Source organism: Streptomyces sp. CAU 1734, assembly GCF_039888735.1.
Taxonomy (GTDB): Bacteria; Actinomycetota; Actinomycetes; order Streptomycetales; family Streptomycetaceae; genus Streptomyces.
Genome location: NZ_JBDQQP010000024.1, coordinates 1 through 56471 on the forward strand (window position 1 = coordinate 1; position 56471 = coordinate 56471).

General features: G+C 73.0%; 48 protein-coding genes and 1 pseudogene (1 of these 49 running past the window's edge). 28 read left to right on the plus strand and 21 right to left on the minus strand.

The window, feature by feature from the left end:
• Positions 1–432: 432 nt before the first annotated feature.
• From AAFN69_RS32655 to AAFN69_RS32670, 4 genes are all read left to right on the plus strand, one after another.
• The gene (locus AAFN69_RS32655) at positions 433–975 is read left to right on the plus strand and encodes a DinB family protein (protein WP_347732529.1); all 543 of its coding nucleotides are present in this window, start codon (positions 433–435) and stop codon (positions 973–975) included.
• Positions 972–2354: a hypothetical protein gene (locus AAFN69_RS32660; RefSeq protein WP_347732530.1), complete on the plus strand. Its 1383-nt coding sequence runs from the start codon at positions 972–974 to the stop codon at positions 2352–2354. The genes AAFN69_RS32655 and AAFN69_RS32660 overlap by 4 nt, the downstream gene beginning before the upstream one ends.
• A gap of 411 nt (positions 2355–2765) precedes the next feature.
• On the plus strand, positions 2766–4088 hold the full coding sequence (locus AAFN69_RS32665) for a S1 family peptidase (protein ID WP_347732531.1): 1323 nt from the start codon (positions 2766–2768) through the stop codon (positions 4086–4088).
• 119 nt (positions 4089–4207) lie between these two features.
• On the plus strand, positions 4208–4750 hold the full coding sequence (locus tag AAFN69_RS32670; protein WP_347732532.1) for a hypothetical protein: 543 nt from the start codon (positions 4208–4210) through the stop codon (positions 4748–4750).
• Between the two features lie 67 nt (positions 4751–4817).
• Here AAFN69_RS32670 and AAFN69_RS32675 read toward each other — a convergent pair whose 3' ends face one another.
• Complete coding sequence (locus tag AAFN69_RS32675) at positions 4818–7634, minus strand: FAD-binding and (Fe-S)-binding domain-containing protein (RefSeq protein WP_347732533.1); 2817 nt, start codon at positions 7632–7634, stop codon at positions 4818–4820.
• 230 nt (positions 7635–7864) lie between these two features.
• On the opposite strand from AAFN69_RS32675, the gene AAFN69_RS32680 reads away from it, so the two are divergent.
• The 3 genes from AAFN69_RS32680 (at position 7865) to AAFN69_RS32690 (ending at position 10475) form a co-directional block, all read left to right on the plus strand.
• On the plus strand, positions 7865–8476 hold the full coding sequence (locus AAFN69_RS32680; protein WP_347732534.1) for an ATP/GTP-binding protein: 612 nt from the start codon (positions 7865–7867) through the stop codon (positions 8474–8476).
• Between the two features lie 112 nt (positions 8477–8588).
• Positions 8589–9707: a phosphoserine transaminase gene (serC, locus tag AAFN69_RS32685; RefSeq protein WP_347732535.1), complete on the plus strand. Its 1119-nt coding sequence runs from the start codon at positions 8589–8591 to the stop codon at positions 9705–9707.
• A 156-nt stretch (positions 9708–9863) separates the two neighbouring features.
• Positions 9864–10475, plus strand: a complete 612-nt coding sequence (locus AAFN69_RS32690; protein WP_347732536.1) for a Uma2 family endonuclease — start codon at positions 9864–9866, stop codon at positions 10473–10475.
• 93 nt (positions 10476–10568) lie between these two features.
• On the opposite strand, the gene AAFN69_RS32695 is transcribed toward AAFN69_RS32690, so the two are convergent.
• Together AAFN69_RS32695 and AAFN69_RS32700 are read right to left on the minus strand one after the other, a co-directional pair.
• A complete protein-coding gene (locus tag AAFN69_RS32695) occupies positions 10569–11450 on the minus strand; it encodes an ABC transporter permease (RefSeq protein WP_347732537.1) in 882 nt (293 codons plus the stop codon).
• A complete protein-coding gene (locus tag AAFN69_RS32700; RefSeq protein ID WP_347732538.1) occupies positions 11447–12415 on the minus strand; it encodes an ATP-binding cassette domain-containing protein in 969 nt (322 codons plus the stop codon). Before AAFN69_RS32700 ends, AAFN69_RS32695 begins: the two co-directional genes overlap by 4 nt.
• 119 nt (positions 12416–12534) lie before the next feature.
• On the opposite strand from AAFN69_RS32700, the gene AAFN69_RS32705 reads away from it, so the two are divergent.
• A complete protein-coding gene (locus AAFN69_RS32705; RefSeq protein WP_347732539.1) occupies positions 12535–13335 on the plus strand; it encodes a TetR/AcrR family transcriptional regulator in 801 nt (266 codons plus the stop codon).
• 154 nt (positions 13336–13489) lie between these two features.
• Here the strand turns inward: AAFN69_RS32705 and AAFN69_RS32710 are convergent, their stop codons facing one another.
• Positions 13490–14461, minus strand: coding sequence for a WD40 repeat domain-containing protein (locus tag AAFN69_RS32710; RefSeq protein ID WP_347732540.1), 972 nt, complete (start codon positions 14459–14461; stop codon positions 13490–13492).
• 157 nt (positions 14462–14618) lie between these two features.
• On the opposite strand from AAFN69_RS32710, the pseudogene AAFN69_RS32715 reads away from it, so the two are divergent.
• Positions 14619–15287: pseudogene (locus AAFN69_RS32715) on the plus strand (GDSL-type esterase/lipase family protein); the annotation flags it as partial.
• An 82-nt stretch (positions 15288–15369) separates the two neighbouring features.
• Positions 15370–15864, plus strand: a complete 495-nt coding sequence (locus AAFN69_RS32720; protein ID WP_347732541.1) for a hypothetical protein — start codon at positions 15370–15372, stop codon at positions 15862–15864.
• Position 15865: 1 nt separating this feature from the next.
• Here the strand turns inward: AAFN69_RS32720 and AAFN69_RS32725 are convergent, their stop codons facing one another.
• From AAFN69_RS32725 to AAFN69_RS32745, 5 genes are all read right to left on the minus strand, one after another.
• Positions 15866–17344, minus strand: coding sequence for a DUF6056 family protein (locus AAFN69_RS32725; protein ID WP_347732542.1), 1479 nt, complete (start codon positions 17342–17344; stop codon positions 15866–15868).
• A gap of 2 nt (positions 17345–17346) precedes the next feature.
• Complete coding sequence (locus AAFN69_RS32730) at positions 17347–18384, minus strand: glycosyltransferase family 2 protein (RefSeq protein WP_347732543.1); 1038 nt, start codon at positions 18382–18384, stop codon at positions 17347–17349.
• 140 nt (positions 18385–18524) lie between these two features.
• Positions 18525–19571 carry a hypothetical protein gene (locus tag AAFN69_RS32735; RefSeq protein WP_347732544.1) on the minus strand — a complete coding sequence of 349 codons (1047 nt, stop codon included), beginning with the start codon at positions 19569–19571 and terminating at the stop codon, positions 18525–18527.
• Positions 19559–20173, minus strand: coding sequence for a sigma-70 family RNA polymerase sigma factor (locus AAFN69_RS32740; RefSeq protein WP_347732545.1), 615 nt, complete (start codon positions 20171–20173; stop codon positions 19559–19561). Before AAFN69_RS32740 ends, AAFN69_RS32735 begins: the two co-directional genes overlap by 13 nt.
• Before the next feature lie 482 nt (positions 20174–20655).
• Entirely contained in the window at positions 20656–22143 is a 1488-nt protein-coding gene (locus AAFN69_RS32745) for an FG-GAP and VCBS repeat-containing protein (RefSeq protein ID WP_347732546.1), read from the minus strand.
• A gap of 295 nt (positions 22144–22438) precedes the next feature.
• On the opposite strand from AAFN69_RS32745, the gene AAFN69_RS32750 reads away from it, so the two are divergent.
• Entirely contained in the window at positions 22439–23026 is a 588-nt protein-coding gene (locus AAFN69_RS32750; protein ID WP_347732547.1) for a Uma2 family endonuclease, read from the plus strand.
• Positions 23027–23119: 93 nt separating this feature from the next.
• On the plus strand, positions 23120–24109 hold the full coding sequence (locus AAFN69_RS32755; RefSeq protein ID WP_347732548.1) for an aldo/keto reductase: 990 nt from the start codon (positions 23120–23122) through the stop codon (positions 24107–24109).
• A 181-nt stretch (positions 24110–24290) separates the two neighbouring features.
• On the opposite strand, the gene thpR is transcribed toward AAFN69_RS32755, so the two are convergent.
• From thpR to AAFN69_RS32770, 3 genes are read right to left on the minus strand one after another with little or no spacing between them, the layout of a single operon-like run.
• A complete protein-coding gene (gene thpR / locus AAFN69_RS32760) occupies positions 24291–24875 on the minus strand; it encodes an RNA 2',3'-cyclic phosphodiesterase (protein ID WP_347732549.1) in 585 nt (194 codons plus the stop codon).
• Positions 24876–24932: 57 nt separating this feature from the next.
• Positions 24933–26264, minus strand: a complete 1332-nt coding sequence (locus AAFN69_RS32765) for an MFS transporter (RefSeq protein ID WP_347732550.1) — start codon at positions 26262–26264, stop codon at positions 24933–24935.
• A gap of 26 nt (positions 26265–26290) precedes the next feature.
• The gene (locus tag AAFN69_RS32770) at positions 26291–26668 is read right to left on the minus strand and encodes a MarR family transcriptional regulator (RefSeq protein ID WP_347732616.1); all 378 of its coding nucleotides are present in this window, start codon (positions 26666–26668) and stop codon (positions 26291–26293) included.
• A 310-nt stretch (positions 26669–26978) separates the two neighbouring features.
• Between AAFN69_RS32770 and AAFN69_RS32775 the strand changes: the two genes are divergently transcribed.
• Positions 26979–27161 (plus strand): ribbon-helix-helix protein, CopG family, encoded by a 183-nt coding sequence (locus tag AAFN69_RS32775; RefSeq protein ID WP_347732551.1) that lies wholly within the window; start codon positions 26979–26981, stop codon positions 27159–27161.
• 105 nt (positions 27162–27266) lie between these two features.
• Here AAFN69_RS32775 and AAFN69_RS32780 read toward each other — a convergent pair whose 3' ends face one another.
• Positions 27267–28715, minus strand: a complete 1449-nt coding sequence (locus AAFN69_RS32780) for an NCS2 family permease (RefSeq protein WP_347732552.1) — start codon at positions 28713–28715, stop codon at positions 27267–27269.
• A gap of 160 nt (positions 28716–28875) precedes the next feature.
• Here AAFN69_RS32780 and AAFN69_RS32785 point away from each other — a divergent pair, with 160 nt between their 5' ends.
• Complete coding sequence (locus AAFN69_RS32785; RefSeq protein ID WP_347732553.1) at positions 28876–29172, plus strand: DUF2530 domain-containing protein; 297 nt, start codon at positions 28876–28878, stop codon at positions 29170–29172.
• A 77-nt stretch (positions 29173–29249) separates the two neighbouring features.
• Positions 29250–31685 (plus strand): HAD-IC family P-type ATPase, encoded by a 2436-nt coding sequence (locus tag AAFN69_RS32790; RefSeq protein WP_347732554.1) that lies wholly within the window; start codon positions 29250–29252, stop codon positions 31683–31685.
• 351 nt (positions 31686–32036) lie between these two features.
• On the opposite strand, the gene AAFN69_RS32795 is transcribed toward AAFN69_RS32790, so the two are convergent.
• Complete coding sequence (locus tag AAFN69_RS32795) at positions 32037–35294, minus strand: molecular chaperone Hsp90 (protein ID WP_347732555.1); 3258 nt, start codon at positions 35292–35294, stop codon at positions 32037–32039.
• Between the two features lie 248 nt (positions 35295–35542).
• Here AAFN69_RS32795 and AAFN69_RS32800 point away from each other — a divergent pair, with 248 nt between their 5' ends.
• A complete protein-coding gene (locus AAFN69_RS32800; protein WP_347732556.1) occupies positions 35543–35875 on the plus strand; it encodes a hypothetical protein in 333 nt (110 codons plus the stop codon).
• Positions 35876–36019: 144 nt separating this feature from the next.
• Here AAFN69_RS32800 and AAFN69_RS32805 read toward each other — a convergent pair whose 3' ends face one another.
• Positions 36020–36952, minus strand: a complete 933-nt coding sequence (locus AAFN69_RS32805; protein WP_347732557.1) for a DUF3027 domain-containing protein — start codon at positions 36950–36952, stop codon at positions 36020–36022.
• A gap of 560 nt (positions 36953–37512) precedes the next feature.
• Here AAFN69_RS32805 and AAFN69_RS32810 point away from each other — a divergent pair.
• From AAFN69_RS32810 to AAFN69_RS32825, 4 genes are all read left to right on the plus strand, one after another.
• Positions 37513–38862: an MFS transporter gene (locus tag AAFN69_RS32810; protein WP_347732558.1), complete on the plus strand. Its 1350-nt coding sequence runs from the start codon at positions 37513–37515 to the stop codon at positions 38860–38862.
• A 105-nt stretch (positions 38863–38967) separates the two neighbouring features.
• Entirely contained in the window at positions 38968–39444 is a 477-nt protein-coding gene (locus AAFN69_RS32815) for a DUF2771 domain-containing protein (protein ID WP_347732559.1), read from the plus strand.
• Positions 39445–40072: 628 nt separating this feature from the next.
• Positions 40073–40771 (plus strand): futalosine hydrolase, encoded by a 699-nt coding sequence (locus AAFN69_RS32820; protein ID WP_347732617.1) that lies wholly within the window; start codon positions 40073–40075, stop codon positions 40769–40771.
• On the plus strand, positions 40768–41607 hold the full coding sequence (locus AAFN69_RS32825) for a 1,4-dihydroxy-6-naphthoate synthase (protein ID WP_347732560.1): 840 nt from the start codon (positions 40768–40770) through the stop codon (positions 41605–41607). Before AAFN69_RS32820 ends, AAFN69_RS32825 begins: the two co-directional genes overlap by 4 nt.
• 122 nt (positions 41608–41729) lie before the next feature.
• On the opposite strand, the gene AAFN69_RS32830 is transcribed toward AAFN69_RS32825, so the two are convergent.
• Positions 41730–42113 (minus strand): cold-shock protein, encoded by a 384-nt coding sequence (locus tag AAFN69_RS32830; protein WP_347732562.1) that lies wholly within the window; start codon positions 42111–42113, stop codon positions 41730–41732.
• Between the two features lie 179 nt (positions 42114–42292).
• Here AAFN69_RS32830 and AAFN69_RS32835 point away from each other — a divergent pair, with 179 nt between their 5' ends.
• Positions 42293–42529, plus strand: a complete 237-nt coding sequence (locus AAFN69_RS32835; protein ID WP_347732563.1) for a hypothetical protein — start codon at positions 42293–42295, stop codon at positions 42527–42529.
• On the opposite strand, the gene AAFN69_RS32840 is transcribed toward AAFN69_RS32835, so the two are convergent.
• Positions 42526–43182: an HAD family hydrolase gene (locus AAFN69_RS32840; protein ID WP_347732564.1), complete on the minus strand. Its 657-nt coding sequence runs from the start codon at positions 43180–43182 to the stop codon at positions 42526–42528. The two genes, AAFN69_RS32835 and AAFN69_RS32840, sit on opposite strands and share 4 nt — an antisense overlap.
• A gap of 177 nt (positions 43183–43359) precedes the next feature.
• On the opposite strand from AAFN69_RS32840, the gene AAFN69_RS32845 reads away from it, so the two are divergent.
• From AAFN69_RS32845 to AAFN69_RS32855, 3 genes are all read left to right on the plus strand, one after another.
• The gene (locus AAFN69_RS32845; RefSeq protein ID WP_347732565.1) at positions 43360–44370 is read left to right on the plus strand and encodes an iron ABC transporter permease; all 1011 of its coding nucleotides are present in this window, start codon (positions 43360–43362) and stop codon (positions 44368–44370) included.
• Positions 44371–44444: 74 nt separating this feature from the next.
• Positions 44445–45497, plus strand: coding sequence for an iron chelate uptake ABC transporter family permease subunit (locus AAFN69_RS32850; RefSeq protein WP_347732566.1), 1053 nt, complete (start codon positions 44445–44447; stop codon positions 45495–45497).
• Entirely contained in the window at positions 45494–46354 is an 861-nt protein-coding gene (locus tag AAFN69_RS32855; RefSeq protein ID WP_347732567.1) for an ABC transporter ATP-binding protein, read from the plus strand. The genes AAFN69_RS32850 and AAFN69_RS32855 overlap by 4 nt, the downstream gene beginning before the upstream one ends.
• Before the next feature lie 409 nt (positions 46355–46763).
• Here the strand turns inward: AAFN69_RS32855 and AAFN69_RS32860 are convergent, their stop codons facing one another.
• Entirely contained in the window at positions 46764–47900 is a 1137-nt protein-coding gene (locus tag AAFN69_RS32860) for a hypothetical protein (RefSeq protein WP_347732568.1), read from the minus strand.
• Positions 47901–48001: 101 nt separating this feature from the next.
• Between AAFN69_RS32860 and AAFN69_RS32865 the strand changes: the two genes are divergently transcribed.
• Positions 48002–50482: a helicase C-terminal domain-containing protein gene (locus AAFN69_RS32865; protein ID WP_347732569.1), complete on the plus strand. Its 2481-nt coding sequence runs from the start codon at positions 48002–48004 to the stop codon at positions 50480–50482.
• On the opposite strand, the gene AAFN69_RS32870 is transcribed toward AAFN69_RS32865, so the two are convergent.
• Positions 50445–51143, minus strand: coding sequence for a VanZ family protein (locus tag AAFN69_RS32870; protein ID WP_347732570.1), 699 nt, complete (start codon positions 51141–51143; stop codon positions 50445–50447). The genes AAFN69_RS32865 and AAFN69_RS32870 overlap by 38 nt on opposite strands.
• Positions 51144–51261: 118 nt before the next feature.
• The gene (locus tag AAFN69_RS32875; protein WP_347732571.1) at positions 51262–51729 is read right to left on the minus strand and encodes a hypothetical protein; all 468 of its coding nucleotides are present in this window, start codon (positions 51727–51729) and stop codon (positions 51262–51264) included.
• 198 nt (positions 51730–51927) lie between these two features.
• Here AAFN69_RS32875 and AAFN69_RS32880 point away from each other — a divergent pair, with 198 nt between their 5' ends.
• Entirely contained in the window at positions 51928–53565 is a 1638-nt protein-coding gene (locus tag AAFN69_RS32880; RefSeq protein ID WP_347732572.1) for a DNA repair helicase XPB, read from the plus strand.
• A 61-nt stretch (positions 53566–53626) separates the two neighbouring features.
• Here AAFN69_RS32880 and AAFN69_RS32885 read toward each other — a convergent pair whose 3' ends face one another.
• On the minus strand, positions 53627–53821 hold the full coding sequence (locus AAFN69_RS32885) for a hypothetical protein (protein WP_347732573.1): 195 nt from the start codon (positions 53819–53821) through the stop codon (positions 53627–53629).
• Positions 53822–54179: 358 nt separating this feature from the next.
• Between AAFN69_RS32885 and AAFN69_RS32890 the strand changes: the two genes are divergently transcribed.
• Both AAFN69_RS32890 and AAFN69_RS32895 read left to right on the plus strand, forming a co-directional pair.
• Positions 54180–56267, plus strand: a complete 2088-nt coding sequence (locus tag AAFN69_RS32890; protein ID WP_347732574.1) for a UvrD-helicase domain-containing protein — start codon at positions 54180–54182, stop codon at positions 56265–56267.
• A gap of 91 nt (positions 56268–56358) precedes the next feature.
• On the plus strand, positions 56359–56471 hold the 5' portion of the coding sequence (locus tag AAFN69_RS32895; protein ID WP_347732575.1) for a MarR family transcriptional regulator. The gene runs 346 nt beyond the window's last position; the window shows 113 of its 459 coding nt (coding positions 1–113); it begins with the start codon at positions 56359–56361; its stop codon lies beyond the right edge, outside the window.

Genomic DNA, 56471 nt, shown 5'->3' on the forward strand with positions numbered 1-56471 from the left:
CAGTGCGTGATGACCGTTGTGAGGGTGCCCGTGCGTCCCGAGACGGTTTCACAAGGCCGGGAACCCCGCTCCGGAACGTCACCCAGGGGTGAGTGGGTGATGGGCGTCAGAGTGGGCGGGTGCCGCTGGGCGGGCGCTCCCGAACCAGAAGCACCACTGCAAGGCGCCGAAGGTGCCTGAAGGCCCGCACCCCGGGCAACCCGAACAACACAAGGCGGACGCGACACCGCCCACTCACCTGCCCGCACCCGCGAACGAGAGCAAGCAAATTCAGCCCCGCTGGGGGTACCTCCCAGGCGAAGCTCTGGGGGAGTTTGAGGCGCCGGGGCCGGGGCGGAGCCCCGGGAAAGCACCCGCACCCCGGGCGAGGGCGCACCACACCCCGCCCCGCCGGAGGCAGACGTATCCGGCGCGCAGGGATACTGGTACCCCATGGAAACATGGGGCGCACACCTGTACGGAAACCCTTGCCGCGACTGCGGATACGACTGGTCCGTCACACCACCCACCGCAATCCGCCAAGTCGCCGCGCTGCCGGACGCGTACAACGGCCTCCTGACCGGCCGCACCGGCCGCGAGCGGCACCCCGGTCTCGGGTGGACAGCGGCCGGATATGTCAGTCATGTGACGGACAATCTGCGAATCTGGGCCGAACGGCTGTCCGGCGCGCGGCTGGCCGGAGATGTACGGGTGCCGGGGTACGACCCGGATCTGCTCGCCCGGGCGCGGCGGTACGACGAGATCGGGGCCGCCGCGGCGCTCTGGTCGCTGCGGGGCGCGGTCGACGGCTGGGTCGAGTCCGTGTCGGCGGCGCTGGCGGACGGGGTCGTTCTCGAACACGCCGGCCGGGGCGCGCAGCGCGCCGAGGACGTCGCCCGGAACAACGCGCATGACGCGACGCATCACTTGTGGGACATCCGGCGGATCCTCGCCGCGGCCGACGCCGTCCCCGATCACACCGAGGAGAGACATTGACGAAGCCGCACAACGCCCTCGCGGCCTTCGGCGCGCTGCTGGACCAGTCGCTGGCGGAGCTCTCCGAGGCGTCCTCGGATGCCAGGACCTTCGACCGGCAGCGGGTCGTCAGGGTCTCGGATGTGTGGGACAACAACACCTGGCCGCTGTTCCGTTCGGCGACCGCGCGCACGCGCTGGGGGCGGGAGCGGCGGGCGCGGGCCGCGCTGAGGTGGATGGCCGGGATGGGGGCGGAGCGCGCCGCCTGGATGGCGGAGCGGACCGCGGCGGCCGGGTACCCGGTCCAAGTGCCGTGCAAGGAAGAGCCGGAGGGGCCGGCCCGCCGGGACTTCACGGGCAGGGTGTATCCCCGGCCCGTGGAGATCACCCCGGCCGCGGCGACGGACGTCGCCGGGGACTACGCGCTGGGCACCGCCGAGGTCCGCGCGCTGAGCGTCGAGCGGGCCGGGTCCCGGCTCGACGGGGTGCTGTGCCTCGCCGTGGAGCGGGCGTACTCCGGCGGCCATCCGGAGGCCGCGCGAGCGGAGTTGCTTCTCTTCCTGACGGACATCGGCGATCTCCGCTTCGACTCGGATCACTCCCGGGGCGCCGCTCTGATGTTCGGCGCCGGCGGAATCTCGGTCCGGCTCGGCGCGCGGGGCGTTCTGTCCGCCGCGTCCGGCACGCTGCGGCTGGAGGACAGCGAGTGGCATCTCTCCGCGGCGGGACGGCGGGCCGACGCCGTCACCCCGCCCTCCGGCGGGAGAAAGCGCGCGCGATGGTCGCGGCGGGAGCGGGAGCTGGAGCCGGCCGCCGGGACCGCCGCCCGTCTGCTGCGGGAGGGGATGTGGGAGATCCGTGCGGTGCGGTACGCCGAATACGCCCGGCCCGCGCTGGTGCGGGGGTTCTGCCGGGCCTTCGAGGGCGCGGGCGCCGCGATCCTCGCCGCCGGGGCCCATCGGACGGCTCGGGGCCGGGACGCGGCCTTCCGGGAACTGGTCGGGACATGGCGGAGGCAGGGGGGAGCCGCCTTCGCCCGCCGGGCGGACGGCCCCGAGGGCGGCGAAGGACCGGGTACGGCCGCATCCCCACCCGCCCCGGCCCCCGGGGCCGCGCTGCGCATGGTCTCGTACACCGCCGCCGCGAACTCCCGTTACGACGGTTCCCCGGTCCCCGCGTCCGTACTGGTCCAGCTGGCTCTTCCCCGCCGCGGCGCTCCGGCGGCCGGACCGTGGGCGCTGTCGCCCGTCATGGGACGGGGCGCGGTCCGGGTGCGGGTGCTCGGTGAGGCATTCGAGGGGATGGGGCGGCCTTGGGTGATCCACGGCACGGGTACGGACGGGGCCTTCGGACTGGGGGACGGCGCCCTCGTCGTGGAGGCCGATCTGCGGGAGGAGTGACGGTGACCGGAACGGCCGCGGGCCATTCTTGATGAATACCTGTCAAGACAGAAACGGGCCATGCCGCGCGGCGATGACGCCGCGGGCATCGGGATCCGGTCAAACTCCACCGCCGGATCACCCTGTGATAGCGGAACCGGGCGCAATTCGGAGCGGGTTGTTCCATATTCGGCGGGGCGGCCCGGCCCGATCGCGCCGCACGAGATCATCACGTGACATATCGCGGCGTATTGGGGCTCATCGCGGCATCGAATTGGGCGGGCAATCAACGATAAATCGGCACAGAGAACCAAATTACGCGCCCCGCGGGCCGGCGGGCGCTCCGAATTCCTATGACTCCGAGATGGCCGGCGGTACCGTCGATTTTCCGAACAGTCGGCAGACCCTGCACCGGGAAATGGAGCCATCTGTATGGCCAAGCAGCTCGGGAAAAAACGGCTCGTGATCGGCGCCCTCACCGCGGCACTGGCGTGCACCACCATGACATCGGCCGCATTCGGGGACGACTCCGTGCCGCGCGAGAAAAAGCCCACGGCACCCGCCGCGGTCAATCCGTATACGCCGATGGAGAGATCGGAATGGACTGTGGAGCCCGGCCCGGTCCCGGCGGGGCTCAGCGCCGCCTCACCGGCGGAAGATGTCATTCCCGTCGTGGCCGACCGCATTTTCACACTGGGTGCGGATTCCGGTTTCGCCCGTCAGGAAACCAACTACGCGAAACGTTCCGTCAAGGTCCTCTGGAAGGGTGAGCCCCCGGCGAACGTCAGGGCGTACGCGGCGGAGAAGCCGCTGGGGGTACGGATCACCCTCACGAAGGGCGCCAAGTACTCACGGGCGGAGGCGGAGGCCGCCCGCACCCGCGTTCTCAACAGCCCGCTCAGCAGGTCCATGGGTGTGACCTGGAGCGAACTCAACAAGGACGGCAGTGGTGTCACGGTCGGTGTCGCCTCCCGGGCCCGGATCGCCGGCGCGCGGGCCGAGGAGGTGCGCGAGACCGCGGGCATCCCCGACGTCGAGATCAGGACGGGTGTGCCGGCGGCCGAGCCGCTGTCGCGCCAGAACGACTCACCGCCCTGGAGCGGCGGAATCCGCCTCCGCCACCCGCAGGGCCTCTGCACCTCCGGATTCTCCGTGCTCGCGGGCGGCGGGGGACGCCTGCTCAGCGCGGGGCACTGTGACACGACCGGAAACGGCGCCATCACGGACGGGGCCGGACAGTCGATTTCACCGGGCGGCACGGCGGTGGCCCGGCTCGGCGAGATCGACTCGCTTCTCATAGACCCGTCGGCCTCTCCGGCCACCATCGCCAACATCTTCCGCGGCGGATACAACAGCAACACGAAGTCGAATGTGAAGAGCTGGGCCTCCAATTGGCCCGGTGATTCCGTATGCTCCTCAGGGGCCAGTACCGGAGAACACTGCGGAACGGTTTACGACGACAGCGATGTGTATTTCATCGAGGGTCACTATGTCGGGGTCGTCCAGGTGGCCGCACCGGCCGGCCAGATCTTCGGCGGACAGGGTGACAGCGGAGGCCCTGTCTTCAGGACAGTGTCCGGCGGAGTGCAGGCCAGAGGCATTCTGATATCGGCCGACCTCACCGAGGGGTCCATGACCTACGCATGCGGGACAACCGACCCGGCGGCAGGCCCGATTCAATGCTCGCGATGGGTCAACTACGTGCCGATCAGTACCATCCTCAACACCTGGGGTGCCACCCTGGAAGTCGGGTGATGAACACCCGGCAAGATCCCTGAGATGCGCGTCCCCCCGGTGGGCACGGAAAAGGTCCCGCACGGATCGGAGAATCCGTGAACGCGGGAATGACGCATCACGCGGAGAACGGAGAAGCGATGGACACGGACACAAGGCGGTTCGGCCCGGGTGGCGGCGGCAGAGCGCCGTCCGAACAGCTCGGCAGGGGCCTGCGGCTCTCCGGCGTCGTCATCGCTTCTCTGCTGATCGCCTCGACGGCGGCCTGCACGACATCGGATCCGGGCGCGACATCGGACGCGACGTCGGACGGGGCTTCCCGGGTGGTCGCCGCCGCGGAGAAGAAGGCCGAGAAGAAGGCCGAGAAGCCGCCACCGCGCATAGTGACCCGGTCGGCCTCGGATTCCGAGGTCGCCCTCTACGCCGTCTTCGTCGGCAAGCTGGCGGTCAACGCCGACGGGTGTGTGGTGGTCCGGGGTGATCGCGGCGGGGCGCCGACACCGGTGGTCTGGGCCCACGGCTGGACCGCGAGCTGGGAGAACGGCAAGGCGGTCGTCCACGACGACACGGGCAAGGTCTTCGCCCGCGAGGGCGAGAAGGTGAGCATCGGCGGCGGATCGAACCAGTCGTACAAGGGAAAACCCTGTGTCACCGACGTGGCCTGGACGGCGAACCCCGCCTAGACCCCGGGCACGCGCCGAGCCCCGCACCGGCACCGAGCCGGTGCGGGGCTCGGCGCGTACACACCCCCTATTCGCCGGCCGCCTCCACTCCCTCGGCCAGCACCTCCGCCAGATGCCGGGCGCGGCGTCCCGCGAGATGGGCCAGTTGCGTACGGCAGGAGAATCCGTCGGCCAGCAGCTCCGTCCCCGGGGCGGCGGAGCGGACGGCCGGGAGGAGCTGTTCCTCCGCGCAGGCGGCCGACACCTCGAAGTGGCCATTCTCGAAGCCGAAGTTGCCCGCCAGACCGCAGCAGCCGCCGCTCAGTTCGCCGTGCAGCCCGGCCCGTTCGCGCAGCCGGCGCTCGGCGGAGTCGCCGAGGACCGCGTGCTGGTGGCAGTGGGTCTGGCCCGCGGCCGGCGTGTCCAGACGGGGCGGATCCCAGTCGGGCGCGTACTCCTCCAGGGTCTGGGCGAAGGTGCGCACGGAGCCGGCCAGCCGGGCGGCGCGCGGGTCGTCCGGGAGGAGTTCGGGGAGGTCGGTGCGGAGGGTGGCGGCGCAGCTCGGCTCCAGGACCGTGACGGGGGTGCCGAGGTGCGGTTCCATGGTGTCCAGGGTGCGGCGCAGGATCGTGCGGGCCCGGTCCAGCCGGCCGGTGGAGACATGGGTGAGGCCGCAGCAGACCCGGCCGGGCGGGAGGACGGGGGCGAGACCCGCCGCCTCCAGGACGGTCACCGCGGCCCGGCCCGCCTCCGGGGAGAGATGGTTGGTGAAGGTGTCCGGCCACAGGACGACGGCCCGGCCGGGCGGCCGGGCGCCGGGCCGCGCCGCCCACCACGCCCGGAGGGTCACCGGCGCCAGCACCGGCAGCGGGCGCTCGGGGGTGATGCCGGCCGCCCGTTTCGCCAGTGCCGCCAAGGGGCGTACGCGGGCCAGGGAGTTGAGGAGCGGGGCCAGCGGCGCGGCCAGTCGCAGCCAGTCCGGCAGTCCGCCCATCGCGTAGTGGGAGCGCGGGCGGATCCGGCCCGCCCAGTGGTGGTGCAGGAACTCCGCCTTGTAGGTGGCCATGTCCACGCCCACCGGGCAGTCGCTGCGGCAGCCCTTGCACGCCAGACAGAGATCGAGCGCGTCGCGGACCTCGGTGGAGCGCCAGCCGTCCCGGATGACGTCCCCGGCGAGCATCTCGTGGAGCAGCCGGGCGCGGCCCCGGGTGGAGTGCTCCTCCTCCCCGGTGACACGGAAGGAGGGGCACATCACGGACGGCCCCGAAGCCGTCTCCGTACGGCACTTGGCGACGCCGACACAGCGGCGGACCGCGCCCGCGAAGTCCCCGCCGTCCGCCGGATAGCCGAAGACGACATCGACCGGTTCGCGCGGCAGCACGGCGAAGCGGAGGTTGGCGTCGAGCCGGTCCGGGCGGACCAGCATGCCGGGGTTCATGCCGCCCGCCGGGTCCCAGAGGTCCTTGACGCGGCCGAAGAGGGCGACCAGGTCGTCGCCGTACATCCGGGGCAGCAGCTCGGCCCGGGCCTGGCCGTCGCCGTGTTCGCCGGAGAGCGAGCCGCCGTGCGAGACCACCAGGCCGGCGGCTTCCCCGGAGAAGCGGCGGAAGGCGCGTACGCCGGTGTCGGTCAGCAGGTCGAAGTCGATCCGGACATGGACGCAGCCCTCGCCGAAGTGGCCGTAGGGGGTGCCGCGCAGGCCGTGCGCGGTGAGCAGGGCGCGGAAGTCGCGCAGATAGGCGCCGAGCCGGGCCGGGGGTACGGCGCAGTCCTCCCAGCCGGGCCACGCCTCGGCGCCGTCCGGGGTGCGGGTGGCCGTGCCGGCGGCGTCCTCGCGGATCCGCCAGAGGGCGCGCGTGGCGGCCGGGGAGGTGACCACCGTGCCGTCGAGCGCGCCGGCGGCGCGGACGATCGCCAGCGCGCGGGCGCGGGCCTCGGCGGGGGTGTCGCCGCCGGTCTCGGTGAAGAGCCAGGCCCGGCCGCGCGGCAGCTCCGCTCGCGGGCCCGGCGGCAGGAGGTCGTCCGCCATCCCCTCGACGGTGAGGGGGTGGTGGGCGAGGAGCCCGGCGGCGGCGTCGGCCGCCGCGCCCTCGTCGGGGTAGCCGAGGACGGCGAGCGCACGGGCGCGCGGGGCGCGCACCAGGCGCACGGTGGCTTCGGTGAGTACGCCGAGTGTGCCCTCGCTGCCGCAGTACGCCCTGGCGGTGTCGGTGTGGTTCTCGGGCAGCAGCGCGTCCAGGGCGTAGCCGGAGATCCGGCGGGGCAGTCCGGCGGGGTAGCCGGTGCGCAGCAGGGCGAGGTGGGGCTCGATGAGCTCGCGCAGACCGGGCGGGCCGGTCTCCCAGCCCCGGCCCAGGCGGTGCGAGGTGCCCTGGTAGGTGGTGACGGCGAGGGCGCGCACATTGTCGGCGGTGGTGCCCCAGGCGACCGAGTGCGGGCCGCAGGAGTTGTTGCCGATCATGCCGCCGATGGTGCAGCGGGAGTGGGTGGAGGGGTCGGGCCCGAAGGTGAGCCCGAGGGGGCGTACGGCGTCGCACAGGGCATCGAGGACGACACCGGGCTGTACAACAGCCGTACGGGTTCCGGCGTCCACGTCAATGATCGTGTTCAGATGGCGGGTGAGGTCGAGCACGACTCCCGTCCCGGTGGCCTGGCCCGCGATGGACGTACCGCCGCCGCGCGGGACGACCGGGAGTTCAAAGCGCCGGCAGACCTCCAGAGCCGCCGCCAGGTCGTCGGCGTCGCGCGGGGCGACGACCCCGGCCGGAACACGCCGGTAGTTGGACGCGTCCATGGTCACCAGGGCTCGGGCGGTCGGGGAGAAGTCGGCTTCGCCGCGTACGACACGCCCGAACGCGCGTGCCAGTTCGGCACCGCTCGGTTCCTTCCGGCGTTCTTCGGTCATGGGTCTCAGGATGCCCCGCTCCCCGTATCCCTCCGCATCCATACAGGGTTCAAACATGCCGGATGAGACCATTGCGTCTGCGTACCCCTTGGCAAAGGCGCCGGGGAGCGCCCAAAGTGATCGTCAACTCTCCTATAGTGACGAACACTTGATCAGGAACTAGCGGCTCCAGTTATGCCCCCGCCACCCCTCGGAAGGCAACACTCGATGACCGGCACCGCCCAGAAGCGATGACCCGCACCCAGCGGGCGGTTGACCCCGCCGAGCCGCACCCGGTGTTTCCCGGGCCGGACGAGAACGCGCTGAAGATCGCCGTCGTGGGCGGCTTCGGCGTCGGCAAGACCACGATGGTCCGCTCCGTCAGCGAGATTCGCCCGCTGCACACGGAGGAGGTGATGAGCCGCGCCGGCCGCAGGCTGGAGGACACCAGCCGGATCAGTGCCAAGAACGCGACCACGGTCGCCTTCGACTTCGGGCGGATCACCATCGCCGACCGGAGTGTGCTCTATCTCTTCGGCGCCCCCGGCCAGGAGCGGTTCTGGTTCCTCTGGGAGCGGCTGCTGTCGGGCACGATCGGCGCGGTGGTGCTGGTGGACACCCGCAGGCCGGCGGACGCGTGGTACGCGCTGGACCGGCTGGAGCACCGGGGGATGCCGTACATCGTCGCGGTCAACGACTTCGGCGGGCCGCTCCACAGCGATGAGCAGATACGGCAGGCGCTGGCGCTCGGGCCGGATGTGCCGCTGGTGGAGTTCGACGCGCGGGACCATTCGTCCAGCAAGTTCGTCCTCATCGCACTCGTCGAACATTTGCACACGCTATCCCTGCGCCAGAAGGGGTGACCGGGGGGCCGGCGCCCGCCCGGCGGTCCGGCTCGTCCGGATCGTGAGTCGGGCGTCTCACCCACCGGAACGCCCGTCCGCGCCCCGCCCCGATCGGGATACGCTCCGCTGCGTGGCTGATATCCAGATTCCCGCTGACATCAAGCCCGCCGACGGCCGTTTCGGCGCGGGCCCCTCCAAGGTGCGTACGGAGGCGCTGGACGCCCTCGCCGCCACCGGCTCCTCCCTTCTCGGCACCTCCCATCGCCAGGCCCCGGTCAAGAACCTGGTCGGCTCGGTGCGCGACGGTGTGCGCGACCTCTTCCGGCTCCCCGAGGGTTACGAGGTGATCCTCGGCAACGGCGGATCCACCGCCTTCTGGGACATCGCGACGCACGGACTCATCGAGAACAAGTCCCAGCACCTGACGTTCGGTGAGTTCTCCTCCAAGTTCGCCAAGGCGGCCAAGCTGGCGCCCTGGCTGGCCGACCCGTCCGTGATCTCCGCCGACCCGGGCACCCACCCGGACCCCGTGGCCGAGGCGGGTGTCGACGCGTACGCCTTCACCCACAACGAGACCTCCACCGGTGTCGCCGCCCCGATCAGGCGGGTCGCCGGCGCCGACGAGGGCGCGCTGGTCCTGGTCGACGCGACCTCCGGCGCGGGCGGGCTGCCCGTGGACATCACCGAGACGGACGTCTACTACTTCGCCCCGCAGAAGTCCTTCGCGGCCGAGGGCGGCCTGTGGCTGGCGGTCTTCTCCCCCGCCGCCCTGGAGCGCGCGGCCCGGGTGCACGCCTCCGGGCGGCACATCCCCGAGTTCTTCAGCCTGCCGACCGCGATCGACAACTCGCTGAAGAACCAGACGTACAACACCCCGGCCCTCTCCACCCTCTTCCTGCTCGACCAGCAGCTGAAGTGGATCAACGGCCAGGGCGGCCTGGACTGGGCGGTGGAGCGCACGGCGGCGTCCGCGCGGAATCTGTACGGATGGGCCGAGGCGTCCAAGCACGCCGAGCCGTTCGTCACCGACAAGGCGAAGCGCTCGCAGGTCATCGGCACGATCGACTTCGCGGACGAGATCGACGCGGCGGCGATCGCAAAGGCGCTGCGCGCCAACGGCATCGTGGACACCGAGCCGTACCGGAAGCTGGGCCGCAACCAGCTGCGGGTGGCGATGTTCCCGGCGGTCGAGCCGTCGGACGTCGAGGCGCTGACGGCGTCCATCGACTATGTGATCGAGCGTCTGTGACACGTCCGCACCGGCGCTGACCTGGTGTGAGTGAGGGCCCGGCGGGGGCAAACCCGCCGGGCCCTCACTCGTATGGGTGGCACCCCGGATGTGGGACATGGGCGGGCAAGTGGTTCTACGATGATGGTCTCGACACCAGCCCTTCAGGAGGTCGGCATGTCTGCCGCAGCAGCAGAGCTCCCCTGGGACGGGCCACAGGAATCCCTGCTCGCTCAGGCGCATCGCCTGAGCGAGCAGAATCCCGGCTGGCGCGTCGAGATCATCGGAGGCGTTATCACCGTGACCCCACCACCGGACGGCCGTCACGCCAAGGCGCTCACCAATCTGATGATCCCGTTTCTCGGGGCAGGGCTCCACGGCGATGAGAGTCAAGTGCTCCAGGCTCTCGGTCTCTGGCTGCCGAACGGCCCCTCGGACTTCGCCATCCCCGATCTCGCCGTCGTCGACGCCGACTTCGAGGATCATCTGATCCAGAGCAACTGCCACGACCCCGCCTGTTTCCGGCTGGTCCTGGAGGTCACCTCCGGCAATTACCAGGCGGATCTGCGGGACAAGGTCACCGCCTACGCCAAGGCCGGCATCCCCGTCTATGTGATCGTGGACCGCAAGTATCAGCGGCTCCATGTCCTCACCGATCCGGACGGCACCGCCTACGGACACCACCGGATCCATGCCCCCGGTGAGCACATCACCCTCCCCGAGTCCATCGGGGCCGAGGTCAAGCTCGATGTGGAGGCCCTGCTCGGGGCCGGGATCCCGAAGAACTGACGGGCGGGGGTCCGAGCCCCCCGTGCGGCTCGGACCCCCGGGCCGGGAAGCGAGCCGGTCAGCCCGGGTCCCAGCTCTCGTCCGCCGGTCGGGTCACCTGCTCAGCCGCTGGAAGCGGCGGATGGCGATCGGGGCGAAGACGGCCGTCAGGACCAGCGGCCAGATGACCGCCATCAGGATGGCGTTCTCCTGGATCCAGCTGCCGTCACTGGCCACCGGGTTGCCGAAGAGCTCGCGGCTGGCAGCCGCCGTGGAGGAGATCGGGTTCCAGGCCGCGATCGTGCCCAGCCAGTCCGGCATCGTGGACGGCGGGGCGAAGATGCTGGAGATCATGGTCAGCGGGAAGACCACCGCGTACAGACCGCCCGCCGCCTCCGGGCTCGGCACCAGCAGGCCCAGGAAGATGCCGATCCAGATCAGCGCGAACCGCAGCAGCACCAGCAGCGCGAAGGCGCTGAGCGTGCGCACGAAACCGCCGTCCGCGCGCCAGCCCATCGCGACGGCGGTCGCCGCCAGGATGGCGAGCTCGGCGGTGGCCGCCAGCAGATCGCTCACCCCTCGGCCGGTGACCACGGCGGACGGGGCCATCGGCATCGACCGGAAGCGGTCGATGACCCCCTTCGAGGAGTCGGTGACCACCGTCATCGCCGTGGCCATCAGGCCGAAGGCCATGGTCATCACGAACATGCCGGGCATCAGGAAGTCCTTGTAGTCCCCGCCGTCGGGGGACTTCATGGCACCGCCGAAGACATAGCCGTACAGCAGGACCGACACGATCGGGAAACCGAGCTGCCAGACGATGAAGGAGGGGTGGCGGCGGTAGGTGAGCAGACCGCGCCGGACCACGGTCCAGCAGTCCGCGACCGCCCAGTACAGCCTGCGCTCATTGCCGTCCTCCGTGCGGAGGTCGACCTTCTCCCGCCCGCCGGCGGCCGGGGCCTTCGCCGGTGTGCCCTTCTCGATGACCGAGCTCATGCCTTCGCCTCCGTGTTCACTGTCTCCGTGCGGTGTCCGGTCAGGCGCAGGAAGACATCGTCCAGACTGGGCCTGCGCAGACCGATGTCCTCCACCGATATCCCCTGGTCCTGAAGGGTGCGCGCCACCTCGGTGAGGGCCGCGACCCGGTCCTTGACCGTGGCGTGGACACGCCGCTCGGTCTCCTCGGTCTCCGGTACGGACTCGGCCACCCGGGCGACCGCCGCGACGGCGGCCGGGAGATCGGCCGGGGTGCCGACCACGACCTCGATCCGGTCGCCGCCGACCGTGCTCTTCAGCCCGTCGGGGGTGTCGTCGGCGATGGCCCGGCCCTGGTCGATGACGGTGATACGGGAGGCGAGCTGGTCCGCCTCCTCCAGATACTGGGTGGTCAGCAGGACGGTGGTGCCCTCCGCGACCAGCTCGCGGACCGCCTTCCACACCTCGCCCCGGCCGCGCGGGTCGAGACCGGTCGTCGGCTCGTCCAGGAAGAGCACATCGGGGGCGAGGATCATCGAAGCGGCCAGGTCCAGCCGGCGCCGCATACCGCCGCTGTAGCCGTCGACGCCCTTGTCGGCCGCGTCCACCAGATCGAACCGCTCCAGCAGTTCGGCGGCGCGCAGCGCGGCCCGCCGGCCGCCCAGATGGAAGAGGCGGCCGAACATCTCCAGGTTCTGCCGGCCGGTGAGCAGCTCGTCCACGGCCGCGTACTGGCCGGTGAGCCCGATCCGGCGGCGGACCCGGCGCGGCTCGCGCGCCACATCGATGCCGGCCACCCGGGCCTGCCCCGCGTCGAACTTCAGCAGGGTGGCGAGGGAGCGCACGGCGGTGGTCTTGCCCGCGCCATTGGGTCCGAGCAGGCCGTGGACGGTGCCCCGGCGGACGGTGAGATCGAAGCCGTCCAGGGCTCGCTTCTCGCCGTAGCGCTTCTCCAGCGCCTGGGCCTGTACGGCGTACTCGGTCATGGCTCCTCCATGGGGCAGGGGACGTCTCACCGCACAACTGGGTACGGCGTACTCAGCGGAGAGTACACCGTACCCAGTTTTTATCTCAACGAGATTTCGCCCGGGCTTAAAGTGATGTCATGACGACGGAAACGACCGGCAGCGGCGATATCACCCGCAGCCTGGAGCTGCTGTGGGGCACCGGGGAGCGGCCCAGTCGCGGCCCCAAGCCGGGGCTGACCCTGGACCGGATCGTGGCGACCGCCGTCGAGGTCGCCGACGCGGAGGGGCTGGGCGCGGTCTCGATGCGGCGGCTCTCCACCGAGCTGGGCACCGGCACGATGAGCCTCTACCGGTACGTCCCCGGCAAGGCCGAGCTTCTCGATCTGATGCTGGACCGGGTCAGCGACCCCGGCCCCTGCGATGCGCCCGGCCCCGAGGTGTACATCGACTGGCGCGACAGCGTGTGGGCCATCGCGCGGGGCTTCCGCGACCTCTACCGGGCGCACCCCTGGCTGCTGAAGGTCAATCAGGTCCGCACGGTGCTCGGCCCCAGCGCGCTCCAGTCCCTGGAGGCCGCGCTCACCGGGCTGCGGGAGATCGCGCTGAGCGACGCCGAGAAGATCTCGGTGCTGATCTCCGTGCAGAGCTTCGTCACGGGCATCGTCCGGATGGAGTCCGAGGCCGCCGAGGCGACCGAGGCGACCGGCCAGAGCCATGAGGAGTTCTGGGAGGAACAGGAGCCGTTCCTGGACCGGGCCATGCGGTCCGGCCGCTATCCGACGGTGGCGAAGCTGGACCCCAACGCGTTCGGGGACGAGATCGACCACTTCGACTTCGGGCTGCGGCGGCTGATCTCCGGCATCGAGGTGCTGATCCGCGAACGGGGCGCCGTGCCGCCGGCCCCCGGGAAGGACGGCTGCCGGGGGCCGGCGTCCTGAGAACGGCCGGCGCCATGCGGACGGCCGGCGCCATGCGGACGGGCGGGGGCATGCGGACGGCCGGGGGCATGCGGACGGCCGGGGGCACCGGCGCCGCGAGAACCACCGGCACCGTGCGGCGCGGCGGGCGGGGCGCCCCCGCCCGCGATCCGCGCTACTTCCGGCGGAACACCCGCTTCAGCCCGAGGATCAGGGCCGTCCCGGCGGCCAGCACCAGCACCCCGTAGGTGAAGCTGCTCCGCTCCCCCTCCCCGCCGCCGTCCGCCGAGCTCCCCGTCCCGGAGCCCGGCTTGCCGTCGCCGCCGTCGCCCCGGTCCAGGCCGACCCGCTTCACCTCGCTCCGCTCGCCCTCCGAGCCGAACATCAGCGCCGAGCCGTCCGCCGTGTACGTCACCGACTCCGACTGTCCCTGGATCGGCGCCCTCACCCGGTGGTCCGCGCCGAGCCGGCCGTTCCCGAAGGCATAGCCGCGCGCGCTGAAGTACGAGCGGAGCACCAGCTCCCCGCCGTCGGGCGAGAAGGCGCCGTCCGTCACCCAGGGCACCTCCCCGACCCGGCGGAAGGTGTTCGTACCGGCGGACGTGAGCTTCGCCGGGCCCTCGTACAGCCCGCCGCCGTCCTCGTTCTTCGAGGCGATGTAGACCCGGCCGGTCTTCGGGTGCACCATCAGCGCCTCCGCGTTCCGGGGGCCGTCCTCGTACTTCACGGTGTACTGCGTCGCGCTCACCGTCATGTCCCTGAGCGCCTTCGGCTCCGGGAAGGTGTAGATCCAGACATGGTTCCAGCTGCCGTCGAGGTTGTCGCCGATGTCCCCGACATGGACATTGCCGTCCGGGCCGATCGAGATCGCCTCCATGTCGCGCGGCTTGCCCACCCCGCGCAGGGTGACCGTCGCCACCGTCTTCCCGGTCCTGGAGTCCACCGCGAAGACGCGCGGCTCGTCCTGGTCGTTGTGCGTCCAGTACACGCCCGGGTGGGCCCGGCTGGCGGCCAGCCCGCTGGACTCCTTGATCCGGGGGTCCTCGATGGTGAAGTCCCCGTCGGCGGCGGACGCGGCCGGAGCGGCGGCGAGTGCGAGCAGCAGCAGGACGGCGGCGGAACCGGTGGCATACGGAAGCGAACGCATGCCCCAAGCCTGCCATCCCGGCCGCCCCTCCCCCGCACAACGCCGGGCCGGACCGGGCGCCGCCGCCCGGCCCGGCCGGTGCCCGGCGGCGGAAACGGGCAGGCGGGAGGCAGGGGCACCCTCGCCCGCGCGCGGTCCGGTCGGCCATCATGGCCCCATGCGTTTTATGTTCGTCGGCGACAGCATGACCGTGGGCCGCACCGGCGACTTCACCTGGCGGTACCGGATGTGGCAGCACCTCGAAGCGGTCTGCCGGGGGCGGTACGAGATAGTCGGGCCGCGCTCCGGGCTGTACGACGCGGCGGCCGGCGCACCGGTCTCGGCCGCGTACGCCGCGCCCTTCCCCGCCGCCGCCCGCCGCCATCTCGCGGGCTGGGGCGAGGGGTGGCTGCACATGGCGCCGCTGATCCGGGAGACCGTCGCCGCCGAGCGGGCGGACATCCTGCTGGTCTCGCTGGGCCTGATCGACCTCGGTTTCTACACCAACAGCGGTCAGACGGAGGCCAATGTGCGCCGCTTCATCGGCGAGGCGCGGGCCGCGGCGCCGGGCGTCCGGATGGTGCTGCTGCCCGTCATCCCCAACATCCGCACCCGGACCGATCCGCCGTTCGCGGCGGAGTGCGACCGCTTCAACGAGCTGCTGGCGAAGACCGTCGCCGATCTGGGCCGGCCCTCGTCGCCGCTGCTGCTGGCCTCCCGGCCCGAGGCGTACGCCCTGGACACCGACACCTACGACGGCACCCACCCCGGCCCGTCAGGCGAGCACAAACTGGCGGCAGCCTTCGCGGCGGCGATGCATCAGGCGTGGGGGCTCGGCGGCCCGTACCGGGAGCACCGGATCCGGACGGCGGAACCGGCCGCGGGGAAAGGTGTGGGCGCCGGCACCGCTTGGGGGGAGGATGGCCCGTATGCATCCGTTTCCCGAGGACCGACTGGAGTACCGGATCATCGCCCCCGGTGAACACCCGCACTGGGAAGAGGCGCTGGCCCTCGTCAACCGCGATCTGGCGGTCACCCTGCCGGAGCTGCGGCCCCTGCTGCTGGTGGCGCCCCCGCAGTACGAACCGGACGAGCCGGAACAGGTCTACGTCGCGCTCTCCGACGGCCTGTGGTGGGGCAATCACCTCCACGAGGAGTCGGCGCCGGAGCCCGGCGCCGCGCTCGCGGCCGTGGCCGAGGCCGCCCAGGACACCATCACCGAGTGCCTGTGGCGGGCCTGGCCGCTCTGTGGCGAACACGGTCTGGGGATGCATCCGCGCGACGACGCGGACGGGGTGCTCTCCTGGTGGTGCGCGGGCGACCGGGCGGGCGGCACGACCGGATATCTCCGGGCCCCCGTGGGGGCGCTCGACACCCTCGTCCGCCCGCACCGGCCGAACCGCGCGCGGCGGCGCGGGAACTGACTCAGCCGCCCCGGGTCACCCGCTCCAGGTTGTAGTAGTCCGCCACGCACTGCGCGGGCCATGTCCGGCGCCCGTTCGCCGCGAACGGCTCCAGCATCAGGCCCACCCGGGTCGGGGTGTACGGCATCACCGTCTCCCCCCGGGCCGCCGCGGCATGCAGCCGGGCGTCCTGGCGGTCCCAGGCCGCGGCCCGGACCTCCATCCGCTCCCCCAGGCCCATCAGCGGCGGCGCCAGCCCGGCCACCGACGCGGCGCAGACCAGCGCCGCCCCGGCCGCGAGGGTTCCGCCGCCGCGCCGGCCGAGCGGCCCGTGCCGCAGCGCCCGGCCGATGAAGGCGCCGGCGGCGGTCAGCAGCAGGACGAAGAGCAGCAGATAGTCGTTCCAGGTGCGCTCGGCGCGGACCACGGCCGCGCCGAAGACGGGGTAGGTGATCACCGTGCAGAGATAGCCGGAGACCAGCAGAACCGCCGCGCCGATCGGCAGCACCACGCCGGGCCTCGGCGGCAGCAGGACCCGCTCCCGGCCGGACTCCCGGCGGGCGAGCAGACCGAGCAGCACACCCGCCGCGACGGCGCCGGCGTACTGCCAGGTGCCGAGCACGATGGTGAGGATCTCCCGGTACGCCACCAGCGAGCCCCACAGCGACTCCGGCGCGAGCATGGAGACGCTCTCCGCGTCGTAGCGGGTGCGGCGGTTGCGGGAGCCGGGCGAGGTGATCAGGATCAGGGTGCCGGCGGTGACCCCGGCCATGCCCGCGAGCGCCCAGACCCTGGCGTACCGGCGCAGGCGTCCGGCGAGCAGCACCGGGGCGCAGAGCACCACCGCGGCGAGCGCCACGAGGGAGACGACGGACGCCTCCTCGGAGAGGGTGCCCATGAACACACCGGCCCCGGCCACCACCGCGAGCGCGGTGATCCGGCCCCCGCGTCCCCGGCCGCGCAGCAGCGGGATCGCGGCGGCGGCGCAGAGCACCGGGGCGAGGGTGTGCGAGACCGAGGCGGCGGGCCAGTAGAAGGTCTTGTACGTGTTCGGGGTGGCGAGGAGGAAGGCCGCGCAGACCATCGCGGCCACCAGCAGCGGCACCCCGCGCGGGACGGTCACCCGGGCCCGGCGCAGCAGTACGGCGACGAGCGCCCACAGCAGACCGAGCATCAGCGCACCGCTGACGGGGCCGTACCACTGGTGCCCGGCCACGGGGAACTTCGTGTAGAGACCGACCAGCAGGCCATTGGCGACCCGGCCGTTGTCGGTGAGGTAGAAGGTGCTGACCAGGCCCAGGATGCCGTCGTCGCGCACCTGGGGGATGAAGCACCACTCGTCGGCGCTGGGGCGGGTGTGCCGGCCGTACCAGGAGGCGAGGGCCAGCAGCCCCAGCGGGAGTATCGCGAGGGCCAGGGGCCAGAAACGCCGCGGGGCGGCGGAATCCCGCCGCGCCGCGGGGGCCTCGGCAGGGGCCGGGGCGGAGGTGCCGGTCGCCATGGTCACCAGTTCCGCTCGCCGATACGGGGACCGACGGGCCCGGCCGGGAGGGCCGGCGCGCCGCCGGGCAGGGGGATCTCGGCGCGGCCGTCGGATCCCCGGGTGCGGTCGGTGCGTCCGGTGCGGTCGGTCTCCCGGACAATGTAGTGGGGTCTGCGCTTGGACTCGTGGTAGATGCGGCCCACATACTCCCCGATGACGCCGAGGGTCGCGATCTGCACCCCGCCCATCCCGACCATGACGGTGATCAGAGTGGCGTAACCCGGGGTGTCGACCCCGTCCACCAGCACATTGGCCACGATCCAGAGCGCGTAGACGAGCGCGGAGAGAAAGAGCCAGAGCCCGGTGTGGACCGCCAGCCGCAGCGGGCGGCTGTTGAAGGAGAGCAGGCCGTCGATACCGTAGTTGAGCAGCCGCCGGCCGCCCCACTTGGACTGGCCCGCGGCGCGCAGCGCGTTCTCGTAGGGGAAGGTGGCGGTGTCGAAGCCGATCCAGGAGAACAGGCCCTTGGAGAAGCGGTTGCTCTCGGGGAGGGCGAGGATCGCGTCGACCGCGCGGCGGGAGAGCAGCCGGAAATCCCCGGCCCCGTCGATGACTTCGACCTCCATGAAGCGGCGCACCAGCCGGTAGTACGCCCGGCTCAGCCCGGTGCGCACGGCGCCCTCGCCCGCCCGGTCGCGCTGGGCCACGACCTGGTCGTAACCGTGTTCGCGCAGCTCCAGCATGCGGGGGATGAGGTGGGGCGGGTGCTGGAGATCCGCGTCCATGACGACGACCGCATCGCCCTGGGCCATCCGCAGTCCGGCCAGCATCGCGGACTCCTTGCCGAAGTTCCGGCTGAAGGAGGTGTAGCGGATCCGCGGGTCGGCGGAGGCGAGTTGCTGGAGGTGGACGCGGGTGTGGTCACCGCTCCCGTCGTCCACGTAGCAGATCTCGAAACTCCGCCCGGTCGGTTCGAGGACGCCGACCAGGGTGGTGTGAAAAGTCTCGATCACCTCACTCTCGTTGTAGCACGGCACGACGATCGAAATCTGTGGCATCGGCTTTCCTTGCTCTGGGCCGCCGGCTTCCGGACACGGCCGGAAACCACCACCCCGATGTGATCTGCACTACACATACTGCGCGGGACGAGGGCCGGAGCCCGGAAGCGGCGCTCCCGTGGCGTGGCCGGTCCCCCCGGTCAGGCGCGCCGGCCCATCGCGGCCACGACGGCCGCGCCGGTGCGGGCCTCGTTGTAGAGCACATCTCCCTTCCGGTATCGGTGGACCTTCTCCGCCCGCTCGGCCTTCGGTGCCTTCTCGGCCTCGGGGAGGGTCACGGCGTAGTCCTGGAGGGCGACCATGCGCTTGCCCGCGTAGCTGTAGTCCGCGGGATCGAGCAGGATCTCGGACCAGGTGGTGCCCCGGTCGGTGGCGAGCCCGATGGAGATCGCCATCCGGCCGGCGCCGTCCCGGATCGGCTCGTCGCCCGCGCGGATGCCGGGGACGGTGGCGAGGGCCCGGTAGAGCCCGGCCCGGGACGCGGGGGCGAGGGGGTATGACTCGATCAGCTGTCCGAGTACACGGAAGTCGCGCTCGGCCGGTGTCCGGCCGGCCGCCGATCGCCCGGCGTCGGACCGGCCCCCGGCCGGATGGAGCAGCCGGGCCCCGGCCAGAAACGCCTCCGGGTCGTCGGCGGGCAGCGCGAGCGCGGCGCGGTAGATGTCCTGGGCGGAGCGGGTGCCGTCCTTGCCGTCCTGGGTGCCCGCGTACGGAGTCCACTGCTCCGGGGCGCTGACCGGGAAGACGGAATGTGCCGTGGCACCGCCCGCCGCGGTCTGCGGGCGGGCTCGGTCGCCCGATTCATGGCTGGTGTAGATCCACTGCCCGGCGGCCGGCTCCGGCACCGCCGTCTCACGGCCCACCGTGACGGCCGCCCGCTCCAGTACTTCGACGGCCCGGCCGGACGTCCCGCCGATCGCGGCGTCCGCGCGGTCCCGCACCGGGGCCGCGGCGCCGAACTGCGCGATGAGCACCGCCGCCGCGGTGACGGCGGTCGCGGCGCCGAGCGCGGCGGTCCGCCAGTCCGAGCGCAGCCGCCGCAGCGCACCCCCGGACCACCGGGGGGAGCGGCGCCGGCCGCCGGCGGCGATGGCATCGGTGAGCCCGCGCCGTCCGGCGGCGAGCACCGCGCGGTCGGTGTGCGGAGCGTGGTCGCGCAGCTCACGCACGCGGGTCAGCTCATCCATGACGCGGTCAGCTCCGTTTCGTCGGATCCATCGGATGCGCCCGATACGAACGCGGGGTCGGCGATCAGAGCCGTGCGTACCTTGCGCCGGGCGCGGTTCAGCCTGGACCGGACGGTACCGAGCGGGATACGGAGCGCTTCGGCGACCTCCTGATATCCGAGATCGGCCCAGGCGACGAGGAGCAGTACATCCCGGTCGCCCGGCGACAGCGAGGCCAGCGCGCCCGCCAGCGGGGCCTGAACCGCGATCCGGTCGTCGGACCGCGCGCTCCACGACTCGGCCAGCGGATCCACCCCGGTCCGCGCCAGCGCGCGCAGCGCCCGCTCCTCACGGCGCCGGTGTCCGCCGATGAGCTTCGCGGCGATTCCGTACAGCCAGGGGCGGGCGCTGCGGCGGGCGGGGTCGTAGCGGCGGCGGTTGCGGAAGGCGATGAGAAAGGTCTCGGCCATGATGTCCTCCGCCGCGCTCTCCCCGAGGCGGCGCAGGGCGTAGCGGTGGATCTCGGACGCGTGACGGTCGTAGAGCACGGCGAAGACGTCGGGCTGCTCCAGGGACTGGGCAACGACCTCGGCGTCATCGGAAATGGCCGGGGGTCCGGTCACATCAGCTCCACGGTTCGGGCGACAGGTCTGTCACCCGTCTCTTGACCGCAGCCGCTCAATAAGTTCACGGCGGATCCGGCTGGGGTCGGCGGCGTCCTGTTTCGTCCCTGTGCAAACCCTTTCGCGGGGCCGGAGGATGCGCGGCGGCCGGGCGGTTCGCATCCTCCGGTCGGTTCGCCGAGGTATCGGGCTGTTCGCCGAGGTATCGGGCGGTTCGCCGAGGTGCCGCGCGGGGCGGGCGAGTTCACGGGGCGGGGGCGTGAACCGGCTCGGGCGGAGGCGGCGGGAGTGCCGTCGCCTCTGGCCGGACCGCCGGCCCGCCGGCCCGGCACGGTACCGCCTCGTCCTCGGGCTCGGCCTCGACACCTCCGGTTTCCACCGGGACCGAGCACCGGCGGCCCGGTGTCCCCGTCCCGCCGGCCCGGGCGGGCCGGCGGGACGCGGAGAGTCACAGCGGGATCCGTCCAACGGGACGGGCCGGGTCAGCGGTTGAACGCGGCGCCGAGGGCGGCCCTCGCGGCGGGCATGCCGAGGGTCTTCGCGCCGAAGGTGAGCGATTTCGCGGTGGTGACGCCGGACGCGCCGGCCCGCAGCACCCACACCGATCCGGCCCCGGCGTTCTCGCCCACGGCGGAGACGATCAGCTCCGCCCGGCCGTCGCCGTTGGTGTCGGTGAGCCGGGTCCGCGAGCCGAACCGGTCGGACTTCTCCGCCACCCCGGGCATCCCCGCCGTGTCCTGGCTGAAGACCTTCGCCCCGGTGCCGGTGAGACCGGACCTGCCGCCGCGCAGGGTGACCACGGCCCCCGCGCTCTTCTTTCCGCCGAACGTCTCGCCCGGGACGCCCGTCGAGACATCCGCGTACCCGTCGCCGTCGATGTCGGCGACCGAGAGCCCGGAGCCGAAGCCGTCGTCCGCCTCCGCGACACCGGGGATCCCGGTGCTGTCCTGGTTGAGGACGCGCGCCCTGGTGCCCACCGGGCCCCTGGCCGAGCCGGGAACATAAGTGATCATGCCGCCGTTGGCGAGCGGGAGTCCCAGATCGCTGTCGTAGCCGTCGACGGGGCGGCCGATGACGAGGTCGGCGTACCGGTCCTTGTCGATGTCGCCCAGCGCGATGGACTCACCGCCCTCCACCTCCCGGCCCTTGGCATCCTTCACGACGGTGCCCGGCCCCGGGCCCGCGGGGGTGCCGGGCCAGACCACGGCATGGCGGGCGTCGTACTCGTCGCCCTGGTGGCGCAGGGCGGCGAGGTCGGTCCGGCCGTCGCCGTTCACATCGCCGGCGGCGAGGTCCTGCACGATGTGGTCGTCGTCGTCGCGGACCACCGAGCTCCGCGCGGCGGAGCCGTCCCGGCCGAACGGCCCGGACAGCACGCGCAGCTGCCGGTTCTCCTCCACGGTCGCGATGTCCGGCGCGCCGTCCCCGTCGAAGTCCCCGGCGGCCAGATGGCGGCCGATGCCATGGTGCGGACCGGCGCCCTCCAGCAGGATCGCCGAGCCGGCGAGGCCGTTCCTCCCGCCCCAGAACACGGTGAGCGAACCGGAGGTCGCGAGCGGATCCCCGGCCTCACCGGGCGCGCCGGCCACCAGATCCGCGTAGCCGTCCCGGTCGAGGTCGGCGGAGGTGACGGCGAGGCCGAACCCGTCATCGGCCCCGGCGGTGCCCGGGACCCCCGGGGAGTCCTGGTGGTACACGCGCTTGGCGGCGGTCAGCGGCTGGGTCGCAGATCCGTGGAGCACCGCGACATAGCCCGCGTTGACCTTGCCGTTGACGGTCGCCCGGGGTGCGGCGACCACGACATCGCGGAAGCCGTCCCCGTTGAAGTCGTCCGCCTTCACGGCCGGTTTCGCCGCCGCGGCGACGGCCGGCCGCCCCGGGACGGCGAACGCGGCCGGTACGGCCGCGGAGCCGGCGACGGCGATCACGACCGCCAGTGCGACCGTGCGCGCGCCCTTGCGAGATTCCATGATCAGTTCTCAATCGTCGTGGTCGAACACCACCGCGAGGGAGCGGCGGAAGGACGGAACCGGTGACCGTCCGGGGGTACGGCCACCTGTCTCTTCGACCGGCGGAGTGCGGGGATGGTTGCCCTGTTCATCCATTCGGAGCGGGAGTTGGCACATTTATCGGAATGACAAGCACATGTTCGATAAGGGCGGACGGCGCGACCCGGCCCCGTATCGACGCGTATCCACCCGCCGGGCTTATCGTTGTACCGGGCGGCTGCCCGCGCCCGATGCGGCAGCGGGGAGGAGCGCCACGGTGACTGTTCTTGCAGACAGGATCGAGATGGCCGAAGTCAGCGCTGAACTCACACTCGACGTCATGTTCGAGTGGTTGGAGAAGTTGCCCATCCCCGAGGGATACAAGGTTGAGATCGTCGGGGGGAACGTCTTCATGTCACCACAGCGGCAGACGCACTGGGAAATCATCTTTGACATCGCGACGCAGTTGCTGGGCCGGTACCCGAGGAACCGCATCGCCTCCGACGTCCGTATCGATTTCCCCGGCCGGCTGAACGGCTTCGCCTGCGATATCGCGGCCTTCGCCGACGAGGCGGAAAGAGGGGACAACGGCCGCTGGGACCACGGCGACATCGAGTTCGTCGCCGAGGTGATCTCCCGCTCAACAGCAGCCGGCGACTACGGGAAGAAGAAGGAGGTCTACGCCGCCGCCGAGGTCCCCGTCTACCTGATCATCGACCCTTACACCGGCCAGTGGCACCTCCACACCCAGCCCAAGGACGGCGAATACCGGGGCGAGCTCACCCTGGAGTTCGGTGACCCCGTCGATCTCACCCACACCCCGGTCGGACTCACCCTCGCCACCGACGAGTTCCCCCGCGACTGACACGGCGGACACACCCGGATCCGCCGGGCATCCGGCCGAAGCCGGTGGAACCTCCTTGCCCGGAGGGCACTTCAGGGCGTTGGCTGGTGGCCCATGGAGTACACACAGCTCGGACGCACAGGTCTGAAGGTCAGCCGGCTCGTCCTCGGGACGATGAACTTCGGGCCGCACACCGACGAGGCCGGCAGTCACGCCATCATGGACGCCGCGCTCGGCGCCGGCGTCAATTTCTTCGACACCGCCAATGTCTACGGCTGGGGCGAGAACAAGGGCCGCACCGAGGAGATCATCGGCAGCTGGTTCGCCAAGGGCGGTGACCGCCGGGACAAGGTCGTGCTCGGGACCAAGGTCTACGGCGACATGAGCGCCGACGGGAACCCCTGGCCCAACCACAACAAGATCTCCGCGCTGAACATCCGGCGGTCGGTCGAGGCCAGTCTCCGGCGGCTCGGGACCGATCACATCGACATCTATCAATTCCACCACATCGACCGGGACACCCCTGTCGAGGAGATCTGGCAGGCCGTCGACACCCTGATCCAGCAGGGCAAGATCCTCTACGCGGGATCGTCCAACTTCCCGGGCTGGAAGATCGCCCAGGCCAATGAGGCCGCCCGCCGCCGGGGCTCGTACGGGCTGGTCAGCGAGCAGTGCCTGTACAACCTCATCGAGCGCCGGGCCGAGATGGAGGTCATCCCGGCCGCGCGGGAGTACGGTCTCGGCGTCATCCCCTGGTCGCCGCTGCACGGCGGGATCCTCGGCGGGATCCTCGGGAAGGCCGCCGGGGGCGGGCGCAGGTCCGCCGGGATGGGGGCCGAGCGACTGAAGCAGCCGGGGATGCGGCAGCGGATCCAGGCGTACGAGGATCTGCTCGACAAGCACGGACTGGAGCCCGGCGAGGTCGCGCTCGCCTGGCTGCTGACCCGGCCGGGGATCACCGGACCGATCGTCGGGCCGCGCACCGGGGAACAGCTGGCGAGCGCCGTGCGCGCGGTCTCTCTGGAGCTGAGCGGGGAGCTGCTGGCCGCGCTGGAGGAGATCTTCCCCGGCACGGGTCCGTCGCCGGAGGCGTTCGCCTGGTAGCCCGCGCGGGGCCGGGTGCCCTTCGGGTGCCCGGCCCGGGGGCGGCGCGCTGTGACGGGCGCCGGGGGCGGTCCGCCGGTGTTACTGGCCCGCCACCGCGGCCACCGCGATAATTGCGAACATCAGTACGAGTACGCCCGCCATGATCTTGTTTCTGGTCTTGGAATTCACAAGAACGAGGTTAACCCGCCCCGCCGGCCCCCTCCGCGCCGAGGGGCCACAACCCCACCGTCTCGTACCTCGGACCCTCCCCCGACACACCGCTCACCGGCAGATTGCTGCGCACCAGTGCGAGCTCCGTCACCTGCCAGCCGGCGCCCTCGAAGCCGCCGAGCTCCGCCGTGTACGGGGCGAGATCCATCTCCGTCCGGCTGCGCGCGACGGTCAGATGCGCCTTGTAGCGGCGGTGCTCCGCCATCTCCACGCCGGCCCGGCGGGCCGCCGCGTCCGCGCGCTCCGCGAGGAGCCGGAGCTCGGAGACACCGCCCGCCGCCCCGGCCCACAGGGCCCGCCGGCCGAAGTGGCCGGCGCCGTGGATCCGCAGCGGGAAGGGCTCGGTGCGATGGGCCGCCCGGCCGAGGCGGTCGCGCAGCTCGGGCAGCAGCCGTTCGCCGACCTCCCCCATGAAGGCGAGGGTGAAGTGCCAGCCCGCCCGGCCGGTCCAGCGCAGACCGTCCGAGCCGGGCAGCGCGTGCAGACGGTCGACGGCGAGCCCGAGTTCCCGGGCGGCCTCCGCGGGCGGCAGGACAGCGGCGAAGAGTCTCATACGGTCGAGTCTCGCCCACCGCCGGGCGGCGGGAGCCCGGGGCCCGGCCCGCAGCGCCTACACCGCCGTGGTCAGCCGCTCCTTCGGCACGAACTCCAGATGCTTGCGGCCCCGGCGCAGATCCACCTTCAGCCGCAGACCGCCCACCCGCGCCAGCATCAGGCCGACCGCCACCGCCGCGAGCAGCGAGACCGCGCCGCCGGCCGCGAGGCCGATCCGCGGGCCGTAGGTGTCGGTGATCCAGCCGAAGAGCGGGCCGCCCAGCGGCGTACCGCCGACGAAGACCATCATGAACAGGCTCATCACCCGGCCCCGGACCGCCGGGTCCGTCGCCGTCTGGACCGCGGAGTTCGCGGTGACATTGACGGTGAGGCCGAACATCCCGACCAGCACCATCAGCAGGGCGAAGAGCCAGAACCACGGCGAGAACGCGGCCAGGATCTCCAGCGCGCCGAAGAGCACCGCGGCGCCGACCAGTATCCGCAGCCGGGAGGTGCCGCGCCGGGCCGCGAGCAGGGCGCCTATCAGGGAACCGACCGCCATCAGCACATTGAGCAGGCCATAGGTGACCGCGCCCGCGTCATAGACGTCGTGGACGAAGGCGGTGAGCCAGATCGGGAAGTTGAAGCCGAAGGTGCCGATGAATCCGATCAGGACGATGGGCCAGATCAGCTCGGGATGGGCGGAGACATACTTCAGGCCCTCTCTCAGCTGGCCCTTTCCGCGCGGGGTCACCTCGGCCTTCAGCAGCTCGGAGGTGCGCATCAGCAGCAGGGCCGCGATGGGCGCGAGGAAGGAGAGGCCGTTGAAGAGGAAGGCCCAGCCGGTGCCGACGGCGGTGATCAGCACACCGGCGACGGCCGGGCCGACGAGCCGGGCGGACTGGAAGTTGGCGGAGTTGAGGCTGACGGCGTTGGCGAGCTGGTCCGGGCCGACCATCTCGTGCACAAAGGTCTGCCGGGCCGGGTTGTCGAGGACGGTGACGAGCCCGAGCAGGAACGCCGTGAGATAGACATGCCAGACCTGGACCTGACCGGTGAGGGTGAGGACGGCGAGCGCGAGGCCGGTGAGGGCCATCGCGGACTGGGTGCCCAGCAGCAGCGGGCGCTTGGGCAGCCGGTCGGCGAGGACGCCGCCGTACAGCCCGAAGAGCAGGATCGGCAGGAACTGGAGGGCGATCGTGATGCCCACCGCGGATGCCGATCCGGTGAGGGTGAGCACCAGCCAGTCCTGAGCGATCCGCTGCATCCAGGTGCCGGTGTTGGAGACGACCTGGCCGATGGCGAAGAGCCGGTAGTTGCGGATCCTGAGCGAGCTGAACATGGCCCCGCGGGCGGGGGTAGAAGGGGTGGGTGCGGGTGCGGAGTCTGCTCCGGGTCCCGTACGCAAAAGCGTTCGCCTCCTTGGGGTGATTTCTACAGGTGCGCGAGTTTCTCCAGGACCGGGGCGGCGGCGCGGAGCTTGGCCCATTCGTCCTCGTCGAGGCCGGCCGCGAGACCGGCCAGCCAGACATTCCGCTTGCGGCGGCTCTCCTCCAGCATGGCCCTGGCCTCCTCGGTCCGGCTGACGACCTTCTGCCGCCGGTCGTCGGGGTGGGGTTCGAGCCGGACCAGCCCCTTGGCCTCCAGCAGCGCCACGATCCTGGTCATGGACGGCGGCTGGACGTGCTCCTTGCGGGCCAGCTCACCGGGGGTGGCCGAGCCGCAGCGGGCGAGGGTGCCGAGCACCGACATCTCGGTCGGGCTCAGGGACTCGTCCACCCGCTGGTGCTTCAGCCGGCGGCCGAGCCGCATCACGGCGGAGCGCAGCGCGTTGACCGCCGCCTCGTCCGCCGCCGCCCGGTCCTCGGACACGGGGGCACCGGCGGGGGTGCCGGGATACGGGGCGATGCCGGCACCGGACCCGGAATCCGGGTCGGGGTCGGCGTCTTCGGGGCCGGCGTCCTCGGTGGCGCCGCCCTGCGGGAGAGCTGACAGGTCAGACATGTTTGTTAGCATAACTCATTACCCTGCCTAAAGACCAGTCGATATTCATATCACCCGTACGGGTGACAGCTGCCCGGAAAGCCGCGCATCGGACGGGGGCGGACCGCGACCCTGAGGCATGGGATCGACTGTGCTCAGCCTGCGGATAGACGGTGCGCTGCTCGACCGGCTCCGGCATCACGCCGCCAGACGCGGAATGAGCGTCCAGGACTATGTGGTCCAGACGCTCATCCGGGACGACTTCGACGAGCGCTTCCAGGCGGCTGTCGACGAGACGGAGGAGTTCTACGGCCGGATGTAGGGCCGGACACGGGGTGACGCGGGGGCGCGGGGCGGGAAACGGGCGGGACCCGTGTCCGGCCGCCCGGAGGGGGCGGCCGGACACGGGTCCCGGGGCCGCGGCGCCCTACGTCAGGCCGAGCGCGGGCATCGCGTAGTAGAAGACGAAGACCGCCGACACCGCGTACATCGCGATCGGGACCTCCCGGCCGCGCCCGGCCGCCAGCCGCAGCACGCAGAACGAGATGAAGCCGATCCCGATGCCGTTGGTGATCGAGTAGGTGAACGGCATCATCACCATCGCCAGGAACGCCGGCACCGAGACGGTGAAGTCGCTCCAGTCGATGTCCCGGACCGAACCGGCCAGGATCAGGAAGCCGACCGCCAGCAGCGCGGGCGTCGCGGCCTGCGACGGGACCATCGTGGCGAGCGGGGTGAGGAAGAGCGCCACCGAGAAGAGCGCGCCGGTGACCACCGACGCCAGTCCGGTGCGCGCGCCCTCGCCCACGCCGGCCGTGGACTCCACGAAGCAGGTCGTCGCCGACGACGAGGTCGCGCCGCCGGAGGCGACCGCGATGCCGTCCACGAAGAGCACCTTGTTGATGCCGGGGAGATTGCCCTTCTTGTCCAGCAGCTTGGCCTCGTCACCGACGCCGAGGATGGTGCCCATCGCGTCGAAGAAGCAGGACAGCAGGACGGTGAAGACGAAGAGGGAGCCGGTGAGGATGCCGACCTTCTCGAAGCCGCCGAACAGGCTGACCTCGCCGACCAGCCCGAAATCGGGGGTGGAGACGGGGTTGCCGGGCCACTTGGGGGTGGTCAGGCCCCAGGACGGGACCTTGGCCACCGCTTCGATGATCATGGCGACGACCGTCATCACGACGATGGAGATCAGGATCGCGCCCGGCGCCTTGCGGATGATCAGGATCAGGGTCAGCAGGGTGCCGAGGATGAAGACCAGGACCGGCCAGCCCAGCAGATGGCCGCCGGTGCCCAGGGTGATCGGGACGGTGGTCTGGGCGACGTCCGGGATGCGCGAGACGAAGCCGGAGTCGACCAGGCCGATCAGCATGATGAAGAGACCGATGCCGATCGCGATGCCCTTGCGCAGACTGCGCGGCACCGCGCTCATCACGCGTTCCCGCAGACCGGTGGCGACCAGCAGCATCACCACGAAGCCGGCGAGGACCACCATGCCCATCGCGTCCGGCCAGGACATCCGGGGCGCGAGCTGGAGCGCGACGACGGTGTTCACACCCAGGCCGGCCGCGAGCGCGATCGGGACATTGCCGATCACGCCCATGAGCAGGGTGGAGAAGGCCGCCGTCAGCACGGTCGCGGTGACCAGCTGGCCGTTGTCGAGCTGGTTGCCGTACATGTCCTTCGCGCTGCCCAGGATGATCGGGTTGAGCACGATGATGTACGCCATCGCGAAGAAGGTGGCGAAACCGCCGCGCAGCTCGCGGCCGACCGTGGAGCCACGCTCGGAGATCTTGAAGTAGCGGTCCAGGCCGCTGACGGTGCCCGTGCCCTTCGGCTGATGCTCGGGGGCGGCGGCGGGGGCCGAGGGGGTCATGCGGTCCTCATTAGCTTGGAGCTTCCTACAAAGGAATCCGGTCACGAGCAAACCGTTTCAGTATGAACATATAGGGCCTATGAACGCTATCTCCGCGCGTAGACCCAGTTCCCCGTTGGTGTCGGAGGGCCGCCTGTCAGGTGGTGCCTACACTGGGCGCATGGCGAAGTGGACCCCCAAGCACGAGGCACCCGAGCCCCTGGAGGGGCCGGTCGTCGCCACCATCACCGGTGGGACGATCCTCTGGTTCGTCCTCTTCCTGGTGCAGATCCCCTTCTACGGCTGGTTCGCCGACCGCGACCTGATGTGGTGGGTGTGGACCTGCCTCGCCGGCGCCGGTCTCGGCCTGATCGGCATCTGGTACGTCCGGGCCCGCGACGCCGCGATCAAGCGGGCGCGATCCGCCGAGTCCGCCGAGCCCTCCGGGGACCGGCCGGCCGGGTCCGCGCGGTCCTGAGCCGCCGGCCGGACACAACACGGCGTTCATCGCTCTTCACCGGGTGAAGCCGGGCCCGCCCCCGTACCGTACGGACCATGACCCAGCGGGCGAGCATCGACGGGGACGGCCCGGAACCGGGCAGCCGGGCCGGCGGAACAGCGACCGGCACACCGCCCGCCGGGAGAGCCGGCGGGCTGACCTCCGCCGAGGTGGCCGAGCGGATCGCGCGCGGCGAGGTCAATGACGTACCCGTACGGTCGTCCCGCTCCACCGCCGACATCGTCCGGGGCAATGTCCTCACCCGCTTCAACGCCATCATCGGCGTCCTCTGGGTGATCATGTTCTTTGTCGCGCCGATCCAGGACAGCCTCTTCGGCTTCGTGATCATCGCCAACACCGGCATCGGCATCGTCCAGGAGCTCCGCGCCAAGAGGACCCTCGACGGGCTCGCAGTGATCGGCAAGGCCAAGCCGACCGTGCGCCGGGACGGGGCCGCCGCCGAGATCTCCACCTCCGCCATCGTCCTGGGCGATCTGGTCGAGCTCGGCCCCGGCGACAAGGTCGTCGTGGACGGCGAGGTGGTGGAGAGCGAGAGCCTGGAGATCGACGAGTCACTGCTGACCGGCGAGGCCGATCCCGTACTGAAACAGCCCGGCGATCCGGTGATGTCCGGCAGCTTCGTGGTCGCGGGCGGCGGCGCCTTCACCGCGACCAGGGTGGGACGGGAGGCGTACGCCGCGCAGCTCGCCGAGGAGGCGTCCCGCTTCACCCTCGTCCGCTCCGAACTGCGCAGCGGTATCAGCACCATCCTCAAATATGTGACCTGGATGATGGTCCCGACCGCGATCGGGCTGATCATCAGCCAGCTCGTCGTCAAGGACAACAACTTCAAGGACTCCGTCGCCCGGACCGTCGGCGGAATCGTGCCGATGATCCCCGAGGGACTGGTGCTGCTGACCTCCGTCGCCTTCGCGATCGGGGTCGTCCGGCTGGGCCGCAAGCAGTGCCTGGTGCAGGAGCTGCCCGCGATCGAGGGGCTCGCTCGGGTCGATGTCGTCTGTCTCGACAAGACCGGCACCCTCACCGAGGGCGGTATGGACGTCACCGAGCTGCGCCCGCTCGACGGCGCGGACGAGGCGTACACCCGGCGGGTCCTCGGTGCGCTCGGCGCGTCGGATCCGCGTCCCAACGCCTCTCTCCGGGCCGTGATCGACGCCTTCCCCGCCCCGGACGGCGGCTGGCGGCCGACCGAGAGCCTGCCCTTCTCCTCCGCCCGCAAGTACAGCGGCGCGGTCGTCACGGAGGACGGCGGGCGGAGCCGGGGCTGGCTGCTGGGCGCGCCCGATGTCCTGCTCCCCGCCGGCGATCCCGCACTCGCCGGCCTCGACCGGCTCAATGAGCAGGGGCTGCGGGTGCTCCTGCTCGCCCGTACCCGGTCCGCCGGCGGACTGGACTCCCCCTCGGTGGCCGAGGGCGTCCAACCCACCGCGCTGGTGGTGCTGGAACAGCGGCTGCGGCCGGACGCCGCCGACACCCTGCGCTACTTCGCCGACCAGGACGTCGCCGCCAAGGTCATCTCCGGCGACAACGCGGTCTCGGTCGGCGCGGTCGCCGCGAAGCTCGGGCTGCCGGGCGCCGAGCACACCGTCGACGCCCGCCGGCTGCCCGCCGAACGCGAGGCGATGGCCGCCGAGCTGGAGGCCCACGCGGTCTTCGGCCGGGTCACCCCGCAGCAGAAGCGGGACATGGTGGGAGCCCTCCAGTCCCGGGGGCACACCGTCGCGATGACCGGTGACGGCGTCAATGACGTTCTCGCGCTCAAGGACGCGGACATCGGCGTCGCCATGGGCTCCGGCTCGGAGGCGACCCGCGCGGTGGCGCAGATCGTGCTGCTGAACAACAGCTTCGCCACGCTGCCGTCGGTGGTGGCCGAGGGCCGCCGGGTGATCGGCAACATCACCCGGGTCGCCACGCTCTTCCTCACCAAGACGGTGTACTCGGTGCTGCTCGCCGTGCTGGTGGTGTGCAGCCAGGTCGAGTACCCCTTCCTGCCCCGGCATCTGACCCTGCTGTCGACGCTGACGATCGGCGTACCGGCCTTCTTCCTGGCACTCGCCCCCAACCGCGAGCGGGCCGGGCCGCACTTCGTGAAACGGGTGATGCGGTACGCCATCCCGGCCGGGATCATCGCGGCGGCGGCCACCTTCACGGTCTATCTGCTGGCCCGCTCCCACTACAGCGGTCCGGGCGCGCTGGACGCCGAGACGAGCGCGGCGACGCTGACCCTCTTCCTGGTCTCGATGTGGGTCCTGGCGATCATCGCCCGCCCCTACACCTGGTGGCGGGTCTGTCTGGTGGGCGCGATGGGGCTGGGCTTTCTGATCGTGCTGGTGGTGCCGTGGCTCCAGGAGTTCTTCGCGCTGAAGCTGGTGGGGACGACGATGCCGTGGACGGCGGTGGGGGTCGCGGCGGCGGGGGCGGGGCTGCTGGAGCTGAGCTGGCGGTGGGTGGACCGCCGTTTTCCCGTGTAGCGGGGGGCGGTGCGGTTCTCCGGGGCCGGGGCCGGGGCCGGGGCCTTGCGGGGCCCGGGTCCTTTGCGGGGCTCCGCCCCGAACCCCGCGCCTCAAACGCCGGCGGGGCTTGATTTTGGCGCTCTGCGCCTCAATCACCGGCGGGGCCCAGCTTTGGCACCCCACGCCTCAATCACCGGCGGAGCCCGGTTTTGGCACCCCCCGCCTCAATCACCGGCGGGGCCCGGTTTTGGCACCCCGGTTGTGCACAGGGATGCCCGATAACCCGCACTCGTGAGCGAGGGTGCCGAATTCCCAGCCCCGCCGGCGATTGAGGCGCGGGGTCCGGGGCGGAGCCCCGGGGAGGGGCCGTCAGGGCCGGGGGTCGAACCAGCGGTCGCGGGAGAGTTCCTCCGTGCGGGAGGGGTCCTCCAGCAGCGCCGCGACCTCGAAGCGCCTCGGCCACTGGCCCGCCGCCCAGGCGAGCCCGGCGGCCACGCCCTCCAGGGTGGCGGCGTGGACCGTCCCGTCCGGGGTGCGGCGCCACTCCAGCTCCGCGCCGCCCGCGATCAGCTCGTCGTGCTCGGTGTACGAGGCCGGGGCGCCGGGACCGAGCAGGCTCCGCACCGGCTCGGGCACGGCATGCTCCTCGCCCTCCGAGGTCACCTCCGCCGCGACGGCCTCGCTCAGGCGCCGCACCTGGAAGAGCTCGGCCAGGTCGGCGGCGTGCCCGGGCGCCACCGGCAGCAGCGGCAGCCCGCCCGCGAGCGGCAGCAGATCGGGGGCGTCCGCCACCACCGCGTCGGCGGCGTCCACCACGCGTACGGCACCGTCGACCACGGCCCGCACCTCGTCGGGCAGGGTCACCTGCTCCGGGTCGAGCTCCGCCAGCGCCGTGTAGAGGCCGTGCAGCTGCGCGGCGCGCACCGGAAGATCCGGGTCGGCGAGGCGGCCCAGCAGCTCGGCGGCGCCGCCCGGCTCGTCCAGCAGCGCGGCGGCGGAGGTGCGCACCCCCAGGGCGCGCAGCACCTGGACGTCGTCGAAGCCGGTCGCGTCGACCGCCTCGTACAGACCCTCCAGCAGCGGATCGCCCCCGGCGGCCCGCAGTCCGGCCGGGCGTCGGCCGCCGATGACCGGATGGTCGCGCAGCCACCAGGCCGTGTGGGAGCGCACCGTCTCGGTGGTGCCGTCCGGCAGGAGTACGCGTACGGGATGGATCAGCGCGTCCCGCAGCGGCGGGCGGGCGAGCAGGGCGAGCGCCTGCGGCCAGCAGTCGTCGTCCACGAGATCGAGATCGCGCACGGCGGTGATCTCGGTGGCGACCGGCGGTACGGAGGTCTCGGGCAGCCGGTCGAGCACGTCCTCGCACCAGACGTCCACCGCGTCCAGCAGGCCCGGGTCGTCGGGCTCCGCGTAATCCCCGTCGCGGGGCTCCAGCTCATCGGGGTCGAGCACCACATCGGTGGCGCGCACCAGCGTGAAGCCGGCCAGCACCCCGCAGGCGGCCAGCGGCTGTTCGCCCCAGCGGGCGGCGAGGTCGGCGTCGCAGAGGGCGAGCTCGTCCCGGCGCATCACCAGGGCGAAGGGGCTGCCGGGGAGGACCAGCTCGCCGGCGGGGGCGAGTTCGCCGTCCTCGTCGGGGAGGGCGAGGGCGCCGAGCCAGGGCTCGTCACCGGGTTCGAGCGCGGCGTCCCGGACCAGGGCCAGCACCAGCTCGGCGAGTTCCCCGTCGTCGAGGGTGTCGGTGTCGTCGTCGAACCAGACCTCTCCCTCGTCCAGCGATCCGGCGACGGCGGCCCGGACCTGAGGTGTGGTCAGCACGGCGCGCGGGGTGGCGGGCAGCGCGCCCAGCTTCTCCAGCAGGGGGTGGGCGGCGTCCGGGTGCACCACCTTCAGGCCGAGGCGGGCCAGCCGGGCGGGCGTGTCGGCGAGCGGGAGCAGGGTCTGGCGGGGGCCGATGGTGGTCCGGCCGTCGGCGAGCGGCACGGGCAGCCCGGTGAGCCGGTCGGGGTCGGTTCCGGCCAGGCTGTCGTAGAGCCGCCGCCACCAGCCCGGGTCGCGTTCCAGGCCGGCGAGCCGGTCGATCGCCTCGGTCAGCGGGACCCGGGCGACCCCGAGGGTGCGCAGTTCGGCGCGGCGCTCCAGGCCGGCGGGGAGCAGGCTCGGCAGCACCTCGGAGAGCACGCGCACGGTGTCGGCGCCCGCGCCCTCCAGCACCTCGGCCTCGATGGGCCGCAGGGCGGCGGCGGACGCCGGACCGGAGAGCCCCGCCGTGTCGTGGTCGAGGAGATCGGGCGCGGCAGTGGCGGCGCGGCCGGCTTCGTCCCCGCTGTCGTCGCGGGGCGCGGCGGGCTCCAGGAAGGCGGTGCGCGGCAGCAGCGCGAGGAGCTGTGCCCGCAGCACGCCGTCCAGCTCGCCCTTGCCGAGGGGGCCCGGCACGAGGTCGATCAGGGCGGTGGTGACCGGCCGCCAGTCGCCGAGGAGTTCGGCGTACGCCCGCGCCGCGCGCTCGATCAGGAAGTCGGTCAGCGGCCCGGGGGCCGGGTGGCGCCGGGTGGTGTCCAGCGGCAGCGAGGCGATCAGCAGCGCCGGTACGCCGAGGGGCTCGTCGGTCGGGGTCGGGGCGTGGAAGACGGGCGCGGTGGCCGGCCGGAGTGGGGCGCCCTCGCCGTCCACCGGCACGGCCCAGGTGACGGTCCAGTGCGGGCGCAGCCGCTCCTCGATGGGGCGGTCGCGCAGCAGACCGGCCTCGATGGCGCCGTGGTGGCTGATGGTCCGCCAGCGGCGGTCGGCGTGGGCGCTGTCGCTGTCCTGGATGCGGACATGGGGGCCGTCGGTGGAGCGGCGCAGGGTGCGGAGGCCGTCGGGGGTCTCGATCACGATCTCGGTGAGACCGGAGAGGGTGAGGAGGAGGGCGTCGTCGATGCCGGCGAGGAGGCGTTCGACGAGGTCGACGGCGGCGACGTCGCGGAGCGGCAGGACGACGACGGTGTCGTAGCCCTCGGGGGCGGTGCCCTCGGCGGGCAGCGGGAGCCGCAGCAGCGGGACGTGACCGTCGCGGCGGCGGAGCTCGTCGCCGAGGCCGGGGCTGGCCAGGGCGGTCTCGCGGGTGAGTTCGGCCGCCTCGGCGAGGGACCAGCGGACGCCGCCGTGGCGGCCGAGGACGGCGGGCTCGTCGCTGACGGCGAGGACGGCGGCGAAGCCGACGCCGAACCGGCCGACGCTGGCGGGGGCGCCGGGGCCGGACTCGGTGATGACGGCGGTGCTGTGGGCGGCCTCGGTGCCGCTGTCGCGCTTGGCGGAGGCGCGCAGGGTGGAGAGGGATTCGACGCCGGCGGCGTCGAGCGGCGCGCCGGTGTTGGCGGCGGCGAGGACGGCGGTGCCGTTCACCCCGTCCTTGCCGAGGGTGAGCCGGAGCCTGCCGGGGGTGCCGGCGCGGGCGGCGGCGTCGGCGGCGTTCTGGGCGAGTTCGATGACGAGCCGGTCGCGGTAGCCGCCGAGGACGAGATCCTCCTCGGCATTGGCGTCCTCCCGGAAACGGGCCGGCCCGGCTCCCCACGCGTCGAGCACCCCCCGCCGCAGCCGGGCGGTCCCGAACGGGTCGGCCCCCTCGGTGGTCGTGATGCTCACGCTGTAGCTCCGCTCTGTGTTCGTGGCGGGCCGGTTCGGCCCGTTGCGGCCGAAGGTACCGCGTCGCGGCACGGGTCTTCCCGCCCGCGCCCTCGGCGGGGTTGTTTTGTCCGCCGGGCGCGGTGCGGGGCCGGCGGGGCCCGGTCGCCCGGCCGGCGGGGCCCGGTGCCCCTGCGGCATGAGCGGAATCGCCGAGGTCATCGTGTTGGCGCCGGACGCCGGCGAGGTCATGGAGCCGCTCACCCGGGATGGATCCGTCCCGCACCTGGTACGGCCGGTTCGTGCCGGTGCGGGCCGATCTCGGCCCCCTCGGTCACGGCTGGGCCGGCGAATCCCCGGGCCTCGGCGACCGGTCCGGACCGCTGCGGCACCCGGAGTCGCTGCCGTGGCGGCGGCCGGAGACCGGGCAGGTCCTCAGCCACGACGAGGAGGACCACTGTTCCGGCCTGTGGATGAGGCGCGGCGGCGGGCTGGTGGAGGTCCCGCTGCCGGGCACCGAGCGCTTCCTCGTCCCCCGGCGGGGGGGGACGAGGAGAAACCACCGCACCCGGGTTTCCCGCTGCGGACGGACCGGGAGGTGAGACCGGGCGACCGGCGGACCCCGCCGGAGTTCAGGGGCCCCCGGCCCGCCCGGTGGCGGCGGATCCGGGCCGGGGCCGCCACGCGCGGACGGTCCGGCGGGGTGGTCCCCGCCGGCCCGGCGGGGCGCAGGCCCCGCGTGAGATCTAGGAGTGGCCCAGATCCGCGTCGGCGCCCGCCTCCGCGACCGCGGGCACGGAGCCCGCGTCCGCCTCCGGGTGGAGCGGGAAGGCGTCGGAGGCCACCGAGTCGAAGACCGGGGGCGGCGGCTGCGGGGTCTTCGGCATGACCGCCGCCTCGGAGTGGCCGCCGCAGCCGTACGAGAGCGAGACCACCCGGCCGTCGGCCGGGGAGAACTCATTGGCGCACACGCCGAACGCCTGGCTCAGCGAGCCCGCCATCGGCATCAGGAAAGCGCAGGTCACACAGGTCGCCGGGGCGGCCTGTGCCATCGGGGTCGCGGCGCCGAAGGACTCCTCCCAGCGGTCCGCCGCGATCCGCAGGCCGTAGCGGGAGAGCACCCGGGCCCGCCGCATGCCCAGTTCCTCGGCGAGCGCCGCGATCTGGCCCCGGGTGACCGAGACGGCGGCCGGGATGCGGTCGGTGAGCTCGGCGTCCTCTTCCTCGACGCGTTCGGCCAGGTCGTGGGAGGTCTCGGCGATCACCGAATTCGGCGGCGGCGCGTCCTCGCCGGAGTAGCCCGGCTCCAGGCGCAGATCCTCCGCCTCGGTCGGCAGCAGATCGCCGGGGCCCATGTCACCGGGGCGGAGCCGCTCGCTCCAGGGCACCCACTCGGGTGCCAGCAGGGCATCGGGACCGGGCAGCAGGACGGTTTCGTCCAGCGTGACGATCTTCGCGCGGGAGGCCCGGGCCACGGTGACGGCCCAGCGCCAGCCCCGGTAGCCGGGCTCCTTGCACTCGAAGAAGTGTGTGACGACCCTGTCCCCCTCGGAGACAAGGGACACATGCTCACCCACCACTCCCGGGGCGGCTACCTCCTCCGCGGCGGTTCGGGCGAGGTCCACCGCCTCGGCGCACAGGCGGTCGGGGGTACGGCTTCGCGTCGTCGCAGCACTCACAGGTCTCGCTTCTCTCCTACGCCGTCTCACGGGTGCGCCTGCCGATCCGTGAGGCAAGGGCCGCAGGCGGAGCGGACCTGGGGGCCGCATCGACGTCCGCGCCCAGACCAACCTGTCTCGGGCACACCTACCGCCATCCATTCTGCGGGATGCCGAAGAGGCGCGCGGCCGAGAACAATCGCCGGTGGCGCGCTACGCACGCTACCCCTTCCACAGCGCTGCGCCCACACGCGCGTCCCACAAGAACCCCCCGGCACCCCCGGGACCTGCCGTGAAGGAGCCCCGAGAACGGTTCCGGAGGGGCCCGCCGGGGCCCCGGGAAGGGCGCCGAAACGCCCCGGGCGGGTCTTGAGCGGTGCTTGAGAATTTACGGAGATGTCCGGGAGCTGTCCGGGAAGGACCGGTCCGGGGGCCGCGGCGGCCGGGGCCGGGAATCCCGTACGCCCCGGGGGACCGTCCGGGGGCGGGCGCGGGCGCCGGTGCGCCGGACACACCGCCGGATCCGACCCGCGACGGCGCATCACCGGTATTCCCACAGGAGCTTGGGGCAGTATGACGGCGTGACAGCCGCCAGGTCGTCCGACGGGCCCGGACCGCTCCGGAGAGCGGGCCGGGCGATCGCCCGCGCGCTCCATCTGCCGTTCACCGGCACGGCGCGCGGAATCCGCCGTGCCACCCATGCCCATGGCGCGGGTGAGTCGGGGCTCGGAAAGCTGATCGAACTGCATGCCGTCAACGGCGCGGGCGACGTCATGATCACGGTCGCGCTGGCCTCCACCGTCTTCTTCTCCGTACCGACCGACGAGGCGCGCGGCCGGGTCACCCTCTATCTGGCGATCACCCTCGCCCCCTTCGCGCTGCTCGCCCCGGTCATCGGCCCGCTGCTCGACCGCATCCCGCACGGCCGCCGCGCGGCGATGGCGGGCGCGATGCTCACCCGGGCCGTGCTGGCGCTGGGGCTCTCCGGGGCGGTCGCCACGGGGGAGCTGGAGCTGTATCCGGCGGCGCTGGGGGTGCTGGTCGCGTCGAAGGCGTACGGGGTGATCCGCAGCGCCGTCGTGCCCCGGCTGCTGCCGGCCGGGTTCTCCCTGGTGAAGGCGAATTCCCGGGTCACCCTGGCGGGCCTGCTGGCCACCGGGGTGGCCGCGCCGATCGGTGCGGGCCTGCACCGCATCGGTCCGCCGTGGCCGCTGTACGGGGCGTGCGCGCTCTTTCTCCTGGGCACCTACTGGGCCCTGCGGATGCCGCCCAAGGTGGACTCCGCGAAGGGCGAGCGGCGGGTGCGCATCCTCTCCCACGGCGAGAAGAAGCCCAGTCTGCGCACGGTCGGCCCGTCGGTGCTCCACGGCCTCCAGGCGAACGCCTCCTTCCGGATGCTCTCCGGGTTTCTCATCTTCTTCCTGGCGTTTCTGCTGCGCGAGCATCCGATGGCCGGGCAGAGCGCGGCCGTTTCGCTCGGGATCGTCGCCGTCTCGGCGGGGGCGGGCAATGCCCTCGGCACCGCCGTCGGTGCCTGGCTGCGGGCCCGCGGGCCCGAGATGATCATCGTCACGGTGCAGGGCATCGTGCTGACCGCGGCGATCGCGGCGGCGGTCTTCTTCGGCGCGGGCATGGTCGCGGTGCTGGCCGCGACGGCGGGCCTGTGCCAGGCGCTGGCGAAGCTCTCGCTGGACGCGCTGATCCAGCGGGACGTGCCGGAGGAGGTGCGCACCTCCGCCTTCGCCCGCTCCGAGACGCTGCTCCAGATGTCCTGGGTGGCCGGCGGGGCGATCGGGATCGTGCTGCCGCTGAACGGCGCGCTCGGCATGTCGGTCGCGGCGGGCATCGTCGGCACGGGGGCGGCGGTCGCCGGGCGCGGCCTGCTGAGGGCCTCCCGGGGCGGCCCGCAGCCGCGGGCCCGGCCGGTCTGACGGAGCCTCCCCGGACGGCCCCCCGGACGGCCCCGCGCGAGGCCGGGCCGCGCCGCGCCGGACCCCCGCGTGGACAGGGCGCATGGGCCCGATAGCCTTTCGGCCATGACCGTTGCGTTCTACTCCGGCAAGCGCCGCCGGGCCGCTGCCACCATCGGTGCCGTCTCGGCCGGGCTTCTCGTCCTCTCGGGCTGCGAAAAGCCGACACCGCTCGCGACCGTGACGGTCGGGACGGAGTCCGTCAACTCCGAGGCCGCCTGCTACAACGACGGCAAGGCCATCAAGGAGTCCCTGGTTCAGGGCTGCCTGAACAAGAACACGGGGAAGACCGTCAAGGTCTCCCTGGACGACAAGATCCGCTTCGGGGTCGACCCGGAGATCGCGGAGAACGGCTGGACCCTCTTCATCAGCGGCCAGCCGGCGGAGCAGGAGCCGTACACCAAGACGTACCGCACCATCCCCGCCAGCGCGTTCTTCACCTCGCAGACCGGCGAGGCGCCCAAGAAGGCGAACATCAGCATCGTCGAGACGAACGGCAAGAAGCTGCTCGGCATCTGGCTGTTCACGCTCGAAAAGAAGTGATCCCGGGAGGCCCGCGGTGCGCGTCCTGGTGGTGACGGCGGTGGCGGCGGAGGCGGACTCCGTCGCCGCGGGCCTCGCCGCGTACGCCGCCGTCCGGCACGGTGCGCCCGACCCCGGCCCCGCGGGCCCGGCCGGCGGCCCCGCGACCGGGCGGCCCGCCGGCGTCACGCACACGCACAGCACCTCCCCCGCGAACCCGCCCGCCGGCCCGGACCCGCACGGAACCGGCGCGGGCCGCGCACCGCGCGGTGCGGGGGCCGGCACCCGGCCGGCCGCGAATCCGGCAGCCGCGGCGGACAGCGGCGCGGCGGTCGAGGCCCGGCGGACCGCGAATCCGGTGACCCGGCCGCCCTTCGGCCCGGCCGGCCCGGCGACCGCGAAACCCGCCGGCGCCGCGCGGGGGCACGGCACCCCTCTCACGAACCCGGCCGCCGACGCGGAACCGGACGGAACCGGAACAGACGCCGCTTCAGCCCGCAGGGATCCCGGTACGAACCCGCCCGCCGGCGCGGACCCGCACGGAACCACCGCGGACCGCGCACCGCGCGGTGCGGGGGCCGGCACCAGGCCGGTCGCCGGACCGGGAGGCGTTCACGCCGCCGGGAGGCTCGGTGCGGATGGTTTCCCGGTGCCGGGGAGCGGGCCGGACGGCGGGACGGAACCCGGACCCGGAACCGGAGCAGCCCCCTTCGTGGACGTTCTGGTCGGCGGAGTCGGGCCGGCCGCCGCGGCCGCCGCCGCTTCGAAGGCGCTGAGCGCCGCGTCCGGGAGCGCGCCGTACGACCTGGTGGTCTCCGCCGGGATCGGCGGCGGCTTCGCGGAGCGCGCTCCCGTCGGCTCGCTGGTCGTCGCGGACGCCGTCGTCGCCGCCGACCTCGGGGCCGACTCCCCGGGCGGCTTCCTGCCCGTCGACGAACTCGGCTTCGGCCGCACCGTCCATCTGCCGCCCGCCGCGCTCGCGGCCCGCGCCGCCGGGCTGGCCGGGGCGGTGCACGCGCCGGTGCTGACCGTCTCCACCGTCACCGGGACCGCCGCCCGCGCCGCCGAGCTGAGGGCGCGTCATCCGCGCGCCGCCGCCGAGGCGATGGAGGGCTTCGGGGTGGCCGAGGCGGCGGCCCTGCACGGAGTGCCCGTACTGGAGATCCGCGCCGTCTCCAATCCGGTCGGCCCGCGCGACCGCGCGGCCTGGCGCATCGGGGACGCGCTCACCGCGCTGAGCACCGCCTTCCGGCTGCTGGGCCCGCTGCTCGCGGCCGAAGCGGACCCACCGCCCGCACCGCGCCGGGAGACCGGCCCCGCCCCCCTCGCCGAGGAGTCGTCGCCGTGACCCTGCGGATCGCGTACTCGCCCTGCCCGAACGACACCTTCGTCTTCGACGCCTGGGCCCACGGCCGGGTCCCCGGCGCGCCCGCCATCGATGTGCGGTTCGCCGACATCGACATCACCAACAAGATGGCCGAGCGGGGCGAGTACGACATCCTCAAGGTCTCCTACGCGGTGCTCCCCTGGGTCCTGGACGAGTACGCGCTGCTGCCGTGCGGCGGCGCGCTGGGCCGGGGCTGCGGCCCACTGGTGCTCAGCAGGGAGCCGGGGCTCGACCTGACCGGCCGGACCGTCGCCGTGCCGGGCGAGCGCTCCACCGCGTATCTGCTCTTCCGGCTCTGGGCGGCCGATCAGGTGCCCGGCGGGGTCGGCGAGGTGGTCGTACTGCCGTTCCACGAGATCATGCCCGCGGTCCGGGACGGCAGGGTGGACGCCGGGCTGGTCATCCACGAGGCGCGGTTCACCTATCAGTCGTACGGGCTGCACCGCCTCGCCGACATGGGCGAGCACTGGGAGTCCACCACCGGCCTGCCCATTCCGCTCGGTGCGATCATCGCCAAGCGCTCGCTCGGGGAGGACACCCTGCGGCGGCTCGCCGCGGCGGCCCGTACATCCGTGCGGATGGCGTGGGACGACCCGGAGGCGTCCCGGCCGTATGTGCGCGAGCACGCCCAGGAGATGGATCCGGCGGTCGCCGATCAGCACATCGGGCTGTATGTCAATGAGTTCACCGCCGACCTCGGCGAGGACGGTTACGCGGCGGTGCGCGGGCTGCTCACCCGGGCGGCGGCCGAGGGCCTGGTGCCGCCGCTGGCCCCGGGCGCCCTCGCGTTCGCCTGACGCCCGCGGGGACACCTGCCGCGACCGGGCCACCCGCGCCGCACCCCGTACCGGGCCCGGAGACGGCAGCGGCCGGGCGGGCCCGAAGCCCACCCGGCCGCCGTACGGTCCGGTCGCGCGTCTCAGACGTCGAGCTGGTCCGCGACCGCCCGCAGCAGTCCCGCGATCTTCGCGCCGTGCGCCTTGTCGGGGTACCGGCCGCGCTCCAGCATCGGGGTGATGTTCTCCAGCAGGGTCGTCAGATCCTGCACGATGGAGGCCAGCTCGTCCGGCTTGCGCCGCTGCGCCGCCGCCACGGACGGCGTGGGGTCCAGAACCGTCACCGAGAGGGCCTGGTCACCCCGCTGACCCGCCACGACACCGAATTCAACACGCTGGCCCGGCTTGAGCGAATCGACCCCGTCGGGCAGCACTGACGAGTGCACGAAGACGTCTCCGCCGTCGTCGCGGGAGAGGAAGCCGAAGCCCTTCTCGCTGTTGAACCATTTGACCTTGCCGGTAGGCACGTCTGTCCTCGTCTTCGTACTCATTGGGGCGCGGGGGCCACCGGAAGCGTGACGCCGAAAAACGGCTCTGGAAGCACTGCGGCGGGCCGTCCGACCCGCTGACCCAAGGCTAATGGTCCAGGGGCTGGTGACAAGACGTCGCCGAACGGTTCGTACCCGGAGGGAACTACCCTGGCTGGATGACTGCTACTCCTACCGCTCCGGGTGACGGGCTGGTCCGCGCCGGTGGCATCGTCTTCATCGTCGGCGCGGTGGCCACACTGGTCACCATGGCGCCGCTGTTCCTCGGAACCGACCCGTTTCCGCCGATCGCCTACGCCGTCTGCATGCTGATGGGCGTGGGCTTCATGATCTCCGGCGCCGGTGTGATGCGCTCGATCGCGGCCCAGCGACGCGCGGCGAAGTCCACCGCCTAGCCCTGCCCGCGGCCGGCCGGCGCCGCCCCCGCCAGATATCCGCGCAGCCAGCCGGGGAAGGCGCGCAGATTGTCGAGGACCACATCCGCGCCGGCTTCCCGCAGCTCATCGGCTGTGCAGGGGCCGGTCGGCACGGCCACGGAGAGCGCCCGCGCGGTGTGCGCGCCCCGGACGTCCCCGATGTGGTCGCCGACGTACACCCGCGCGTCGTGCGCGCGCAGCGCCTCCGCCTTGCCCTCGGCCCAGAGCCTGCCGATGACCGCGTCGGTCTCGATGCCGAGCCGTTCGAGATGGAGCTCGGCGTCCGGCTCGTTCTTCGCCGTGACGACGATGGCCCGGCCGCCCAGCTCCCGCACGGCGGCGACGGCCTCCCGCGCGCCCGGAAGCGGAACCGAGGGCTCGATCGCGTGGAACGCGTAGATCTCGCGGTATCGGTCGCGCATGGCGTGAATCTGATCATCCGGGAACCAGTGCGCGAGCTCGTGCTCCAGCGGCGGGCCCAGCCGGGTGACGGCGAGATCGGCGTCGATGTGCGCACCGGTCTCGGCGGCGAGGGCGGTGAAGGCGGCGTGGATGCCCGGGCGGGTGTCGATGAGCGTCATGTCCAGGTCGAAGCCGACGGTGGGCGCGGGCGGTACCGGCTGGGAGTCCATGGGGCCATTGTGCCCACCGGCCGGTGCTGACACGTGCCTATTACACTGAGGCCGACTTAGCCAAGCCTTACCAAACACCGCCCCCTGCTCGCCCCTTCCCCGGAACACGGACTCGCGGTTTCCGCCGGTCCGCACCCGGGTCTCCCCCGCCTCTCCGGTTCTCCCTGATTGGTTCCCATGTCAGCCAGACGCGCGCTCACGGCCCGCCGTATCGGCTGGACGGCCCTCGCCGTCGTGGCCCTTCTGCTCGCGACCCTGCTCAGCCTCGCCGTCGGAGCACGCGCCATCGCGCCGTCGGCGGTCCTCGACGCCCTGCTGCACGGCGGCACGAGCGACGACGCGGAGGTCGTCCTGGATCTGCGCGTGCCGCGCACCCTGATCGCGCTGATGGTGGGCGCGGCGCTCGCCATGGCGGGCGCGGTGATGCAGGGCATCACCCGCAATCCGATCGCCGACCCCGGTGTCCTCGGCATCAGCCAGGGCGCCTCGGTGGGTGTCGTCCTCGCCATCACCTTCGCCGGGGTGCACACCCTCTCGGGGTATGTGTGGTTCGCCTTCACCGGCGCGGCGGTGGCCTCCGTCGCGGTGTACGCGATCGCGGCGCGCGGACGCGGCGGCGCGACCCCGGTGAAGCTGGCGCTCGGCGGGGCGGCGATCAACGCCCTGCTCGCGGCGGTGACCGTGGCCGTGCTGACCACCAGGTCGGCGACGCTCGACGAGTTCCGCTTCTGGCAGGTCGGTTCGGTGGCCGGGCGGGACTCCGAGATCGCGGGCCAGGTCTGGCCGTTCATGGCGCTGGGCGCGGTGCTGGTGCTGGCGGTGGCACGCGGCCTGGACGCGCTGGCGCTCGGCGAGGACCTGGCGCAGGGCCTCGGCCAGAATGTGGCGGCGGTCCGGATCGTGGGCGGGCTCGGCGCGACGGTGCTGACGGGCGCGGGGGTGGCGGCGGCCGGCCCGATCGCCTTCATCGGGCTGGCGGTACCGCATGTGGCCCGCGCGATCGTCGGCGGTGACCACCGCTGGCTGCTGCCGATGGCGGCGCTGATCGGTCCGGTGATGCTGCTGGTGGCGGATGTGATCGGCCGGGTGGTGTTCCCGCCGGGTGAGATACCGGCCGGGGTGACGACGGCGCTGATCGGTGTTCCGTTCCTGGTCGCCCTGGTCCGCCGCAAGGCGGTGCCCGCATGAGCCGCCCGCCGGCCGGCGCACCCGTCGGCGAGACATCCGGCGCACCCATTCACAAGACCGACGAGGGGCCGCGGATGAGCACCACACACCGGCCCCCGGGCCATGGCGTGCTCCGGGTCCGGGGCGGCAGTTTCCTGCTGCACCGGCGGAGCACCGCCGTCTCCGGGATCCTCGCGCTCGTCCTCGCCGCCACCTGTGTCGCCTATCTCTGCTCGGGGGAGAGCTTCGTCCCGCCCGGCGAGGTGGTGAAGGTGCTGCTGGGCCGGCCCTCACCCGACGAACTGGTCGTCGGCACCCTCCGGCTGCCCCGGATGACGGCCGGTCTGCTGGTCGGACTCGCCTTCGGGGTCGCGGGCGCGCTCATCCAGACCGTCGCCCGCAATCCGCTGGCCAGCCCCGACATCATCGGCATCAGCCAGGGCGCGACGGCGGTCACCGTCGCCGGGCTCACCTTCGGCTTCACCTCGTACACCCTGCTGCCCTATCTCTCGGTCGCCGGCGGGATCCTCGCCGCCGCCCTGGTCTATGTCTTCGCCTGGCGCGGCGGACTCCACGCGACCCGGTTCGTCCTCATCGGCATCGGCTTCGCCGTCGTGCTGCGCTCGGTCACCCTGCTGCTGCTCACCAAGGCGGACGCGGCCGTGGCCTCGCAGGCGCAGACCTGGATGACCGGCTCCCTCAACGGCCGGGGCTGGGAGGAGGTCAACCCGCTGGCCTGGGCGCTGCTGCTGATGCTCCCCGCCGTGGTGTGGGCCGCCCGCGCCCAGCGGAGCGTGAGCCTGGACGACGACACCGCGACCGCGCTCGGCGTCCGGCTCGGCCGGGTGCGGCTCGGGCTGGTGGCCACCGGGGTGGTCCTCGCGTCGGTGGCCACCGGCGCGGCCGGACCGGTCGACTTCGTGGCCCTGCTCGCCCCGCAGATCGCCCGCCGGCTCACCCGCACCGCGCAGATCCCGCTGGTCTCCTCGGCGCTGCTGGGCGCGGTGATCGTGGTCCTCGCCGATCTGCTCGCCCGCAAGCTCCTCTCCCCCACCGAACTGCCCGTGGGCGTCATGACAGCCGCGGTCGGCGCCCCCTATCTGATCTGGCTGATCGTCCGCGGCCGCACCACCGGAGGTAATGCGTGAGCAGGCTGACCGCGCGCGAGCTGACACTCGCCTACGAGGACCGCACGGTCGTCGACCGGCTCGACCTCGCCGTCCCGGACGGGAAGGTGACGGTCATCGTCGGCCCGAACGCCTGCGGGAAGTCGACCACCCTGCGCGCGCTGGGGCGGCTGCTGAAGCCGAAGGGCGGTTCCGTACTGCTCGACGGGGCGGATCTGGCCCGGATCCCGACGAAGCGGATCGCCCAGTCGCTGGGGCTGCTGCCGCAGTCCCCGGTGGCGCCGGAGGCGATCACCGTCGGCGATCTGGTCTCCCGCGGCCGGCAGCCCCATCAGGCGTGGTGGAAGCAGTGGTCGGCGGAGGACGAGCGGGCGGTGACGGACGCGATGGCGCGTACGGACATCACGGAGCTCGCCGACCGGTCGGTGGACGAGCTCTCCGGCGGACAGCGCCAGCGGGTCTGGATCGCGATGGCGCTCGCCCAGGAGACGGATCTGCTGCTGCTGGACGAGCCGACCACCTTCCTGGACATCTCCCACCAGGTGGAGGTGCTCGACCTGGTCCGCAGGCTCAACCACGAGCGGGGGCGCACGGTCGTGGTGGTCCTGCACGATCTGAACCAGGCGGCGCGGTACGCCGACCATCTGGTCGCGATGAAGGCGGGCCGCATCGCGGCCGAGGGCCCGCCCGGCGAGATCGTCACGGCGGAGCTGGTGCGCGAGGTCTTCGGCCTGGAGTCGGTGGTGGTCCCGGACCCGGTGACCGGCTCGCCCCTGGTGGTGCCGGGCGCGCCGTACCTCCCGGCCCCGAGGAGCGCGGACGCCCCGCCGGTCGCGGGGAAGTGCGCGGAGGGGGCGGAGGACCCGGCGGCGTCCTGAACCGGCCGCCTCGGCGGCGGGCGGGTGCCGCGTCGGCGGCGGGCGCGGGGCCCGGGCGGCCGGGCCTCATGGCGCCGGGCCTCGGTCATCCGTGACGGGTGCGCTCCGTCGCCGCCCGCGCGGGGCGCGAAGGCCCGGCACCCGGCCGGACACCCGCCGGCGGCCCCGCCCGCCACCACCGCGACGCGCGGCGCGGACCCCGTGCCACCCGGGCCCGCCGGGTGGACGATTCCGTCCGTACACCGGCGGTCCACCCGGAGCGGGAGGCCCGGGGCTCCCGGCCCGGCACCCGGTACGAACGCGGGCGGGACCCCCGCATCCGGACCCGCCGGGCACACTCCCGTACCCCCGGGCCGGCGGCGCGTACCCGGCACGGACGGCCGCGGCCGGGCGCACCGTGCGCCCGTGGTCACCTCCGCCGCGCGCGCCAGATCAGATAGAGGGCGGAGGCGAGGGCCGCGCCGCGCAGGACCCACGGCCAGGTCGCGGTCATCGCGTCGCCCATGCCGCCGTCGGGCACCGGATCGCCCCACCGGCCGTCGGTGCGGCCCCAGAGCCAGACGAGCCCCGCCGCGAGCGCGGCCCCGGGGAGGCCGAGGACCGCGAACTTCCGCTCGGTGACGGAGAGCCTGCGGGAGCCGTACGCGAAGAGCCAGCCGAGGCCGAGCGCGATGAGCGAGTCGAACGCCGCGCCGGCGATCAGCAGCGCGGCGGCCAGGAGCAGGAAGGGGTTGCCGAGACGGGCGAGGCGGCCGGGCGGCGCCTCGGCGGCCGGTTCGGCGACCGGGGCGGGCGCGGCCTCCGGCGTACGGCGCAGGCGTCCCCGGAGCAGCCGGAGCGCGGCCCTCCGTGTACCCCCGGAAGCCGGTCCGTCCGCCTTCTCCGCGCCCGCCGGCGCCGCCGGTTCGGCACCGGGATCGGAATTGGAATCGGAATCGGCGTCGTCGTCATCGGCGGGTGGCGGCGGTTTCAGTATTTCGGGGATCTCGACCCCGCCGGTGAAGCCGGCGACCCGCTCGCCCGCGCCGAAGGGCCGGGGCGTGACGCTCCACCAGTCGACATCCGCCTCCGATGAGCCGAGTTCGTCCATCGGCGCCAGATGCGGCGGCATCGCCCCGGCGGGCGGCTGCGGCACGGCGGGCGAGTCGCGGCGGGGGCGCGGCACCCGGCGGCGTCCCCGCTGTCCGGGCAGCCCGCCCAGGCCCGGCACCCGGAAACCGCCGCCCCTGCCGCCGGGCGGGCGGGCTCCGGGAGCCGCCGCCGGGGGCGGGGGCGCCGGGGCGGCCGGCGGGGCGGAGGGGGGAGGCGGGGCGGGCGGATCGTCGCCCGCCGCCGCCACGACCTCGTCCGGGGTGCCGAGTCTGCCGAGAATTCTCCGTACCGACGCGGGGTTGTCCGCCGCGGCGCCGGCCCGTTCCCGGTCGATCTCGCTCCGCAGCGACGACACCAGCCGCATCCGGGCCCCGGACGGCAGTTGCCGCTGCTGGGCCAGATCGCCGACCCGGCTCAGATAGTCGTAGACGAGCTGGTCGCTCTCGATACCCACGGCTCTTCCCCTGACGTTCCCCGACGTTGCCAGCCGACCGTAGCGCGACCCCGGCTCTTCGGGGACTCCCGTCGAGCACTCCAGGGACTAACGTGGGGCGGATGGGGACCACGCCCGAAGCAAGCAGTCCGCGCACACTGGCCGATGCCCTGCGCGCCCGAGGTGACGAGGAGCTGGCCGCGCTGCTGCGCGCCCGCCCCGATCTGCTCAGCCCCGTGCCCGGGGATCTGACCCAGCTCGCCACCCGAGCGGGCACCCGGGCCTCGGTCGTCCGCGCCCTGGAACGGCTCGACCGGTTCACCCTCCAGGCCGCCGAGGCGCTCGCCGTCGCGCCCGACGCGGCCTCATATGACAACCTGCTCGCGCTGCTGACCGGCGACGACGGCGATCCGGCGGTCGCGGCCGCGCTGCCGCGCGCGGTCGCCGTGCTGCGGACCCAGGCGCTGGTGTGGGGCGGCGACGACCGGCTCCGGCTGGTGCGCACCGCGCGCGAGCTGCTGGCCCCGTCGCCCTCCCGGCCCTCCCCCACCGGGCTCGGCCCGAGCGTCGCCGAATCCACGGCGGGGATGTCCCCGGGCCGGCTCCAGGAGATCCTGGCGGCGGCCGGACTGCCGACCACCCACGATCCGGTGTCGGCGGTGGCGGCGTTGACGGCGCTCTTCACCGACCGGGAGCGGATGGGCGATCTGCTGGACACGGCACCGGCGGAGGCACTGGCGGTCCTGGACCGGCTGGTGTGGGGACCGCCGTACGGCGAGGTCACCTCCAGCCCCACCCCTCCCGTGCGCTGGCTGCGCGACCGGGGTCTGCTGCTGGCCGTCTCGGCCCGCACCGTGGTGCTGCCGCGCGAGGCGGCGCTCCATCTGCGGGCCGGCCGGGCGCACCGCACCCCGGAGCCGGTGCCGCCGGAGATCACCCCGGCCGCCGCGCCCGGACGGCCCGAACTGGTCGACGGCACGGCCGCCGGCCAGGCGTACACCGCGCTGACGGCGGTCGAGGATCTGCTCCAGGACTGGCACGAGGGCGGCCCGGCGGTGCTGCGCGCCGGCGGTCTGTCGGTACGGGATCTGAAGCGGGCCGCCGCCGCGCTGGACACGAGCGAGCCGATGGCCGCCTTCTGGGTGGAGCTGGCGTACGCGGCGGGGCTGCTGGCCTCGGACGGCGAGGCGGACGAGCGGTACGCCCCGACCCCGGCGTACGACGAGTGGCTGACCCGCCCGGCGCCGGAGCGCTGGGCGGTCCTCGCCCGCGCGTGGCTGACCGCGACCCGCACCCCGGGCCTGGTGGGCGGGCAGGACAGCAAGGGGCGGACGCTGGCGGTGCTCGGCCCCGATCTGGACCGCTCGGCCACCCCGGAGGTGCGGCGCCGGATCCTGGAGCTGCTGGCCGGGCTCCCGGAGGGCACCGCGGCCGACCCCGAGTCGGTACTGGCCCGGCTGCGCTGGGAGCGCCCGCTGCGGGCGGGCACGGGCGCGGACGGCCACGGCGCCGGCCCGGTGGATCTGCGGTCGCGGATCGCCGCCTGGACCCTGACGGAGGCGGAGACGCTGGGTGTGACGGGCCGGGGCGCGCTCTCGGCCCACGGCCGGGCGCTGCTGCCCCCGGACACGGACCTTCGCCCGGGTGCGGATCCGGCGGCCGAGGCGCTGGCGCCGCTGCTGCCCTCCCCCCTGGATCATGTGCTGCTCCAGGCGGATCTGACGGCGGTCGCCCCCGGCCCGCTGGAGCGCCCGCTCGCGGAGACCCTCGCCGTGCTGGCGGACATCGAGTCCAAGGGCGGGGCCACGGTCTACCGCTTCACCCCGGCCTCGGTGCGCAGAGCCCTGGACGCCGGCCGGTCGGCCTCCGATCTGCACACCTTCCTGGCGTCGCACTCGCGCACGCCCGTGCCGCAGCCGCTCAGCTATCTCATCGACGATGTGGCCCGCCGCCACGGTCATCTGCGGGTCGGGGTGGCGTCGGCGTACATCCGCTGCGACGACGAGGCGCTGCTGGACGAGATCCTCGCCGACAAGCGCTCCCAGGATCTGCTGCTGCGCCGGCTCGCCCCGACCGTGCTGGCGGCCCGGACGGAGCCGTCCGCGGTGCTCGCCGGATTGCGGACGATGGGCTTCGCGCCCGCCGCGGAGTCGACGTCCGGCGATGTCCTGATCGCCCGCGCCCATGCCCGGCGCACCCCTGCGCGCACGCCCCCGGCCCCGGTGCCGGACGGTCCGCCGCTGCCGGACGCGACCCTGCTGGGGGCGGCGGTGCGGGCGATCAGGGCCGGTGACCTGGCGGCCACGGTGGAGCGCAAACCCGCCGCGGACCCGGCACCGGCCGGACCGGGCGGCGGCACGGGGGGCCTGCCGCGGACGTCGTCGGCGGAGACCCTGGCCACCGTCCAGGCGGCGGCGATGACGGGCTCGGCGATCTGGATCGGCTACGTGAACGCGGAGGGCTCGGCCAGCCAGCGGGTCATCGCGCCGGTGCGGGTGGAGGGCGGTTTCGTCACCGCGTACGACCACACGGCGGACGAGGTGCGGACCTTCCCGCTGCACCGCATCACGGGCGTCGCGGAACTCGCCGACGACCCGGCCTGAACAGCCGGCGGCGCGTGACGGCACCGTCGAGACCCGCCGCGCGCGCCTTCCCGGGGCGTTCCCGGTCGCGCCGCCGCGCCAGCGCGTGGAAGTGGTGCCCGACCCGCCGGCCGATCAGCAGATAGCCGATCAGCGCACCGGTGGTGTTGAGGATGACGTCGTCCACGTCGAAGGCCCGGCCCTCGACGATCGCGCCCTGCACCAGCTCCACCAGCATCATCACCACGGCGGCCGTGAGGACGACCCGCAGCATCCGCATCCTGCGGGGCACCAGGACCGGCAGGAAGAGCCCGAAGGGCACACCGAGCAGCAGATTGCCGCCGATCTGCTTGCAGGCGGCGAGGAAGGTGTACTCCTGCACGTACTGGTTCAGGGAGCGGCCGGGCCGCAGATTGGCCCCGGCGATGTCGGCGGAGGCGGTGGAGGGGGTGAGGGTCAGCCGGGCGAGGACGAAGGAGAACCCGATCAGGGCGAGGACTCCCAGGGTCATGATCAGCACCCGCAGGGCGACCGCGCGCCGTCCGCCGGCCCGCTCCCCGGCCCGCTCCCCGTCGTGGTCGCCGGCCTGTGATCCGTCCTTCCCGGCGTACGGATCCCCGGCCCGTGACCCGTACCCGTCGGGTGTTCCGTCGGGTGTTCCGTCCGCTGTCCCGTCCTGCACGGTGGGCCGTGCCGGCCCTGTCGGATCTTCCGGTTGCTCTGGATACCGCTGCCCTTGTCCCGTCATGGTTCGCGGGTTCCCCCGGACCCGCCGCGCAACCTGCCGGACCGGCCCCGTACTACACCGTTGCGCTCACGATTTTGAACACCAGCCTCACCGCCACCACACCGAACAGGACCGCCATCACGACCTCTGTATAGAAATAGGCCAGCAGACAAGCCGCTCCGGCGAGCACCCGCCGCCGGGTGCGGCGCCCGATGGTCCGTTTCTGGAGCCAGGCGGTCACGATCAGCAGCAGCGGCAGCAGACAGCCGAGCGCCAGCGGTGGCGGAAAGTTGGGGATCCCGGTGAGATCGGTGTACGCCAGCACCGGCGCGAGCGCGGTGGCGAGCGCGGGCGGCGCCCACCACCAGGGGTCGGGATCGGACGGGCCCGGCACGGCGGGCGGCACATACGGCGGAATCGCCGCGGGCGCCTCCTGCCGGCCCGTACCGGAATCACCGGGACCACCGGGACCGTACGGATCACGGCCGCCGGCGGGCCCGTGCCGGTCCCCCTGCGGATTCTGCGGTGTCGGGCTGCTCATGGCCCCACTCAACCCCGGCCGGCCCCCGTCCGGCACCGCTCGCGTACTCATTTCCTCCGCCCGGATACTCAGTGCGGCACACTGGAGGTTTGGCCGCACCGGCCGACCGCCCCACCGCACCGGCACCCCCGGCCGGTCCCGGGGCCGGCCGGCTCCCGGCCGTATCGGCAGCACCGCCTTCACCGAAAGGGCGCAGGTGTGAACGGACCTCTCATCGTCCAGAGCGACAAAACCCTCCTCCTGGAGGTCGACCACGAGCAGGCCGACGCCTGCCGCCGCGCCATCGCCCCCTTCGCGGAGCTGGAGCGCGCGCCCGAGCACATCCACACCTACCGGGTCACCCCCCTGGGCCTGTGGAACGCCCGTGCCGCCGGACACGACGCCGAGCAGGTCGTGGACGCCCTGGTCCAGTACAGCCGCTACCCCGTCCCGCATGCCCTGCTGGTCGACATCGCCGAGACGATGGCGCGCTACGGCCGTCTCACCCTCTCCAAGCACCCCGTGCACGGCCTGGTGCTCACCACCACCGATCGCCCGGTACTGGAGGAGATCCTCCGCTCCAGGAAGGTCCAGCCGCTGGTGGGAGCCCGGCTCGACCCCGACACGGTCGCCGTGCACCCCTCCGAGCGCGGCCAGATCAAGCAGACCCTCCTCAAGCTGGGCTGGCCCGCCGAGGACCACGCCGGCTATGTGGACGGCGAGGCCCACCCGATCGAGCTGGACGAGACCACCTGGTCGCTGCGCCCGTACCAGCGCCAGGCCGTGGAGGGCTTCTGGCACGGCGGCTCCGGAGTGGTCGTCCTCCCCTGTGGTGCCGGAAAGACCCTGGTCGGAGCGGGTGCGATGGCGGAGGCCAAGGCGACCACGCTGATCCTGGTCACCAACACCGTCTCCGCCCGCCAGTGGAAGCACGAGCTGGTGAAGCGGACCTCGCTGACCGAGGAGGAGATCGGCGAGTACAGCGGCACCCGCAAGGAGATCCGCCCGGTCACCATCGCCACCTATCAGGTGCTGACCACCAAGCGGAAGGGCATCTACCCCCACCTGGAGCTCTTCGACTCCCGGGACTGGGGCCTGGTCGTCTACGACGAGGTGCATCTGCTGCCCGCGCCGGTCTTCAAATTCACCGCCGATCTCCAGGCCCGGCGCCGGCTCGGCCTGACCGCCACGCTGGTGCGCGAGGACGGCCGCGAGTCGGACGTCTTCTCGCTCATCGGTCCCAAGCGCTTCGACGCGCCGTGGAAGGAGATCGAGGCCCAGGGCTATATCGCCCCGGCGGACTGTGTCGAGGTGCGGGTGAATCTCACCGACGCGGAACGGCTGGCGTACGCCACGGCCGAGCCGGAGGAGAAGTACCGCTTCTGCGCCACCACGGCGACCAAGCGGAAGGTGACGGAGGCGCTGGTCGCCAAGCACCGCGGCGAGCAGACCCTGGTCATCGGGCAGTACATCGACCAGCTCGACGAGCTGGGTGAGCATCTGAACGCGCCGGTCATCAAGGGCGAGACGCCGAACGCGCAGCGCGAGAAGCTGTTCGACGCCTTCCGGCAGGGCGAGATCTCGGTACTGGTCGTCTCGAAGGTGGCGAATTTCTCCATCGACCTGCCCGAGGCGACGGTCGCCATCCAGGTCTCGGGCACCTTCGGCTCACGCCAGGAGGAGGCCCAGCGGCTGGGCCGGGTGCTCCGCCCGAAGGCGGACGGCCACGAGGCCCGCTTCTACTCGGTGGTCGCCCGGGACACGATCGACCAGGACTTCGCGGCGCACCGGCAGCGGTTCCTCGCGGAACAGGGGTACGCGTACCGGATCGTGGACGCGGACGAGCTGCTGCGGTAGCCGGTGGCCGGACGGGGCTGTGAGGACACGGCCCGGACGCCGGCGCGGGCCGGGCCCGGGCTCAGCGCCGGACGCCGACCTCCTCGCCGTACTCACCGAGCACGGTGACGCTGAATATGGCGGCGGCGAAGACCCTGACGGCCCGCAGCGCGCCGCCGACGCCGTGCGCCGCCCCGCCGTCGGCGGGGGCGCCGGCGCCGTGCCGGCCGCGGGGACGGGGGATCTCGGACGCGGGGGTGAAGCTCGCTGTGGTCATGTGTCCATGGTGGCTTTCCGCCGCTCCCGGCACATCGGCCCAGGGAGTGAACCGGGGGCCCCGCGCGGTACGACCACAGGCATAGGGGTCGCCTCGGGGGTGCGGCACTTCAGGAGGAGACCGCCGTCATCCCTGTCGGGGAGAAAACGGTTCGCACTCCTCCGGGGCGCTGAGTAAACTCGCGCGTCTTCCCGCCTCCCTCTCGTCGAGGAGCGCCGCCGCCCGGACGGAAACCGGCCGGTCCCACCAGCCACAGGGCCTCTCGTCCGGCATTCCGCCGGGGCTCGCGCGCCCTCGGGCAGCGCCCCGCCGATCCCGTACGGGTGGCCCCCGCTCTCTCTCGCTCCGGAGGCGACCTGTGCCCGCGTACGCTCCCGACCCCGCCCCCCTCGACCGGGAACGCGCTCATCTCGCCGCCTCCCGCGCCGCTCTGCGGGTGATGCGGCAGGACGCCGAAGCACTCGACATCAGGGATGTGGCGGCGAACTGGGTCAATGCCGCCGCCCTGGAGGCGGCGAAGGAGCTCCGCGTCAAGGAGCTGGCGGATCTCACCCACACCCCGCTCTTCTTCGGCCGGCTCGACTATCTGCCCACCGCGCAGGAGGGACAGAGCTTCCACATCGGCCGCCGCCATGTCCACGACGCCCATGGCGACCCGATGGTGGTGGACTGGCGCGCCCCCGTCTCCCAGCCCTTCTACCGGGCCTCCCGGAAGGACCCGCAGCACATCGGGCTGCGCCGCCGGTTCGGCTACACCGGCGGAATCCTGACCGCGTACGAGGACGAGCACCTCGACGACCCCGCCGAGCAGAGCGGCACCAGCCGCCTTCTCCAGGAGGAGATCGAGCGCCCGCGCGTCGGCCCGATGCGCGACATCGTGGCCACCATCCAGCCCGAGCAGGACGAGATCGTGCGGTCGGGGCTCGGCGGCACGGTCTGCGTCCAGGGCGGCCCCGGCACCGGGAAGACCGCGGTGGGCCTGCACCGGGTGGCGTATCTGCTGTACGCGCACCGGGAGCGGCTGGCGCGCACGGGCACACTGGTGATCGGGCCGAACCGTTCCTTCCTCCACTACATCGAGCAAGTGCTGCCCGCGCTGGGCGAGCTGGAGGTAAAGCAGGCGACCGTCGCCGACCTGGTGGCCCATGTCGAGATCCGGGGTGCGGACGAGGCTCCGGCGGCCGTCCTCAAGGGTGACGCCCGCATGGCCGAGGTGCTGCGCCGCGCGGTCCGCTCCCATGTCACGCTCCCCGCCGAGCCGCTGATGGTGGTGCGCGGCTCGCGCCGCTGGCGGATCCCGGCGTACGAACTGGAGGAGCTGGTCACCGAATTGCTGGCGCGCGACATGCGGTACGGCGCGGCGCGCGACGCCCTTCCGCAGCGGATCGCCCATGCGGTGCTGGTCCGGATGGAACAGTCCGGCGAGGCCCCCGACGACCGCGTCCAGGACGCGGTGGCGCGCAACCCCGCCGTGAAGGCGGTGGTCAAGGCGGTCTGGCCGGCGGTGGATCCGGCGAAACTGGTGCTGCGGCTGCTCTCCGACCCGGAGTTCCTGGCCGCGCGGGCCGAGGGCGTTCTCTCGGCGGAGGAACAGCGGACGATCCTGTGGCAGAAGCCGGCCCGGAGCGTCCGCGCGGCGAAGTGGTCGGCGGCGGACGCGGTGCTTATCGACGAGGCGGCGGATCTGATCCAGCGCACCCACTCGCTCGGCCATGTGGTGCTGGACGAGGCGCAGGATCTCTCCCCGATGCAGTACCGGGCGGTGGGCCGCCGCTGCACGACGGGCTCGGCGACGGTCCTGGGCGATCTGGCGCAGGGCACCACTCCGTGGGCCACGGAGAGCTGGCGGGAGGCGCTGTCCCATCTGGGCAAGCCGGAGGCGGTGGTGGAGGAGCTGACGGCGGGCTTCCGCGTACCGCGCGAGGTGATCGCCTACGCCTCGCGGCTGCTGCCGCACATGTCCCCGGGGCTCGCGGCGGTCAGCTCGGTCCGTGACGCCCCGGGCTCGCTGGAGATCCGCGCGCTCCCGGCCCCGGCGGGCCCCGCCGGTGCCGTGGACGCCACCGGTGCCGCCGGCACCGCCGAGCTGGACGCGGCGGTCCTCGCGGCCTGCGTGGAGTCCCTCCGCCGGGAGGGGTCCATCGGCCTGATCGCGGCGGACTCCCGGATCCCCGCCCTGTCCGCCGCCCTCGCGGCGGCGGGCCTGCCCCATCTGGACCCCGGCGCCGAGACCACCGCCGAGTCCCGGCTGACGCTGGTCCCCGCGTCCCTGGCGAAGGGCCTTGAGTACGACCATGTCGTCCTGGACGAACCGTCGCTGGTGGTGGCGGGCGAGCCCGATGAGCGCACCGGGCTGCGCCGCCTCTATGTGGCGCTGACCCGTGCGGTGTCGGGGCTGGTGGTGGTGCACCGGGACCCGCTGCCGCAGCAGCTTGCGCGAACCTGAAGCGGTCCGCGACACCCTTGACCTCAAGCTAACTTGAGGTCATACGGTGAGTCGCATCCGAACGGTACGGCCGACAGGAAGCGAAACGGCGATGAATCTCAAGGAGTACTCCCCCGAGCAGATCTCCGCCCAGCCCGCCGGGGCATGGACGGGCATGGCGTACCGCCTGGTGGTGGGCGCCCTGCGCGACCAGCTCGCGGTCGA

Excerpts from the sequence above, each read along its gene's own strand:
- AAFN69_RS32655 (WP_347732529.1), top strand. The coding sequence starts at position 433 with ATGGAAACATGGGGCGCACACCTGTACGGAAACCCTTGCCGCGACTGC.
- AAFN69_RS32665 (WP_347732531.1), top strand. The coding sequence starts at position 2,766 with ATGGCCAAGCAGCTCGGGAAAAAACGGCTCGTGATCGGCGCCCTCACC.
- AAFN69_RS32670 (WP_347732532.1), top strand. The coding sequence starts at position 4,208 with ATGGACACGGACACAAGGCGGTTCGGCCCGGGTGGCGGCGGCAGAGCG.
- AAFN69_RS32675 (WP_347732533.1), bottom strand. The coding sequence starts at position 7,634 with ATGACCGAAGAACGCCGGAAGGAACCGAGCGGTGCCGAACTGGCACGC.
- AAFN69_RS32680 (WP_347732534.1), top strand. The coding sequence starts at position 7,865 with ATGACCCGCACCCAGCGGGCGGTTGACCCCGCCGAGCCGCACCCGGTG.
- AAFN69_RS32690 (WP_347732536.1), top strand. The coding sequence starts at position 9,864 with ATGTCTGCCGCAGCAGCAGAGCTCCCCTGGGACGGGCCACAGGAATCC.
- AAFN69_RS32695 (WP_347732537.1), bottom strand. The coding sequence starts at position 11,450 with ATGAGCTCGGTCATCGAGAAGGGCACACCGGCGAAGGCCCCGGCCGCC.
- AAFN69_RS32700 (WP_347732538.1), bottom strand. The coding sequence starts at position 12,415 with ATGACCGAGTACGCCGTACAGGCCCAGGCGCTGGAGAAGCGCTACGGC.
- AAFN69_RS32705 (WP_347732539.1), top strand. The coding sequence starts at position 12,535 with ATGACGACGGAAACGACCGGCAGCGGCGATATCACCCGCAGCCTGGAG.
- AAFN69_RS32710 (WP_347732540.1), bottom strand. The coding sequence starts at position 14,461 with ATGCGTTCGCTTCCGTATGCCACCGGTTCCGCCGCCGTCCTGCTGCTG.
- AAFN69_RS32720 (WP_347732541.1), top strand. The coding sequence starts at position 15,370 with ATGCATCCGTTTCCCGAGGACCGACTGGAGTACCGGATCATCGCCCCC.
- AAFN69_RS32725 (WP_347732542.1), bottom strand. The coding sequence starts at position 17,344 with ATGGCGACCGGCACCTCCGCCCCGGCCCCTGCCGAGGCCCCCGCGGCG.
- AAFN69_RS32730 (WP_347732543.1), bottom strand. The coding sequence starts at position 18,384 with ATGCCACAGATTTCGATCGTCGTGCCGTGCTACAACGAGAGTGAGGTG.
- AAFN69_RS32735 (WP_347732544.1), bottom strand. The coding sequence starts at position 19,571 with ATGGATGAGCTGACCCGCGTGCGTGAGCTGCGCGACCACGCTCCGCAC.
- AAFN69_RS32745 (WP_347732546.1), bottom strand. The coding sequence starts at position 22,143 with ATGGAATCTCGCAAGGGCGCGCGCACGGTCGCACTGGCGGTCGTGATC.
- AAFN69_RS32755 (WP_347732548.1), top strand. The coding sequence starts at position 23,120 with ATGGAGTACACACAGCTCGGACGCACAGGTCTGAAGGTCAGCCGGCTC.
- thpR (WP_347732549.1), bottom strand. The coding sequence starts at position 24,875 with ATGAGACTCTTCGCCGCTGTCCTGCCGCCCGCGGAGGCCGCCCGGGAA.
- AAFN69_RS32770 (WP_347732616.1), bottom strand. The coding sequence starts at position 26,668 with ATGCGGCTCGGCCGCCGGCTGAAGCACCAGCGGGTGGACGAGTCCCTG.
- AAFN69_RS32775 (WP_347732551.1), top strand. The coding sequence starts at position 26,979 with ATGGGATCGACTGTGCTCAGCCTGCGGATAGACGGTGCGCTGCTCGAC.
- AAFN69_RS32780 (WP_347732552.1), bottom strand. The coding sequence starts at position 28,715 with ATGACCCCCTCGGCCCCCGCCGCCGCCCCCGAGCATCAGCCGAAGGGC.
- AAFN69_RS32785 (WP_347732553.1), top strand. The coding sequence starts at position 28,876 with ATGGCGAAGTGGACCCCCAAGCACGAGGCACCCGAGCCCCTGGAGGGG.
- AAFN69_RS32790 (WP_347732554.1), top strand. The coding sequence starts at position 29,250 with ATGACCCAGCGGGCGAGCATCGACGGGGACGGCCCGGAACCGGGCAGC.
- AAFN69_RS32800 (WP_347732556.1), top strand. The coding sequence starts at position 35,543 with ATGGATCCGTCCCGCACCTGGTACGGCCGGTTCGTGCCGGTGCGGGCC.
- AAFN69_RS32815 (WP_347732559.1), top strand. The coding sequence starts at position 38,968 with ATGACCGTTGCGTTCTACTCCGGCAAGCGCCGCCGGGCCGCTGCCACC.
- AAFN69_RS32835 (WP_347732563.1), top strand. The coding sequence starts at position 42,293 with ATGACTGCTACTCCTACCGCTCCGGGTGACGGGCTGGTCCGCGCCGGT.
- AAFN69_RS32840 (WP_347732564.1), bottom strand. The coding sequence starts at position 43,182 with ATGGACTCCCAGCCGGTACCGCCCGCGCCCACCGTCGGCTTCGACCTG.
- AAFN69_RS32845 (WP_347732565.1), top strand. The coding sequence starts at position 43,360 with ATGTCAGCCAGACGCGCGCTCACGGCCCGCCGTATCGGCTGGACGGCC.
- AAFN69_RS32850 (WP_347732566.1), top strand. The coding sequence starts at position 44,445 with ATGAGCACCACACACCGGCCCCCGGGCCATGGCGTGCTCCGGGTCCGG.
- AAFN69_RS32865 (WP_347732569.1), top strand. The coding sequence starts at position 48,002 with ATGGGGACCACGCCCGAAGCAAGCAGTCCGCGCACACTGGCCGATGCC.
- AAFN69_RS32875 (WP_347732571.1), bottom strand. The coding sequence starts at position 51,729 with ATGAGCAGCCCGACACCGCAGAATCCGCAGGGGGACCGGCACGGGCCC.
- AAFN69_RS32885 (WP_347732573.1), bottom strand. The coding sequence starts at position 53,821 with ATGACCACAGCGAGCTTCACCCCCGCGTCCGAGATCCCCCGTCCCCGC.